Raw genomic sequence first — 56853 nt, forward strand, 5'->3', positions numbered from 1 at the left:
TCACTATCGGGCTTAAGCCGCTCAAGCTCAGACGAGAGTTTCCGGATGAGCGCCACTTCTCCTGTGCTGCGCGAGTCGATGAACAATAGCTTTTCGTTTGCCGAAGCGAGTCGTTCCTTCAGGTCTTTAGCATGCTCCACCCACTGTTCAGCAATCGTGCGAAGCTCGTTAAAGGCCTTCTCATGCGCTTTGGCCTGAGCCGATATCTGCCGTTGTAACTCGACGACTTCTTCCGCCTTCGCAGAGTCGCCCGCCTGAAGGGCAAGTTGATGGTTGCGTCGCGCTTCTTCCGCGCGAGCCTTCTCGACTTCTCCAAGGCGCTGCGCCAATGTCGCCGCATGCTGTTCGGCGGCCTCTGCCCGCTCCTTCGCGGCAGACGCATCCTGCGAAACCTGAGCCAGTTCAGCGATCGCGGCCGCTTTCGCCTCAGTCATGGCGCTGACCTGCTCCCGCGCCGCCTCGAGTTCCCGGGTGACGCCTTGCAGTTCGTCGTGCTGAATCGACGCTGCCCCGCTCCGCTCTGCGTTTATCCGCCGCTCTGTTTCGAGCGCGATCCGCGCTTCCTCGAGTTCCCGAGTGACGCGCTGCAGTTCGTTCAGCTGGACCGACGCTTCCTCGCCCCGCGCCGCGCTTGTCTGGCGCTCGGCAGCGAGCGCAGTGCGCACCTCATTGAGTTCAGCTTCGATCGCGGCAACCCGCGCGAGGCTCTCGCTCACCTGTGCCGTGGCGGCTTCTGCGCGTGATGAAGCCGCACTGGATTCCTGCGACCATCGTTCCGCTTCGGCGAACTTCGCCTGCTCGGCTTCTGCGAGGCGCTGCTGCAACGTCACCGCATGCTGTTCCGCGAACTCTGCCCGCTTCCTCGCGGCAGACGCGTCGTGCGAGACCTGGACCAGTTCAGCGGTCGCGGCCGCGTTCGCTTCGGTCATGGCGCTGACCTGCTCCTGCGCCGCCTCGAGTTCCCGGGTGACGCGTTGCAGTTCGTCGCGCTGACCCGACGCTTCCTCGCTCCGCACTGCGCTCGCCTGACGCTCTGCTGCAAGCGCGGCATGCGCCTCATCCCGTTCAGCCTCCAGCGCGGCGGCCCGCGCGAGGCTCTCGTTCGCCTGCGCCGTAGCGGCTTCTGCACGCGACGAAGCCGCGCCAGATTCCTGCGCCCATCGATCAGCTTCGGACGACTTCGCCTGCTCGACTTCCGCGAGGCGCTGCTGCAACGTCGCCGCTTGCTGCTCCGCGGCCTCTGCCCGCTCCTTCGCGGCAGACGCATCCTGCGAGACCCGAGCCAGTTCGTCCCTCGCGACAGACGCGTCGTGCGAAACCTGAGCCAGCTCAGCGCTCACAGCCGCCTTCGCCTCAGTCATGGCGCTGACCTGCTCCCGCGCCGCCTCCAGTTCCCGTCCGACGCGCTGCAATTCATCAAACTGAATCAACGCTTCCTCGCTCCGCGCCGCGCTCGTCTGGCGCTCTGCTTCGAGCGCAAAGCGCGCCTCATCCCGCTCAGCCTCGAGTCCAGCAACCCGCGCGAGACTCTCGTTCATCTGCGCCGTGGCCGCTTCTGCGCGCGCCGAAGCCTCGCTAGCCTCATCCAACGCTCTATCCGCTTCGGCCGACTTCGCCTGACAGTCGTAGCCGATCGAGGTAACCTCCTGCCGCGCCTCGTCGAGCTCCTGCTTCATTTGTGCGATCTGATCGTGGTGGCTGGAAGCAGCAGCGGCCAACTCCCCACGCGCGTGACGCTCCTGGTCGAGTTCCGCCTTCGTGTGCTCCAGCGCGGCCTCTTCCACCGACACACGTTGTGCCAGTTCTTCCGCGCGAACCTCGCCAGCGTCAGCACGCGCCGTAGCGGCCGCGAGTTCCGCCGCGAGACGCGCGGACGTATCCTCGGCGGTACTCAGCGCGCTCGTCAGCGCACTATGCCGCTCACGCCCGGCTTCGACTTCCGCCGCTGTCTTCTGATACTCGGCAAGCGCCTCATCCCGTTCCGTGCGGGCAGCATCGAGGTGCTGGTTCACGGCACTCAGGTGCTGACTGACCGCCCGGTCAGCTTCGCCTTGGGCGGCCATCCAGAGCCGCTCAGCGGCACTCGTCATGGTTCCGGCGATATGCTCCGGCAACTCGGCCTGAACCTGCACATGGGGCGTGAGGGGCTGTCGCGCTTCGCGCCAGCGTTGCAAAGCTGCCGCAATGGCAACGATCGAACCGCCAGGAATCTCCGGCCAAATGGTCACTGGAGACACCTTCCGGCCTTCTTCGACCATGCGATCTGCGATTCCGGCGACGAGTTCGTCCGTGATTGTGTCTGCGTCCGTAGACATAAGCGCCTCAAAGCTCATTTTGACCTGACGAAAAATTGAGTCCCCAATACGTTACTCCACCCAGCGATATTCCCGACGAAAGGAATGCGGGTTGGCTCATCCCGCGCGATTCGCCGTTCACTGAAAAAACCGGCAACGCGGTGACTGACGTCATCCGCGCGGTACAGCGTGAGATCGATATTATGGGCGATATCAAGGCGGCATCGGACGAACGGACGCGCGGCGTCAAACCGGCCACTATTTAAGGCGAACTGTTCGACGTCTTTTCTATTTCTTATTCGCCGAGATGCAGCGCGGCGTATTCCAGCTTCCGGTTGTCGGTCGCAAGCGCCTGGTCGCGACACTGCCGGTGGCGCCAGCAATGACGATGAGGGCGTTCATTGATGGCGCCTCCCGCACTTACTTGCCCTGGAGCAGAAGACCCAGCGGGGCGAGCGGGCGAGATCGCTTGTCCACGGCAGCGACCTTGACCTCGATGCCATCGCAGTCGAGGTCGGCTACGCTGACGGGGCGACGTTGGGAACGCTCTTGCGTGATCGCTTAGGGCGGGGAGTGCGCGAGCTTCGCGCAGAGCTCCGCTAATGTACAAAGCCGCATTCGAAAAAATCGGCTGAGCGTCAACGATAGCCGATCACACCCCGGCAAGCAACGCCCCCGCGCCAGGGACGATCGGCTCAAGCTTAAGATGATCCAGCATGCGCCGAACGGTGCATACCGCAGTCGAGACGGTGCGGATTCCCAGCATGTCTTCAATGCGCTGAATCGCCGGCAATGAAGGCATCTGGACGCAAGCGGACGCCACCACGACGTCCGCGCCTTCCGTGTTCAGACCGCGAACGTCGTCGACCAGTTGCATCGGGTCGCGCAGACCGACTTCAAGGTTGTCGGGAATCTCGAAGCAGAGGGAATCGATGACCTCAATGCCTTCGTTCTCGATATAAGCGACGACAAGGTCAGTCAAGGGCCGCATGTATGGCGCCATCAGCGAAATCCGGCGGGCGCCCATGATCTTCAGACCGTCTACCAACGCGCCCGCGGAGGTCATGACGGGCGCAAGACAATGATTGGCGCGCGCAACTTCCAGCAGTTCGCGTTCGGTTTGCCGATGATATCCGGGCCCCATCGCCATGATCGCAACCAGGCACGCCGTGCTCATGACATCGACACGCGCGTCGGCGAGTTCCGCCGCGCAGCGCAGACCTTCCTTGTTCATCGCGACCAGTTCTTCCTTCGTGACCTTGTGCATTCTCATCCGGCTCGAATGGAAAGTGAACCGCTCGGGACGGATCGCTTCACGGGCACGCAGCATGGCGGGAATTTCCGTTTCCATGGTCGTATTCGAGCTTGGAACGATCTGTCCGATACGAAAATTTTGAGGCATCTTTCTCTCCAAATAGAATTAGGTATCCAAATTTATGAACTGACTCAGTCCGGCATGCCCGTGCCACGCGTCTCCGGCAAAAACCACGGAACCACGATACCGATCAGATACACAGAGCCGAGTGCCAACGCAGCTTGAGACACACCACCGAACGATTTGATCATGCTGCCCGCGATGATCGGGAACACCCACGCGATCAGACGCGCAGCATTGAACACGAAGCTAATCGCGGTGGAACGTACGCTGGAACCAAAGAGTTCACATGGGTAGATCGCCATCCAGACATAGGCACAGCCCAAGGTGAAGAAGCCATTGATTGGCGCAACGACCATCATCGCTTCGACGCTTGTCGTCAGCTTGTACGTGACGACCGTTGTGAGCAGTGCACCGACGAAAGTGAGTGACAGGAACGCTCGCCGGCCGATTGCATCCACCACGAAGCCCGCGATCATGTAGGCTGCAATCGCGCCGATGGTGTACGCAATCGATACCTTCGAGCCCCACGACAACGCATCGGGGATGCCTTCGGCTTTAGCGAGCGCTACGGTATAAGTCGGCAGCCAGCTGGAAATGGCCCACCAGCCAACGGTCGTGACGATCGACAGCACGAGCAGAAGCAGCGTGCGGCGCAGCGCTTCGGGTTCGCGGAACAGTTGCGTGAGCGTGAAGGGGCGCTTGTCGGAAGCAGACGCGTCGCCCGCAACCGGCTGGGTGCTCGTCGTGCTCGTCGCGCTCCAGCGTTTTTCGCGCACCGCGCGTTGCCATTTCTCCGACTCGTTGACCCCACGGCGGATGTACAGCACAAAAAGCGCGGGGACTGCGCCAAGCACGAACATCAACCGCCACGTTTCGGCGCCGAGTGGATGCGCCGACGAAAGCGCGTACCACACGACCGCCGCGATCAGCGTGCCCCAGCCGAAGCCCGATTGCAGGAAACCCGCCCCTTTCGCACGCGCCCGCTCAGGCCATGTTTCCGACAGCAGCGCGACGCCCGTGCTCCATTCGCTGCCCATGGCGAGGCCGGTCAGGAAGCGCAGCCCGCACAACACCCAGAAGGTTTGCGAGAATGCGGTCAAACCCGAAAACACCGCATAGAGGAAGACGGACCAGAGCATCATCCGCTTGCGTCCGACATAGTCCGCGAGAATCCCGCCGATCAGACCGCCCGCCCCCCAGCCAAGCAACGTGATGCCGATAACCAGACCTGCGTATGTCGTAGGAGACGCGGCTTGTGCCGGCGACAGCACCGAATGCAGCATCGGCCCAAGCACGACGACGAGTGCCAGTGCCTCATAGCCGTCGAAAATCCAGCCGAGAAAGCTGGCCTTCAGCACACGCCAGTGCATTGCCGTGAGCCCCTCGTACCAGCGCGTTCGCGCGCTCAAGGCCAGTTGTTTGTGTTCCATCTTTCGTCTCCTTCATGTTTTCAACCGAGTTTTCCTGCGTGCCGGCCGTCCACCGGCTTGTGCTTCTGAAAAGGCTGATGGGCCGGCGTCCAGGACAACCGCGCCGCCTCGACATAGAATCGCGAGGCACAGTGCCCGGTCGCACGCCTCAACCGATCGTCCTGCGAGGATTGAGCCCTATGGCACACAGGATGCCGGTCGGCAGGCGGATTGAAAACTTCTCAATGTTCAATAGAGGCATCGCCAACCGCGATGGGTGCCCGCGACCGGATAGCCAACCCGAAGGAGTAAGGATGCGTGTTTCAGCAGAACGGCCGTTGCGCCTCGACATGGAGTCCCTGCGCATTTTTGTGGCCGTCATTGAGGAGGGCAGCATTGCCGCGGCGGCGGCCCGCACGCATATCGTGGCGTCAGCCGTCAGTAAGCGCGTATCGGATCTCGAAGAGGACGCCGGCACGCCGCTGTTGTATCGGCACAGCCGCGGTGTGCAACCTACGCCGGCCGGCGAGGCGCTCTATCATCATGCGAAGCGGCTGAGCGAGCACTTGCAGCAAATTTCGGATGAATTGTCTGAGTATTCGGCGGGATTGAGGGGCCATACCCGGATTTATGTGAACTTTACGGCCATGGTCCAGTATCTGCCGGGTGTGCTGCGCACCTTCCTGCGCACCAATCCGAAGGTGCGGATCGATATGGCCGAGAAGTCGAGCGATGAAGTCGTGCAGGCAATCGCAAGCGGTGTCGCCGATCTCGGCATCTGCGCGGCTACCCGGGACGCTCTCGGCGATCTGCAGTGGCGTCCATACAGCGTCGATAAGCTGGTCGTGATCGTGCCGTCGGATCATCGGCTCGCCGAGCGCGCGAGCGTGACCTTCGCGGAAGTTCTGGAGGACGACTTCGTCAGCATGCCGTATGGCACGTCCATTTCGAAGTTGTGTCGCGCCGCCGCTGAGCGTGCGGGCATGCGGCTTCGCGTGCGCATCGAAGTGACCAGCTTCGAGGGCGTGCGCAACATGGTCAGCGCGGGTCTCGGCATTGGCGTGCTTCCCAAGGGAAGCGTGACGCCTTATATGCAGTCGGTGCCGTTTCGCGTCGTTGAGCTTGATGAACCGTGGTCGCAGCGACCACTGGTCATCATCGCCCGCAACTTTGAGACGCTGCCGCTGCCTGCACGCATGCTGGTCGACCACCTCAACAAGCACCGGGATAACGAGCCATGAGGACTGTCACCAGTCGATGGTGAGCCATCGCGGCTCGCGATGGGTGGCGTCGTTACTTATTGATTTACCTGACGGGCCGGGATTCTTAGCATTCGGGTAGCAGCAACATCAACAACTCACGGAGCGCGCAACATGGACCTGAAACTCCCGATCAAGGTCGCCGTCCTCGACGACTATCAGAACGTCGCGCTGAGCGTGGCAGACTGGTCGCCGCTTAAGGACCTGGCAGACGTGACGGTGTTCAACGATCACGTCGCTGATATCGGGAGCCTGATTCAACGCCTGCTGCCATTCGACGTCGTATGCGTCATGCGAGAACGCACACCGCTGTCCCGCCTGGTCATCGAAAGCCTGCCGAGCCTGAAGCTGATTGCCTCGACCGGCCCGGGGAATGTGTCGATCGATCAGGAGGCGGCTGCCGAACGCGGCATCGAAATTCGTCATACGGGCTATTCGTCCACGCCGACGATCGAGATGACGTGGGCGCTGATTCTCGCGATGGCCCGCAACATTCCTCTCGAGACTCAATCAGTGCGTCAGGGAGGCTGGCAGCTTTCGCTTGGCGAACAACTCGCGGGCAAGACGCTCGGATTGCTTGGCCTTGGCCATATCGGCTCGGCTGTCGGCATCATCGGCCGGGCATTCAGAATGAACGTCATCGCGTGGAGTGAGAACCTCACCGAGGAACGTGCTGCGGAAAAAGGCGTGCAGCGAGTCAGCAAGGATGTGCTGTTCTCCACCGCAGATTTCCTGTCAATCCACTTGCGGTTTAGCGAGCGAACCCGAGCTTTGGTCGGCGCGACGGAACTCGCGCAGATGAAACCCACGAGCCGGCTGATCAATACGTCGAGAGGAGCGATCGTCGACAATGCCGCCCTGCTTCGGGCACTCACGACCGGTCAGATTGCCGGCGCTGCGCTGGACGTGTACGACGTCGAACCGCTCGAGAATCCGCACCCGCTGCGCGAATTGCCCAACGTACTCGCGACGCCTCATATCGGCTATGTGTCGAAGGAACTGTATCGCACCTTCTATGGCGATACGGTGCAGAACATCGTTCGGTGGCTTGATGAAACCGGGCGTTCTGCGCAAGGGTAGCGGTCAACAAGTCACGTAAGTCACGTCTACGGCGGCGGTGTATGTGCCACTGTGTGCTCGCGCGCGCGCACAATATCGAGCGTCTCCTGGTGGAATGTCGCAAGCGACTCGCGGTGCGTGACACTGACTATCGCGGCTTTCGGCAATCGCTCGGTCAACAGGCGATACAGATACGCTTCGTTTTCAGCATCGAGCGCACTCGTCGCTTCGTCGAGAAATACGTAGTCAGGCTTGTGCATCAGCACACGAGCGACTGCTAGCCGCTGTTGCTCGCCGGGAGAAAGAATGCGCCACCAATGGTCAGATTCGTGCAATCGGTCGACGTAGCCTTCGAGCCGGCACAGACGCAGCGCCTCGCAACATTCCTCGTCGCCGAAGTGGGCGGCCGCTGCTGGATAGGTGAGCCCAGCCTTCAGGGTGCCAACCGGCAGGTAGCTCTGCTGCGGGACGAACATCATGCGCGCGTTCACAGGTGCATCGATCGAGCCGTTTCCGAACGGCCAGAGACCCGCCAGCGCGCGCAACAGCGTGCTCTTGCCTGAGCCGGAAGGCCCACGCACGCGCCAGCGCGAACCGGGCTTGACGGCAATGTCGCGCACGCTCGCGAGCGTCTCGCCGTTGGGCAGCGCAAGCGTGAGGGTGTGCGTGGCGAGCTGGCTCTCGTCGACGTAGTGCAGATTGATGCCGCCATGCTCGGTGGCGGGCGACACAGACTCCTTCAGATGAGGTAGCTGCATGACGCGCTTGAACTCGCGCAGACGATTAACGGTGGCGCGCCATTGGACGAGCGTGTCGTAATTGTTGATGAACCACGAGAGCGATCCACTAACCGAACTGAATGCGTCGGCGATTTGCATCAGTGTCCCGAAACTGAACACACCCGCGAAGTAACGGGGCGATGCCACGACGATCGGAAAGATTTCGGCGATCTGAGCGTAGAAATTAAGCACGAAGCTGTAGCGCCGCGTGTACTTCATCACGCGCCACCAGTTTTCGCGAATCCGGCCGAACAGGTCCTGGACGGTCGATTCCTCGGTCCGCATCCCGTCGTAGAACGCAATCTGCTCGGCGTTTTCGCGCAGACGGATCAGGCCAAACCGGAAATCCGCCTCGACGCGCTGCAACTGGTAGTTGATCGACACAAGCGGGTGCCCGACCTTGTTGGTCAGGAGCGAGCCGGCAATCGCATAGACGATGGCTGCCCACAGCATGTAGCCCGGAATCTGGACGGGCGTGCCGCCAATCATGACGGCCAGCGCGCCCGCCGTGCTCCATAGGACGATCGAGAACCAGACGAGTGTTTCGAGTGTCGAGAGCAGGTCGAGTGTGAGCGAAAGTGTGGTGTTGGCGAATGACTCGAGGTCGACGGCGACCCGCTGGTCAGGGTTGTCGGCGAGGCGGTCGCGCTCGATGCGATAGAAGGTGCCGTCGCCCAGCCATTCCTGCAGATAGCGTGTGGTCAGCCACTGGCGCCATCGGAAGCCAAGCATCTGGCGCAGATAGCGGTTATAGACGGAGATCGCGACGAACGCGAACGCAAGCGCGCTGAAAAGCAGCATCAATTGCGGGAATTCATGGACCTTCCTGCCTTCCAGTGCGTTGTAGAAATCACGGTTCCACGTATTCAGGCGGGCGTTGATGCCGACCAGAACCAGGTCCATGACGATGATCGTGATCAGCAGACTCCACGCGGTCTTGCGTTCCTCAGAGACCCAGTACGGTCTGATCAGGCTCCAGGCTGAGACACGGTCCGCTTGCCCGGACGCAGGGCCGGAAGATTGGTCGCTCATGAACGCCCCTTAACGCGCAGTGAATACGGACCGAGTGCACGGGGTGATTGTAGGGTGTGACCTGTCCGGCCGTCGATGCGACTTTAATCTTCGCCAGCCATGGCTTCGATATGATCGATTTCGACATCCGTGACGAAGACCAGTACCCGGCGGGCGCTAGTGCGGGCCCGGTTCGCCGACAAGTCATGGTTACTCGACGGAGCAATGATAAGTCGGGTGTTTATGCTGCTGGCCAAGGCACGGCGTGGCACGCCGATTTCGAGCACGATTTGGCGACCGGAGTATTCGGCGTCAGCTCCGTTTAGTTCGATTGCGTTATATGGCCATAGAGCCGGACCGGGGTCCGGCAGCCACGATAGCGCCCTCCTCTCAACCCTTTGCGAACTCGAGCACCACGCGCGATGGGACATCGCCGTGCGCGAGGCGATGGAACACGCTGTTGATCGCCGAGAGCGGCTGCAACTCGATATCGGCCTTGACCTTGCCGTCAGCGGCGAAGGCAAGCGCTTCGGCCATGTCCCGGCGATTGCCGACAAACGAGCCGCGAATCGTGATGCAGTTCGCCACGACGTCGAACAGGGGTGTCGGAAACTCGCCCGGCGGCAACCCAACCAGCACACAAGTACCGCATTTGCGCGTCATGCCAACGCCTTGCTTGAATGCGGCCAGCGACGGCGCCGTAATCAGTACGCCATGCGCACCGCCCCCAGTGGCCTTTCTGACGGCCGCAATCGCATCGCCGTCTTTGGCGTTGATCATGGCATCGGCGCCAAGGCGTTTGGCATGCGCGAGCTTGCCGTCATCGATGTCGACTGCGCACACATGCAAGCCCATCGCCTTGGCATACTGAATGCCGAGGTGTCCGAGGCCACCGACGCCAGAGACCACGACCCATTCACCTGGGCGCGCCTGAGTCTCCTTGATGCCTTTGTACGAGGTAATCCCGGCACAGATGAGGGGCGCCGCGTCGCGGGCCGCCAGATGGGCTGGGATATGCGCCACATAATTCGGATCGGCGACTATGTATTCGGCGAATCCACCGTTCTTCGTATAACCGCCAAACTGTGCTTCGGCACATACGGGCTCACGCGCCGCGAGGCAAAACTCGCAGTGTCCGCAAGCGGAGTAGAGCCACGGTACGCCGACCCGGTCGCCTTCCTTCACGGCCGTTACACCCGCACCAAGGGCGGCGACGATGCCGATGCCTTCATGGCCCGGTATGAACGGCAATGTGGGCTTTAACGGCCAGTCCCCGTTCGCGGCATGCAAATCAGTGTGGCATACGCCGCACGCTTCGGTCTTCACCAGGATCTGGCCTGGACCGGGCTCGGGAATATCCAGTTCCTTTAGCACCAGTGGCTTGCCGAACTGTTCGACGACGGCAGCTTGCATTTTCGATGTCATGGCTTGTTCCTCGGTTGCGATGAATTCAGCGCACTAGGCAACAGCGGGCAATCCAAGCCCTCTGACCGCTTCACTCATCTTGATGAGCACGGTCTGGGCGTCGCCATAGACCATGTTGCAGTTGTCTGCGTAAAAGAGTTCATTGACGATGCCGGCGTAGCCCTTGCCTTCCCCGCGCTTGATCACAAACACCTGCTTGGCGTGATCGGCGTTGAGAATCGGCATGCCGTAAATGGCCGACGATTTGTCGGTGCGCGCGGCCGGGTTGACCACGTCGTTGGCGCCGATCACTAGCGCAACATCCGTAGTGGCGAACTGGTCGTTGATGTCCTCGAGTTGGAAGATCACGTCGTAGGGCACGCCAGCTTCGGCCAGCAGCACGTCCATCTGGCCCGGCATGCGGCCAGCCACCGGGTGCACCGCAAACTTCACCGACACGCCGCCCGCCTGAAGCAGCTTGACGAATTCGTACAGCTTGCCTTGCCCCTGCGAGACCGCGAGACCGTAACCCGGGACGATAATCACCGAGGCCGCATAGCGCATCGCGATGCCGGCGTCGCCTGGCTGCGTCGGCTTCAGGCTGCCCTTGATCTTGCCCTGCTTGCGCGTGGCGACCTCACCGAAGTTGGTGAAGATTACATTGCTCACGGAACGGTTCATGGCCTTGGCCATCAGCAGTGTCAGCAACATGCCGGCTGCACCGACCACCATGCCGGCGATCATCAGTGCGGGGTTCTGCAACACGTAGCCTTCAATGCCGACCGCGAGGCCGGTAAAGGCGTTAAAGATCGAAATCACCACCGGCATATCGGCACCGCCGATTGGCAGCGTCATCAGAACGCCGAGCGCCAGCGCACAACCGAAGAACAGATAAATCCAGGTCGGCATCGTCAATATCAGCGCGGAGTTGTCCGCGCTTGCGACGACGATGTAGCCGCCAACCACGAAGGTTGCCAGCAACACCAGTCCATTGAACACCTGCTGCCCTTTCACTCGTACGGGCTTGTTGATGACCCCATCGAGTTTGGCCCAGGCGATCAGCGAACCCGACAGGGACACCGCGCCGATCAGCGCGCCTAGCAAGGTCATGATGAGCGCGGGCGCACCCTGCGCCTTGTTGCCGAACAGTTCCACGGCGGCAATCGCGCCGGCCGCGCCGCCACCCATGCCGTTGTAAATCGCCACCATCTGCGGCATGGCGGTCATCGCCACCTTGCGGCCGCCCCACCAGGCCAACCCGCCGCCCAGCGCCAAAGCAACGACAGCGAGCCCCAGGTTGGCCGGCAGGTTGGGCCGGGCCGCCGCGCCGACGTCGAAGGCGTACAGGAAGCTCGCGAGCACGGCCACGGCCATGCCGATACCGGCGACGAAAATGCCCGAAGGCGCCGTAACAGGCGACGACATGCGGTGCAGGCCGTAGAGAAAGAGAAAAGCAGCAGCGAGATCGACCACGCCGATGCCGAGTTGGGGGAGCAGGGTCAACATGGCGGCGTCCTCAATGCTTCTTTGCGTGGATGGACTTCACGGTGCCGGACTTGCTGTGCGCACCGTGCGTGCCGTGCCCGGACGGGTGGCCGCTGGTCTTGAACATCGCGAGCATGCGATCGGTGACGGCATAACCGCCTGCGGCATTGCCCGCGCCGAGCAACACAGCAACGAAGCCGATGACTTGCTCCTGGACCGTACTCGCGTTCAGGAGCGCATAGATGCCGCCCACCACGACAATGCCGTGTACGAAATTCGAGCCCGACATCAACGGGGTATGCAGGATGGCCGGCACGTGTCCGATGATCACCCAGCCGGCGAAAGCGGCCAGCATGAAGACGTCAATCGCGACGAAGCCGGAAATGCTGATCTGGAAGTCCATCACTTAGTCCTTGGTCAGAGCGTGTTCGTGCCGGTGTTAATACAGGCGCTTATGCCGGCGCTCATACCGATGCAAGAGGTTCGGCTTTCGCGGGGGGCTTCTTCGCGGCGGCAACAGGCTTGGCCGCCTCGTCGCTCGCCTCTGCCTTGTTCTCGCCCGCGTGGGTGAGCACCGTTTTGGCGAGGACTTCGTCGCTCCAGTCGATCTCGATGACGTTGTTTTTCATGATCAACGCGAGCAGGTTGTACTGATTCTTCGCATACAGTTCGCTCGCGTCCTCGCCGAGCAGCGAGGGCACGTTCAGCGGCGCGACGATCGTCACGTTGCCGATCCGGGTGGTCTCGCCAGGCCGCGTGTCCTCGCAGTTGCCGCCGCCTTCCGCCGACAGATCGACGATCACCGAGCCCGCTTTCATGCCGGCCACTTGTGCGTGGCTGATGAGTTTGGGCGAGGCCTTACCGGGAATCGCGGCGGTTGTGATGATCAGATCGGCGCTCTGGATGTGCTTCGTCAGCACGTCCGCGACCCTGGTCTTTTCCTCGGCACTGAGCTCACGGGCATAGCCGCCTTTACCGCGCGCATCGATACCGGTATCGACGAAGGTGGCGCCCAGCGAGAGCGCCTGCTCCTGAGTTTCCGGCCGCACGTCATAGCCCTCGACGACGGCCCCAAGGCGATGCGCCGTCGCGATCGCCTCCAGCCCTGCCACACCGAGCCCCATTACCAGAACGTGAGCCGGTCCGATCGAGCCTGCCGCGCTGGTAATCTTGGGCACCACGCGAGCGAGATGGGTAGAGCCGAGTTGCACCGCGTAGTAGCCTGCAAGCGCGGACTGGCTCGATAACGCGTCCATGGATTGGGCGCGCGTAATGCGTGGCACCCGCTCCATCGCGAAGCAGGTGATCTTCTTGTCGAGCAGGCGTTTCACCAGCGCGGGCTCGTTGTGTGCATAGATGAACGAAACGAGGATCGCGCCCTCCTTCATCGCGTTGACCACCTCGAGCGCGGGCGGCTGAACGGCAAGCACGACATCGGCGTCTTTCACCAGCGCCGTGCGATCCGCTATAAAGGCGACGTTCTCGAACGCGGCGTCATCCAGATGAATCGCCGCGCCCGCCCCCGGCTGCATATGCAGCCGGGCACCCAGTTTGACCAGCTTCTGGACCACGGACGGCACGAGCGCCACACGGCGTTCATGGGCCCGGGTCTCCGTCAGAACAGCAACGTTGACATACATGGCGGGCTTTCCTTGTGGAGATCAGGCCGGCGCATCGAGGCGGGCGGTACGGACAAGCTTCGTATTGACGAACTCCTGGATGCCCATGTTGCCGAGCTCACGGCCGTAGCCGGAATCCTTGATGCCGCCAAACGGCAGTTCCGCATCGGACCAGTCGATGTTGTTGATGAACATCATCCCGGTCTCGACCCCGCTCGCCACACGCTTGCCGCGCGCTTCGTCTTTCGTGAAGACCGAACCACCGAGGCCGAAGTCCGAATCGTTGGCTAGCGCGATGGCCGCGGCTTCGTCCTTGACGCGGAAGAACGACACCACCGGACCGAAGAATTCGTCGCGGAAAGCCGGATTGTCCGGTTTGATATCCGTGAGGATCGTCGTTTCCATGAACGAGCCGGGTCGGTCGATGCGTTTGCCGCCCATCACCAGCGTGGCGCCATGTGCCACTGCATCGTCGACCTGCTTGAGCAGTTGAACCAGCGCCGCCTCGGTGGACAAGGGGCCGTGCGTGGTCTTCTCGTCCATCGGATCGCCTGCCTTCAATTCGGAGAGCGCCGTCTTGAACTTCGCAAGAAATTTGTCGGCAATCGAATCGAGAACGATGAATCGCTTCGCCGCGCAACAGGTCTGGCCAGCGTTATACATCCGCCCCCATACAGCCCACGGAACGGTCTTTTCCAGGTCGGCGTCGTCGAGCACGATGAACGCATCGCTGCCGCCTAGCTCCATCGAAGTCTTCTTGAGGTTCTGCCCCGCTCGCGCCGCAATACTTCTGCCGGCCTCGACGCTGCCCGTCAATGCCACACCCTTGATGCGCGGGTCGTCGATGATTCGCTCGGACTGCTCGTGCGAGATCAACAGGTTGGTGTAGGCCCCCTTAGGTGCGCCCGCGTCGAGCAGGAGTTTCTCGAAGGCAATCGCGCATTGCGGTACGCAGCCTGCATGCTTGACCACCAGCACGTTACCCGCCATCAGTTGCGGGCCGGCGACGCGTGCAAGCTGGTAATACGGGAAATTCCACGGCTCCACGCAGAAGAGCACGCCGAATGGACTATTCTCCATGTGCGCCTCACCGACTTTCGGATTCAGTTTGGTCGGTGCCAGGAAAGTTTTCGCGTGCTCGGCGTAATAAGCAAGGATGTCGGCGCTGAACCTGACTTCGCCACGCGCTTCGTCGATGCGCTTACCCATTTCAAGGGTCGCCAGTTTGGCAAATTCATCGACGTTCTTACGCATCAGCGTTGCGGCCTTATCCACGATTTCGGCACGCTGGGCGTAGGTCGTGTGCTTCCATGTCTGGAAACAGGTCTCGGCAGCGGCGATCGACTTTTCAAGCTGCTCATCGGTCAGTTTTTCGAAGCTCTTCAGAACCTTGCCGGTGTTAGGGTTGACGCTTTGATAAGCCATGATTTGTGTTCTCTTTAAATGGGGTTGGGCTTGAGTCCGGTAGTGGAACGTCAAGCATCTGTCGAACACCAGCACATCTTGTGTTCGACATCCTAATTATTTATCTTCGAGTGCTTGCAGCTCGAACCCAGCTTGCGCGTCTGACCTCAGGCGCCCTGCTTCTTCATCGCGGCCTTCGACTCTTTCACGTCCTGGTCAGTCCTTGGACCGAAATCACGCAAAATGATCTGTCTTGCCGCGCCATTGCATAGCAGCGACTGCCTCCGCCATGAGCGCGGCGGAAAGAAATAGTGTTTTCGGATTGTGAGCATGATGGCCACTCCTTGCTGGAGGGGGCGGCCCGGGCGAGCGATCAAAGAAAATCATACTGCGCGAGGGTGTTTCGAGCGCTTTTGGATGAGAGACGCAAGGCGCGTGCAACCACGGTGCGCTTAACCTCGGTGGAGGTCGGTACGGTGCCGTACAAGTGCGGACCCGGCCCCAATGAGCACGAAACAAAGTCTCAATGTCCGTCGCGGTACCGTTCAGGACGGTTCGCCCGCTCCCGAACCTCCGGGTGCTGTTGCCGGCGCAGTCAGGTCTTCGTCAAAAGACGGGTGTGCCATCTCTTTGCCAGCCGGCACGCGGCCTGATTCGGCAATGTCAACCCGCAGACTGCCTTGATTGTTCCAATACGCCCAGGTGGCGTCGTTGGCAAAGCAATACAGGTAACCCGAGTAAGGAGCCTTGATCTCCATCTCTCTGCCGATTCTGAAGTAGAAGGGTTGAGGTGACACGCCTGCTTCGCTCGGCTCCCCTGGGTAAGAGATGGCACCGCAGAGTTCGAACCAGTTCGCTCCCCTGACCCGCTTGGACCATGCGAACAGGCGCTGCATCCAGTTGCCTGGCGTGCCCTCCGCACCCGATGCGATGTCCCCATCCAGCCATGTTTGACCTTCAGGCACCTTGAACCGGTAGCTCACCCCTTCCTTCATGAAAATACCGGTCCAGTTCCACAGCGTGCTGGCGAAAACCCGCACCTGGACCCCGGCCGCAGGCTCTATATTCGGTCGATAGGGAGCCTGAAAGATTGGCGGACTGGCCTGCCGTGCCAATGCCAGATCCGATATCGATTCGGAGCATATTCGTGAATCCTTCGCCAGATAGGGAAAGGACCGGGGACGAAATCCGATCCTCCTGTAAAAGCCTGTGAGTGAGTTGTGAAGGACGCCATGCACCGCCGACAACTGGCCCGCATCGGCTATCTGGTCCAACATCTCCGATTCAAACACCGCACCGCACTGCGCAGCCTCGGCAATCATCCATTTGAGTGTGGCATCAGAAAGCCCGGTCTCCTTGTAGCCGCCCCCAACGTCGGCGTGCACGCCAGGGAACCACACTTGCGTCACGCGCACCGGGTCGCAGCCATCCGCATCCGTCCACAACGTTGGCAAGAAGGTGTTCCGCTGCTCATCAATGGCGAGGCCTTGCACCGCGCGTTCGACTTCCGGCGAAAGCCTCGTGTCATGAAATTCGAGGCGCTGTCTCCCGAAGCCGAACATGTTCGCAATTTCAGGAATGCCGAGAGCGCCCACCGTCTCCCAAACGCCCAGGAAGCGAATGGGAGGCGGCTTGCCATTCTCGATGCAGAACCGTTCCTGCAGGCTGATGTTTTCCGGCATTGCTGGATCAAGCCGGTACAGGTTCCATGCCTGCTTGACTAGCGCCCAGCTTGCCTCGCGAGGAAGTCCGCAACGGTGGAGCATGCCCACCAGGCTTCGCGCCGTGAACGCACCACGCGAAAAGCCAATGACAAAGATTTCAGAACCTTCCTCGTAGTGGTCGGACAGCCACTTGTACGCGGTTCGAATGTCTCGCGAGAGGCCTAATCCCAGCGCACCGTCTACGATACGACGAACTCGCCCTTCATTAGCGCCAATGCCGACGTGGTAGTACCGGAGTTGCTCGACGCCATCGTCACCGTGGTCACTCAACGCGTTGAAAAAGCGAACGACATTGGTTGGAACAGGCACCCCCTGAAACTCGTCGCTATCCGAGTTCCATGTGCCGTCGCAGCAAACGAAAAGTCTCTTCATGTTTGCGGGTTCTACCTCATATTTCGACGCGCGAGCCCAGCTCGATCACCCGGTTTGAACTCAGCTTGAAATAAGCCGCAGGGTTACCGATATTGTGCGCCATTACGCTGAACACTCGTTCGCGCCACACCGGCATGCCCTTGCCTCCGGTCGCCACCACGGTGGCATGACTGAGGAAATAGGACACCTGCGCCGGATCGACTACCAGGCCCTTCGGCTCGCAGTCGCGCAGCGCTTGCGGCAGGCTGGCCTCGTCCTTGAAGCCGTAGGTCACGAGGATGCTGTGGCAGTTGTGGCCCAGCGGCGTGATCGCCACGCGCTGCTCGCGCGGCACATAGGGCACATCCAGGTTGGTCACGTGCACGAACAGCACACGCTCGTGCAGCACGTGGTTATGCGCCAGGTTGTTGATCAGCGCGTGCGGCACGGTGCTGGGGTTGATGGTCAGGAACGCGGCGGTGCCGGGCACGCGTATCGTTGCCTTCGCGAACAGGCTGTCCAGGTACCTGGCCAGCGGCAGCGCGCCGGCATGGACGGTGGCCTCTTCGACCATCAGCTCACGGCCGCGGTGCCAGGTGGACATGATGGTGAACATGATGGCGCCCAGCAGCAACGGGAACCATCCGCCATCCACGAACTTGAGCAGGTTGGCCGAGAAGAACGTGAAGTCGATGACGAAGAAGAAGCCGGTGGCCAGCACGCACAGCAACCAGTTGTAGTGCCAGGCATAGCGCACGACGTAGAACGTGAGGAAGGTGGTGATCATCATGGTGCCCGTTACGGCGATACCGTAGGCCGAGCCCAACGCCGTGGAGGAACCGAAGCCCAGCACCGCCCCCACCACCGCGATCAGCAGCATCCAGTTGATGGCGGGCACGTAGATCTGGCCGACCTCGCGTTCGGAGGTGTAGACGATGCCCATGCGCGGCATGAAGCCGAGTTGCATGGCCTGCTTGGTCATGGAAAACGCGCCGCTGATCACGGCCTGCGACGCGATCACAGTCGCCACCGTGGCCAGCAGCACCATCGGGAACAGCGCCATCGACGGGAAGAGGTGGAAGAAGGGGTTGTCCACGGCCTTGGGGTCCGACAACAGCAGCGCGCCCTGGCCCAGGTAGTTGAGCGCCAGCGCGGGTAGCACGAGTGCGAACCACGACAGGCGGATCGGCGGCGCGCCGAAGTGGCCCATGTCGGCATACAGCGCCTCGGCGCCGGTCAGCGCCAGCACCACCGCGCCGAGCGAGACAAAGGCTCGCCAGCCGTTGCGCACCAGGAATTCGAGACCCACGAACGGGTTGAAAGCGGCCAGGATGCCCGGCGCGCGGCCGATGGTAAGCAGACCCGACACCGCAATCACGCCGAACCACAGCACCATCACCGGCCCGAACACCGCGCCGATGCCGGCCGTGCCGCGCCGCTGCACCAGGAACAAGGCGATCAGCACGACTAGCGCGATCGACACCACGAAGGGCTTAAGTTGCGGCTCCGCCACTTCCAGCCCTTCCACCGCGCTGAGCACCGAGATGGCCGGCGTGATGACGCCGTCGCCGTAGAACAGCGCCGCGCCGAACACGCCGGCGAGCAGCAGCCCGTGGCGCAGGCGGGGCCGGTTCATTACCGAACTGGAAGCCAGCGCCAGCAGCGCCATAATGCCGCCCTCGCCGTGGTTGTGGGCACGCATGATCAGCGTCACGTACTTCAGCGTCACCACGATGATCAGCGACCAGATGATGAGCGACACCACGCCCAGCACATTGAAGCGGTTGAGCACCAGCCCGTGACCCGAGTCGAATACCGTGCTCATGGTGTAGAGCGGACTGGTGCCGATGTCGCCGAACACGATGCCGATGGCGGCCAGCGCCAGTTTGGCCATCGACCCGTGGCTGGTTTCAGCGACGTGGCCGGCAGGGGTGCCCGGTTGTTGGCCTGAAGACGATTCCATGAATGGCTCCTTCTCAGTGGGTGGGGCCCCCGGCCAGCGAACGGTGCGCCGGCGCTCAAGCGCCTGGCGGCCCGTCTGGTCACGCTGATCCTCCTGCAATGGGCCGATCAGCGGACGGCCTGTCGATGACAGCGTACAGAAGAAAGGGCGCGGTTCAAAGCCAGGCATCCCCTTAGGATCACCCATCAGAACCGGTTCGCCTCAGTTGGTCTCCGGGTCTTCATCCATGATGAGCAGAAACAGTGTCGCCTGAGAGGAGATGTTCAGCTTCTTGTAAAGATTGCGTCGGTGAACTTTGGCGGTAGCAGGTGACACGCCAAGCAGCCTTGCCATATTCTTGGTCGAATGTCCGGCAAGAATCATCAGCGCGATTTCGATTTCGCGGTTGGTCAGCGACGCATTGGAGCGCTTGCGCAACGCCTGTTCGAAGTGAAGGCGTCGATCACCTCCCGCGGGTGAACTCACCGGCGGGGGAAGCACGGCTGTTTGCGCCGCCAAGGCATGGCACATCAACGGAAGCAACCATGCGCCGTAAAGACAGAGGGTTCCGATTTCAGTCGAGCTAAAGCGGCGTTCACTGCCCATCGATACAGACAGCGTTCCACCCGCGGGCAGCGGGGCTAACAACTGCACCTCATCTTCCAGCACGTTCACCGAAAAATAGCGGCGAAAATATTCGGTTTCCCGGAAGTGATCGGGTGCGACTTCGTCGAGACAATACACGCCCGGACTGATCCCGCCCAGGCTGAATTGATAGAAAGGGTCCAGCAAATAGACGCTGTTCAAATACCCCTTGAACAGTTCGTCGTTCGGCGTGCGCGACTGGATCTCCGCAATCAACTGGGGTTTCCCGTTGGGCCAGAAGATCACCACCACCCAGTTGTCAAAGTGGACCACTTTGCGCAACAGGTCGATCAGCGCATGCCAGAACTGTTTGTCGTCGAGCTTCTCGACCAGACGTCCAAGCCGCTGATGAAAGGCAACGTCCGATACATCAAGCTGCATGTCAGTTTCCCCCACTACCCCTTAAAGGGTAGGTCGTCCCATCGTTCTAGCCCTTCGGCCTGATTTTCACGCGTCGTTCCCCACCCTACCATCTCTGTACCCCGTCGCATGCGTGTCGGCAGGCTTGCTCGCAGCGAGCAACACAGGAGAAAAGTATGGGTATCAGAGACATCGGCGTTCGAGTTGGCCACGGCACGCCCGGTCCGTTTAACAGCATCACCGACGTGCAAGGCGTGAGAGTCGGTCATCGTACCCTGGTCGAAAACCGCGCAGAAGCTTCGATTCGAACCGGCGTGACGATCATCGAACCACGCGCCGGCATGGCACGGCTCGATCCATGTTTTGCCGGCTGTCATGTGCTCAACGGAAACGGCGATGCCACCGGCCTGGAATGGATCCGCGAATCAGGCTTGCTGACTACGCCTATCGCCTACACCAACACGCACAGCGTCGGCGTGGTTCGCGACGCATTGGTCGCCGCCGAACGCGCATGCGTCGGCGATAGCCAGTACTGGTGCATGCCGGTGGTGCTGGAAACTTTCGATGGGGTGCTGAGCGACATCTGGGGGCAGCATGTCACCGCCGCGCACGTTCACGAGGCGCAAGCCGACGCTCGCAGTGGACCGGTGGCCGAGGGCTCGGTTGGCGGCGGTACCGGCATGATTTGTCATGAGTTCAAAGGCGGCATTGGAACAGCCTCGCGCAGGCTCGCGGCAGAGGACGGTGGCTGGACCGTCGGCGCGCTGGTCCAGGCGAACTACGGTCGTCGCGATGCGCTGCGCGTGGCCGGCTATCCGGTTGGCGAGGTGCTGCGAGATCTGCCGTCGCCATTCGACAGACGTCGGGCGGGTGTCCCCGGAATGGGATCGATCGTGGTGACGCTTGCGACCGACGCGCCGCTTCTTCCGCATCAGTGCGAGCAGATTGCACGGCGCGCGAGTATCGGATTAGCCCGCGTGGGCGGCGGCACCGAATACTCCAGTGGCGACATCTTCATTGCCTTCTCGGTGGGTAACCGCGGCATACCGCCGGCGGATTACGGCAAGGCAATCGAGCCTGTCATCAGCGTGCGCAGCGTCATTCACGATTTCATTTCTCCGCTATTCGTCGCGGCTGCGGAAGCGGTCGAAGAAGCCATTCTCAACGCCCTCGTTGCTGCTGAAGATATGGACGGCCAAGGCGTTCATGTCCCCGCGCTCGGCGCCGCACGTTTGCTGAAAGCACTGGAACACGTTGGTTGGCGCCGCGACCGCCCGATTACTGACTGACGCTTCTTCCCCCTCGCATGGGTTCCTTCATTAAAACAGAAAGGCCGCTATGACACCCCGCCATCTCATCACTGTCGTCACTGGACTCCTCGCAGTTGCGGGGACGCTGGCTGCGACCGCAAACCATGCTCAAGCCGAAGAGCTGAATGTCTACAACTGGTCGGACAATATCGCCGACGACACCGTCTCTGGGTTCGAAAAGGAAACCGGCATTCACACGCGATACGACGTCTATGACGGCGACGACACCTTGCAGGCAAAGTTGCTAAGCGGATCATCGGGCTATGACGTTGTAGTGCCGTCATCCAGCTATGCCGGCAAGCAGATCGAAGCAGGTGTCTATCGGAAACTCGACAAGACCAAGATTCCAAACCTGGCCAATCTGGATCCCGTGCTCATGAAGATGCTTGCGTCGGCCGATCCGGGCAATCAATACACCGTGCCATGGTCATGGGGCACGGACGGCATCGGTTACAACGTCACGAAAGTGACGCAGATATTAGGCAAGGACGCACCCTACGATAGTTGGGACCTGCTGTTCGATCCGCAATACGTTTCGAAGCTGAAAACCTGCGGCGTTTCCGTGCTCGACTCCGCGGAGGACGCATTCTCGGTTGGGTTGATCTACCTGCATAAGGATCCCAACAGTAAGAACCCCGCCGATTATCAGGAAGTGTTCAAGCTGCTCAAAACGATTCGCCCGTACATCACCCAGTTCAATTCTTCCGGCTACATCAACGATCTCGCCAATAACGATGTCTGCATCGCGCTAGCGTGGTCGGGCGACGTCGGGATCGCGAAGCGGCGTGCAGAAGAGGCCCATCGCGCCTATGAGATTCGCTACGTCATTCCTAAGGGCGATGGAGTGTTGTGGTTCGATCTGATGGGTGTTCCTAAAGATGCGCCACACCCGGAAGCTGCAATGCAATGGATCAATTACATCCTTCAGCCCAAGGTTAGCGCGGCGATCACCAATCAGGTTTTCTATCCGAACGCTAACGCTTCGGCCCGTGCTTTTGTGAAGCCGGCGATCCTCGAGAATGAAGCGGTTTATCCTCGCGGAGAAAAGATGAAATCGCTCACGCTGTCATTGCCTTTGCCGGCCGATATCTTGCGCCTTGAAAACAGGCTGTGGACACAGCTTAAGGCCGGGCGCTGAGGTTGGGGCGGATCGACGTATTGCGTCAGCGTTGGATTGGCCGGCCGACATCGGGATCCTGTTAGTTCCTTTCATAGGATGACGTCACCACTTCAACAGAACGGGAAATGGTCAGATAGTCGCGGTGACAATCACGGAGGTTTCACTATGCGTATCTTTCTGACGGGCGCGACGGGCTTCATCGGTGCGGCCATCATTCCCGAACTTATCAACGCGGGTCATCATGTGATCGGCATGACGCGTTCGGACGCGGGAGCGCAAGCGCTTATCGATGCAGGTGCGGAAGTGCATCGCGGAACCCTGGAGGACCCGGAGAGCCTGCGCAGCGGCGCCGCAAAAGCAGATGCCGTCATTCACACGGCATTCGATCACGATTTCTCTAGATTCGTGGAGAACTGCGAAAAGGACAAGCGAGCGATCGCGGCACTCGGTTCGGTGCTCGCCGGCTCCGACCGTCCTCTGATCATCACCTCCGGGACCGGCATGGGCAGCGGCGAGCATGGTCAACCGGCGACCGAAGATGTCTTTAATATCAGCCATCCCAATCCGCGGATTGCGTCCGAGATGGCGGGGAATGCTCTCCTGGAGGCAGGTGTCAACGTGTCAGTGGTGCGTCTACCTCAGGTTCACAACCCGTTCAAGCAGGGTCTCATCTCGCCGCTCGTTGCTATCGCTCGGGAGAAAGGCGTCTGCGCCTTCGTGGGCGAGGGCCGTAACCGCTGGCCGGCTGGCCATCTCTCCGATGTGGCGCGTCTCTATCGGCTCGCCGTAGAAAAGCGCCAACAGGGGGCTCGATATCATGCGGTCGGCGAAGAAGGGGTCAGTAGCCGCGAAATCGCCGAGGCGCTTGGTCGGGGTCTGAACTTGCCCGTCGTTTCGATTGGCCCGGATGAAGCGGCGTCGCATTTTGGATGGATGGCAATGTTCGTCGGATTGGATATGCCGGCCTCGAGTGTTCAGACACAAGCCCGGTTGAACTGGCATCCAACCGGACCGACGCTCATCGCCGACCTCAACGAAGCGCGGTATGTCTAGTCACCTTTGTTGATCGGCACGAAGCGAAGCGGAATCGATCTACGTCGGGGCGTTAACGCTCATTGAAGCGATTAGCCCCCGGCGCGCTTCGCGCTGTAGCCGTACTTCTTGAGCGCTTCGATGACCCGCTCGCAATGGTCACCCTGCACTTCGATCACGCCATCCTTGACCGTTCCACCAGAACCGCAGGCTGTGCGCAATTGCTTGCCTAATGAGGCCAAGGCGAGAGGATCGAGCGCTAAGCCTTTAACGATCGTCACGCTTTTCCCGCCACGGCCCTTGGTCTCGCGTGACACTCGCACCACGCCATCGCCTACCGGTAATGTCTTGGCAACTGTCTTGCAGATACATTCCGCGATCACCTGCCTGCATTCGGGACACATCTGTCCGCCGTCGGTCGAATAGACAAGGCCGCCTTTTGAACTACGTTTCATGATTGGATTGCTCAAAGATATTACTTGGCTGCGAAACGCCGGCTCGATTGCGAGTGCGCAGGAATTGCCTGCATTGCTCGACGCCCAGCATCCGCAAACATCTCACGCAGCCGTTGTCGTTCGTTGTCTGTGAGATGTAAAGCCGCTGCCGGCATCGCGAGCACCAATTGCAGCGTCAGGTCACCGCGCGAGCCGTTGCGGTCGGTGAGTCCATGTCCGCGTAGACGGATCGTGCTGCCCTGTTGCGCGTTCGGCGGAATCGTCATCTGGTGCGCACGGCCCAGAATCTGCGCTTCGAAGTTACCGCCGAGCGTGGCGGTCACGAAATCAACCTGAATCTCGCTGGCCAGATTCAAACCGTCTCGACGAAAGGCCGCGCTGCAGACAATCACGACCGAGAAGATCGCGTCGCCGGGCGGACCGCCATTCGGCCCGGGATGGCCGCCACCTTCGACGACAAGGCGCTGGCCATCCCACACACCCGCTGGAACCTTCACCGCCTCGGACTTCCGAAATGTTCTGATACCCGTGCCGAGACACGCTTGACACCGCTCACTCGCTGGCGGGCGACCGGTTCCCCCACAGGCGACGCAGTGCGTGCCCGAGGCCGACAGACCGCTGCCGTAGCAGCTCGCGCACTGGGCGCCCCTTTCCTGACATGGATGACACGGTCCCTTCACCGAATAGCTCGCTTCGACCTCGCCGCCGTGAATCGCTGCTTCGAGCGGCACGAAAAGTTCGATCAGACAGTTCGCACCGCGCATGGGAGGCGGGCTGCGGTGTTCGCGTGAGTGGGCTGGCTTGTCGCGGTGCTCAGTCGATGCCGCCACCGGACTGGACACGGGCGGTTCACGCTTGCCGGTCAGAATCTCAAACGCCTCCTGAATGCGCTTGAACACCGGTTCGACTGTCGATTCGGCCCCCTTGTTGCGATCGGGGTGGTACTTCGCTCTTAGCCGTCGATACGCGCGCTTGACGTCTGCCGGCAACTTCAGCCGCCTATAGTATTCATCAAGACTCACGCATTTCCCCCGCATTTCTTTCCGTACGCGCAAGTCTATCAAGACGCGGTGAAAGGACTGCCAGTTGTCGAAACGTCACCTCATCTGCCGCTTTCAGCCGCTGGACCTGCGGCCTTTGTCTTCGCCCGCACCTTACAAAGTAATAACTTGAAAGCCTAAAAGTACGGCGAATTTACGTGTAAACGATAATTTGTCTGAAGAATGTATTGTGGCTGCCGTTAACTGAATACATGGAGCACTTGCCGCATCCCCGGACGGCATTGCCGACTATCCGGCGACGCGCGAGCGTCGTTGGATCTATTTCTTTGTTCCAATTTTTTTCACGTTGACGAAGCAAGCTATGAATATCGGCAATATGAAACTCGGCGCCAAACTCATCAGCGCCTTTATCCTCGTATCAGTCATCAGTGCCATCGTCAGCGTGATCGGTGTCCGCAGCATGGGACAGATCAGCGCAAACGCAGACACGACCTATCGAATGGATCTCGTGGGGCTTAACCAGATCCAGCAAGCGAACGCCGATGTGCTGAGAGTCGGCACATATCTACGCAACGCCATTCTGGCTTCCACTGCCGAGCAGCGGACCGCTTCGCTAGCCCAGGCCGAAAAAACCCTGGCCTCGGCGCGCGAGCACCTCAATCAAGCCGAGCCCCTCGTCTACACCGACAAAGGGAAAGCGACCTTCGCCGATCTCGATCAGGGCTGGCACGACTACATACAGGCCTTCGATGAAATGAAAGGCCGGATTAACGCCGCCGGGCTACAGGATCAAGCTGCCCTGACTGCCTATCTGTTGGGCGAATACCATGAGAAGGGTTTCAAGACCCTGGTCCTGATGGGCACTCTGGTTAATGTGAAACAGAGCGACGCCCAAGCGACGGCCGGATCTAACGACAAGGTGTACGAGGACGGCCGCAATCGGATGCTCGTTCTGGTGGTCTTCTCCGTGTTGATCGGTTGGGGAATCGGCGTCTGGATGGCGCGCAGTCTGACACGGCAACTGGGCACTGAGCCGGCGACAGCCGCCAACCTCGCCAGAAGCGTGGCAGCGGGCGATCTCAGCGTAAGCATCGATCTCCGGCCCGGCGATACGAACAGCCTCATGGCATCGCTGAAGGCCATGCGCGATGCCCTGTCGCAAGTCGTGGCGGAAGTCCGCGAGAACGCCGAAGGGGTGGCGACGGCGAGTGCGCAGATCGCACAAGGGAATCTGGACCTGTCGAGCCGCACAGAAGAGCAGGCAGCATCGCTCGAAGAAACCGCCTCGAGCATCGAGGAACTGACCGCCGCGGTCCGCCACAACACGGACAACGCGAAGCAGGCAGCAACGCTCGCCGGTACGGCCTCCGGCATCGCACAGCAAGGCGGCGAGGTCGTCGGGCAGGTGGTCGAAACGATGCGCGAGATCTCCGCAAGCTCGACCAAAATGTCCGAGATCATCAGTGTGATCGAGGGTATTGCCTTCCAGACCAACATCCTCGCGCTCAACGCAGCGGTCGAGGCGGCTCGTGCCGGCGAACAGGGTCGGGGCTTCGCCGTCGTGGCCGGTGAAGTCCGCGCCCTCGCGCAGCGCAGTGCCAGCGCCGCAAAGGAAATCAAGGACTTGATCGCCGATTCGGTCAACCGGGTGGAGGCGGGCTCGACGCTTGTCGAGCAGGCGGGCGGCACGATCAACGAGATCGTCGCGTCGGTGAAGCGTGTCACCGATATCGTGGGTGAGATCTCATCGGCGTCGCAAGAACAGAGCACCGGCATCGAGCAGGTCAACCAGGCAGTCAACCAGATGGACCAGGTAACCCAGCAGAATGCCGCGCTGGTGGAAGAAGCTTCGGCGGCGGCACAGTCGATGGCGCAGCAGGCCCAGGGCCTGCGTGCAGCGGTAGCCTTCTTCAAGATCGACGTCAGGCGCGTATCTGTGTCACCAGCGAATACGCCCCGGAAGGAACCACATCGGACGCCGCCGAAAATTCACGCATCGTCCCCTGCAAAGTTGACAAAGCCCACGGCGACGCCACGTTTAACAAGTGCCGGAAGCACCGCAGTCGCGACCAGCGCCAGTGAGACTGCCGACTGGCAGACATTCTGAACGGTGCAGCGCATTCAGGCTGGACGGCAACCTGTAGTCGAACGGACCGAGGTTCGCGATTCACGCGCGCCGCATGGTCGATAACACCTCGCAGCGCTCGCCTCAGCCATTGAGGCAGTGCATGCGAGCGACGTCGTAGCCGGGAAAGAGTACTCACGGATGGAGACACGGGCCCGTTTCAGGCGGGCTCGATGAAGCAGCACGGAACGCGATTGCAGCCGGTATGCAGCGCGTTCAGGGCCGTCTCGCTGTCTCCGCATACCGGCGTTGTGCCGCCGGCTTCGTCACGTTGCTCTTTCGAGGGCCACGTGCGACGTCCGTATGAGGGATAGCGAGATCCGATTATTGGTTTCTACTCGGATCGTACTCAAAAAATATGGAATCACACGCTCCCCTCAATGTATCGACAACGGTCGTGAAGTCGTTGGAAGTCGCGAAAATCGACCACGTCTTCCTCGTGCCGGGGAAGATGATTTACCCGCTGCTGGATGCAATCGACAAGTCGCCATCGATTCGCGGAATTGTTTGCGCGCATGAGACCAGCAGTGCTTTCATGGCTGACGGTTATGCGCGGGCCAGCCGGAAATTTGGCGTGTGCGTGGGGATTGCCGGACCAGGCACCATGAATTTCGTGCCCGGCATGGCGGCCGCTCACGCCGACCGGATTCCCATGCTCTATATTGCCGGAGGGGTTTCGTCGCGCGCAGAAGGCAAAGGCGCGTTCCAGGACGCTACGATGAGCGGCATTTTCGAAAGCGGCGTGGTAAGGAGTCTGGTCGAAAATGTCGTTGAACTGAAGAACAAAGACAATCTTCAGGCCGAAATGCGTCGCGCGACAGACGGGTTGAACTGGATGCGTCGAGCGCAGTCTTTCGTGAGCATCCCTGTCGACGTTCAACGGCAGGAAGTTCTACCCGGCCACGACGCATCCCGGCAACCGTACGATCATGACGAGTTCAACGCCTGCGAGGTCCCCGCGAACCTTGCTGCGTTGGATGCCTTGTGCAACAGGTACTTGCTCAAATCGAAGAGAGTCGCTTTCCTGATCGGCAGTCGCGGCAATGACGCGGAAACCGCAAAGGTCCTGCTCGACGCGGCCGAAAAATTTTGCATTCCTGTTGCGACCACGCTATCGGGAAAGGGCGCGTTTCCTGAGGATCATGTCCTTTCGCTCGGCGTGTACGGATTCTCGGGCCACTCGCGGGCCGTCCGCGTCATCAACTCGGACGAGCTCGACGTCCTCGTCGTGTTCGGCAGCGACCTGAATCAGCGCGACAGCATGAACTGGACAGAGAAGCTGGCTGCCTGGAAGGAACTGATCATTTTCGACGACAGCTTCGACGCACCCGCGACGGGGCATGTCGCGCGCGGCAGGGTTTTCTCCGGGATTGGCGCCACATTTCGCGCGCTGTCCCAGATGGACACGAACCGGAGCGCCGACTTTCACACGATCCTGGAACGAAGAAAAGCATGGGTCGCCGAGGTCAACCAGACCCCGCTGTACGACTATAAGTTCGAGCAACCCGGCGTGCGGGGTTCAGATGGCGATCAATCGCTCTATACAGGAGATGTCGTCAAGCAACTGTGTCAACTCCTGCCGAAGGACGCAAACGTTGTCGTGGATTCGGGCGCTCACCGGATATTCATGGCTCATTACTGGCTCTCATCGGGCATTGGCAACTATTTCTCATCCAGCTCCCTCGCGCCGATGGGTTGGGCAGTCGCCGCCGGGATCGGCGTCAAGCTTGCGGCCCCGGAGCGCCCGTGTGTCGTCGTGACCGGAGACGGGTGCATGCTGATGCACGGCATGGAGATCCAGACCGCAGCGCGATACGGCATAAAGGTGCTTTATGTCGTGTTGAACAATGCTGCGCATGGCGCGGTCCATATCGACGCAATCAGCAACGGCTCTATTCCGGCTCAGTTCAGCGAGCTCCCGAGTCATGACTGGGCCGCTTTTGCCACTTCGCTCGGTGTCGCGTCGCGCAGGGTTGAGCACCTCGATGACCTGGCAGATGCGCTGAGCGATGCATCACAGCTTAACGGTCCATTCCTGATCGAAGTGATGACCGGGGTCTTTCCGGCACCGAATCGGTACTACGCGGAATGCGCGGCTTGAACAACAGCTATCGGGGTGCAGCGGTCGTTTGCGCAGTCGGGTCAGCTTTCTAGCGACAGCAACCGCAGCCACCTTGATGCCTGAAGCCATAAGCCCCTTCTTCCGCCGGTATGGTCTCGCCGCGCTGCGACAGCAACACCGTCGCACCGCTGGCGATGCGCGGCGACAGCAGCCCGCACTCCGGGCACGGCGTTCGCTCATCTCGCCTCGCGACCGGGCGGATGGAATCGAACGTCCCGCATGCGTCGCAGGCATATTCATAGATTGGCATGACGCTCTACCAGTGACCGCCCAGTTCGCCGCGCGTGACAAACTGGCCCTGACCGGTCCGTCCGACCCAGTCGCCGTTGTCGATCAGTAACTCCCCCCGTAGCAGCACTTTCTTCACCCGGCCCGTGACTGCGTGGCCTTCGAACAACGTAAAGTCGCAATCGCCATGCTGCGTGTCCGCGCTGATCGTATGCGACTCGTTCGGATCGAACAGGACGATGTCGGCGTCGCTGCCGATCGCTAACGTTCCCTTCTTCGGGAACAGGCCGAAGAGCTTGGCTGGCGCAGTCGACATCAATTCGACGAAGCGATTCAGCGAAATGCGGCCGCCGCGTACGCCACCGTCGTAGACCACCGTCATGCGCGTTTCGACGCCAGGCACGCCATTCGGGATCTTCGAAAAATCGTCGCGTCCATGCGGCTTCTGGTTGACGTTGCCGCGATGCCCCTCCTTCATGCAATACGGGCAGTGATCGGTCGAGATCAGTTGCAGATCGTCGGTCTTGAGCGCGGTCCAGAGCGCGTTCTGCGCTTCCTTCGAGCGCAGTGGCGGGCTCATCACGTAACGTGCGAGCTCGAAGCTGTCGTCGGCGTATGCAGATTCATCGAAGAACAGATAGTGTGGACAAGTCTCTGCGAACACCGGAATGCCCAGGTCGCGCGCTTCAATCACATGCTTCAGTGCCTCTTTCGCCGAAAGGTGTACGAAATAAACCGGTGCTTCGGCGAGTTCGGCGAGCTTGATGCCGCGATGCGTCGCTTCGCCCTCCATGATCGCGGGCCGCGTCAGCGCGTGATAACGCGGCGCGGTATGGCCCTGAGCGAGCGCCTCGCGAATCAGCAGGTCGATGACCGTGCCGTTCTCGGCATGCAACGCGATCATGCCGCCGTGCTGGCCGACCATCCGCATCGCCTGAAAAATGGCGGCGTCATCCGACATGACCGTGCCGGGATAAGCCATGAACATCTTGAAGCTCGAGACACCTTCGTGACGAATCGCGTATTGCATGTCACCGAGCACGCGCTCGTCCACCTGCGTCACGATTACGTGAAAACCGTAGTCGACGCTCGCGGCCGATGCGGCTTTCGATTGCGCCCGCGAGATCGCATCGAGCGGACTCGTGCCGGCGGTTTGCAACGCGAAGTCGATGATCGTCGTCGTTCCGCCGAAGGCGGCCGAGCGTGTGCCCGACGCAAAGTTGTCGCAGGTCACCGAGGCCCCGAAGGTGTTCTCCATGTGCGTATGGCAATCGACGCCACCGGGAAACACCAGCAGCCCTGCCGCGTCGATCACCCGTGCATCCGGTCCCCCGTCGAGATTCAGTCCGACACTGACGATGCGCTCGCCTTCCACAAGAATGTCGGCGACGTAGTCGTCGACGGCCGTAATGATGCGGCCGCCTTTGATGAGGGTTGGGGTCGAACTCATGAATCACTCCGTTGAGTGTCGGTTGCGATGGCGAGCGCGTCTTCGAGACGCATCAACTCTGCATGGGAAAGCGGCGGGATCGGCGGGCGCATCGACGGATGCGGAAAGTGGCCGAGCAAGTGCAGGCAAGCTTTCAGGCGCGCATTGGCGTACGAACCCGGCGCGGTTCCGTAGATTGCCTTCGCAAGCGGATAGATGCGCTCGTGAAGCTGCTGCGCGCGGCCGAGATCACCGTGTTCGACAGCGCGATACAGCGCCACGACCAGTTTGGGCACGACGGCCGCAAGGCTGACGAGGCTGCCTTCGGTGCCGATCGCAAAGCAGGTGAACAGGTGTTCGTCGCCGGATGCCATCACGGCCACATGCGGCGCGATCGATTTAACGAGCCGGCGGTTTGCTTCGTACGCGGCCGTCTCCCAACTGCCTTCCTTGATCGCCACGACCTCGGGCAAGCCGACGAGCGCGGCAAGCATCTGCGGCGTGTAGGCCATGCCGCCCGTGGCAACGCCGGCCTGGTAAAGCATCATGGGCAGGCGGGCCTCGGCGTTGGCAATGCGGTGATGCATCAGAACGGTGTCGAGATCGGTCGACAGCGCCCAGGAGAACGGCGGAAACAGCAGCATGGCATCGGCGCCGGCCTGTCTTGCGTCGTTTGCGTGGGCCTGCGCTTCATAGCTGTCCTCGGCATTCACGCCGGCTACGATGATCGAGCGGTCGCCGCAGACGGCATGCGCAATTTCCACGACACGCCGCTTGTCCGCCGCCGAGAGCGTGAAGTTCTCGCCGGCGTGGCCGTTCACCAGCAGCCCGACAATGCCGTCGACGCTCGCCACCGCTTCGATATGCCGCTCGAGCGCCGCTTCGTCCAGGTGTCGTCCATCCGCGTCGAGGGGGCACAGCGTAGCGGCATAGACGCCGTTGAATGGGTCGGCATGCGTAGGGATCATTCTGTCTTTTCCCGATGAAGTTGGGCGGGCGCATCGTCATGAACGACAAGCCGCGCCGGATCGAACAAGGGCAACTCGGGTTCTTCGCCGAGCATGGCCTGGGCAAGCAGCTTGCCCATGTAGGGACCGCTGGTGTAACCGGAGTGCACGCAACCGATCACCCACGCATCGGGGGAACCGGGGAGCGCACCGATCATCGGCATGGCGTCGGAAGTTTCGGCTTCGAGGCCGAGCCAGATGCGGGCCACGCGCGCTTTGGCGAGCGCGGGGATCACATGCTGCGCGAGCCGGAGATTGCCGATCAGGTTGTCCGGCACGGTTTCCACGCCGCCCCGCTCGCGATCGCCGATGCCTTGCCAGCCACCGCCTATCAGGACACTGCCGTTGGCGAACTGCTTCATCGACAGCAGCCCGTTCGCGATGCTCAGCACCGATCTCATCACGGGCGGCATGCGTTCAGTGACGATCAACTGGTTGACGAGCGTCTTGACGGGGATGCGGATGCCGAGCATTGCGAGCAGCGGTTCCAGCCACACGCCGCCCGCCATCACCAGACGCGTCGCGTCGATACGGATGGCGTCATCCGGGCCGTACACCTGATACATCCCAGCGACGCGCTCGATGCGCGTGATCGGTGTCTGCTCGAAAACGTGTACACCTGCTTCGCGCAATGCCGCATGGAAAGCACGGCCCGTGAGATAGGCGCTCGCGAAGCCATCGGTTGCACAGTACGCGGCTTGCAGCATTGCGGGATTCAGGCCTGGCTCAACGGCGAGCGCGGCATCCCGGTCGAGCAGATCGATCTGCGCGCCGTACTCGCGCCTCGCCGCCGCGCGTTGCTGCAGCAGCACTTTCTCGGATTCGGTGAAGGCGAGCGAGAGGCCGGGCGCCGACGTCGCAAGCACGCCGTGGCCTAGCCACGTGTCGGTGTTCATCCACATTTTCCACGCGCGCATCGCGTAGGGAACGAGCGCGGCACGCGTCATATGCAGCGTCAGCGTGCCGGCGTTGACGCCCGACGCGCCACGGCACAGCGCACCGCGTTCGATCACCGCCACTCGCATGCCGGCTCGCGCCAGAAATAGTGCGGTGGTGCAGCCCATCACGCCGCCGCCAAGCACGGCGACATCGAATGCGGTTGTCGTCGGCTGGCTCATAGCGGCGCAGCCTTCGGGATCGGAATGTCGTCGTAGCTGAACTCGCCCGTCAGCGCTTCAACCGTCACGGGCCGCAACGGCGGGCGGGCGGAAAAACAGCCCGCGCGTTCGCGCGAGCCGCCGCATGCGCGTGCGGCAAGCAGTTCCGCCGCTACGTCTCCGCATGTGCGGCCCTGGCACGGTCCCATGCCGCAGCGCGTCCAGGCCTTGAGCTGGTTCACGTCGTGCGCGCCGGCGTCGCAGGCGGCGTCGATCTCGGCGCGCGTCACGTCTTCGCATCGACAGACGATGGTTTGCGGCCCAATGCCGTCGGTATGGCCGGCTCGTAGCGCCATCAATTGCGCCATCGAACGACCGAAGCGCGCCGCCTTGAGATACGCCCGACGCACGGATGACAGTCGCGACCGGAGCCCGGCGATGTCCGTGCCGCCAAGCTCGATGGCGCAGGCGAGTCCCGCTAGCGTGCCATGATGGCTCGCTGCGGCCGCGCCGGCGATGCCTGCGCCGTCGCCCGCCACGTAGAGCCGCGGGCGCGAGGTGCGGCAGTTCTCGTCGGCGATGGCGACCCATCCACCCGCCTGCCGCGAGTACCGGTGCTCCGCGCGCAGGAGACGCGTGATTTCGGTTGACGGGGTCAGCCCATGACCGACCGCGATGCAGTCGGCGACCACGCTGCGGTGTTCTCCGGAGACGGGCCGCCCTGCTGCGTCACACGGCGCCAGCGTCGCGCGCAGCCGATCGCCGGCGGGCTCGACTTTGACTATCGTGTGCCGCGAATGAATCGGCACACCTGCGCGGCGAATTTCGCGCCACCAGTGGAAACCCTCGCGCATCAGATCGGGGCGCGACACCATGGCGGGGAGCGCGCGTGCCCAGTCGCCAAGGCCCGCGATATCCGCAATTGCTTCGACCTTGCCACCGCTTTCTATCGTCTTCGCGGCGACGGCCGCAAGCAACGGTCCGCAACCTGCGACTAATGTCGAGCGGCCTGGCAGGATGGCTTGCGATTTGAGGAGAATCGTTGCGGCGGCCAGCCCGATGACGCCGGGCGTGGTCCACCCGTCGAAGGGCACGACACGTTCCGTGGTTCCCGCTGCGACGATCAGCGCACGCCCAGTGCAATGCACGGGGCCGGCCGGACCAGCGGCATCGACGCGATAGTCGGCGGTGACCGCCCAGACCACGTGATCGAAGTAGGTGATGACCTTACTTTCAGCGAGTTCGCGCCGTAGCGCGTCGCCCGCTTGCTGGTCCGCACTCGATGGAACAGCGGCGCTGACCGGTGCGCGGTACACCTGCCCGCCGGCCGCCGGGTTCTCATCGAACAGCGCGACCCTGAGACCTGCTGCCGACGCAGCCAACGCCGCGTTCACGCCGGCCGGGCCGCCGCCGAGCACGAGGACATCGAACTCAGATATCAAGGCCGATCTCCGGTACTTTGTCGACGCGCATTCCTTCAATGACCGTCGTCCGGCATGCAAGCGCGCGGCGACCATCGACTACGACCAGACACTCCTGACAAGACCCCATCAAACAGAACATGCCGCGCGGCGCGCCATTGCGCGGGCTCGTCCGTAAGGTCTTCGTACCCGAGGCGAACAGCGCTGCCGCCACGCTTTCGCCCTGGCGCGCCCGCACCGGCCGACCGTCGAAGAGAAACCTCACCGTAGCCGCGCCGCCTGCCTTCGAGATGCGCATGGTCTTCTCATCCAGCATGGGGCATGGCTCCCTTGACAACTAATTTCGTCGATGTTTTTATCTTATCGTATACGTTTCGTATACACAAAATGGCCAAAATAAAGACGGTCCGGGAAGCGTCCGAACCGTGCGCCAGACCGGTCAGAATTCGCCCCCGAACCTCTTACGGAGTTGCCGCATGAAATCCTCGATCCTCCTCACCCGCATGCTCGCCGTGGGCATTGCCGCCTGCGCGTTGCTCGGCGCGTTCGACGCCAGTGCTCGCACGCTCGACGAAATCATCGCGTCGAAGAAGATCGTGTTCGGCATCAACCCCAACCTGCCGCCGCTCGGCATTTACGACGCGAAAAACACCATCGACGGCTTCGATGTCACTATTGCCAGGAAGATTGCCGACTCGCTCGGCGTGAAGCTCGAAATCGTTCCGGTTGGCTCGAACGATCGCGTGCCGTTTCTGATGACCGACAAGATCGACGCGGTGATGGGCGGCATGACGCGCAACGCGGACCGCCTGAAGGTGATCGACTTCACAGACCCGGTCAACACCGAAGTGCTAGGCGTCCTGACGACACAGGCGACGTCTTATTCAGACTGGACCCAGTTGAACGATCCGGCGGTACGCCTCGTTCAGGTACGCGGCACGACGCCTATCCAGCTGATCCACGACAAACTGCCCAAGGCGCAGCTTCTGATTCTCGACAACTATCCGGATGCGGTTCGCGCTATCGCTCAAGGGCGCGCCGATGCATTGATCGACGTGCTCGACTTCATGCTGAGCTACACGAAGAACTATCCGACGAAATGGCGTGTGGTGGATGCGCCGATCGAAGTGGACTACGACTGCATCGGCGTGCAAAAGGGCAATGTGGCGCTGACGCAGCGTCTGAACAAGGAAATCGGCACGTTGCAGAAGAACGGCTTTGTCGCCGCAAGCTGGAAGAAGTGGTTCGGCAGCGCCATGCTGCACGATCCGACCGCCTCACCTACACCTGTTGCAGCCGCGCAGTAAGGGAAACTGGCGACAGCGCTCGTCGCCGTAACGGACGAGCACTGCGCATCCGGCGGGAGCCACTATTCGATGACCCTACATTTCGAGCCCATCCTCCAGCAGTGGCCTTATCTGCTTGCCGGCGCATGGCTCAGCCTGCAGATCGCCGTGCTCGCGTTTGGGTTCGGCATGATCATCGGCCTCGTCTGTGCTTCGGTGTTGCGCTACGGGCCGGCGCTTTTGCGCAAAGTGGTGATGGCCTATGTGGTGTTCGCGACCAATACGCCGCAACTCGTGCAGATCTTTTTCCTGTTCTTCGCGCTGCCTGAGATCGGCGTCACCTTGTCACCGTTCACAGCGGTGTTGATCGGAGCGACATTCAATGCGGGCGCCTATCTGTGCGAGATCCAGCGCGCCGGGTTCAATTCGGTCCGGCTAATGGAGATCGAGGCTGCCGAAGTACTCGGCTTCTCCACGCCGCAGATCGTGCGGCATGTGATCTTTCCGCACGTACTGAAGGTGATGTTCCCACCGCTGTCGAACCAGTTCATCGTCATGACGCTCGGAACGTCGATGGCGTCGATCTTCGGCGTCGAGGAACTGACGGGGCGCACGTACAACCTCAGTTCACAAACCTACCTTTCGGTCGAAGCGTTCAGCGTGGCCGCCGTTCTGTATGTCGCCGTCACATTGATCGCGACGTTCGCACTGGCGATGATCGGGCGCCATGTCTGCCGCGCCAAAATCAAGGTGTTCTGATGTTCGCTTCCTCACACGCCGAAATCGCACAACTGTTTTCTTTCTACAACCTGCTGTTGCTAGTGGAAGGGTTCGCCGCGACCTTCGTGCTGTCCGCTGCCGGCTGCTTTACGGGCTTTCTCGCGGGCTTCGTCATAGCGATTGTCCGTGTCACGCATTCCCGCACGATGGCGCCTTTGCGCGCCCTCGCCTTTGTCTATTGCTTCCTGTTTCGCCGCATCCCGTTTCTGGTCACGCTGATGCTCGTGTTCTTCGCGAGCCAAACGTCGAAGGCAAATCTCTCGACGTTCGCCGTCGCGTCGCTGAGCGTCTGCCTGATCGCGTCCGCGTACCTTGGCGAGATCATTCGAAGCGGACTCGAATCGGTCCATAAAAATCAATGGGAAGCCGCGCAAACGCTGAATTTCTCGTACTTCGAATCGCTGCGCTTCGTCATCGTGCCGCAAGCGTGGCGCGTGATCGTGCCGCCCACGTTCGGGTTCTTTGTCATGTTCATCAAGGACACGGCGCTCGCCTCGCAGATCGGCGTGATGGAACTGACGTCCGCCGGCAAGGTGCTGACCAACAAGGGGTTTTCCTCGTGGCTCGTGTACGGAACGGTGTTGGTGCTTTATTTTGTGATGTCGTATCCGTTGTCGCGCTTGGGTAAGCGCCTGGAGAAGAAACTTGCCGCAACTCGAAATCGTTGATCTGAAGGCGTCGTATGGGCCGCACACGGTCCTTGAACGTATCAACCTGTCAGTCGAGAAAGGTGAAATCGTCAGCCTGATCGGGCCGTCCGGGTCAGGCAAGAGCACGTTGCTGCGCGTTCTACTGGGGCTGTTGCCGCCGGAGCACGGCAGCGTACGGCTGAACGGTGATCTTGTGAACTATGCGGACAAGACGGCCGTGCGGTCGTTGCGCTCGGAAATCGCGATCGTTTTCCAGCAATACAACCTGTTCCAGAACATGACCGTGCTGGACAACGTGATGATCACGCCTACCCGGATCAAGGGGTGGCCGCGCAAGCAGGTGGAAGACGATGCCATCCGGTTGCTCACGCGCGTGGGCCTCGAGCACAGGCTGAAAGCGTATCCGGACGAGTTGTCGGGCGGTCAGCAGCAACGTGTGGCAATCGCCCGCGCGCTGGCGTTGAAGCCAAACGTGCTCTTTCTTGATGAAGTCACCGCCGCGCTCGACCCTGAACTCGTCACCGAGGTGCTCGATACGATTCGCGCTCTGGCGCTGGAGGGCATCACCATGTTCATCGTGTCGCACGAGATGAGCTTCGTGCGCGAGGTGTCGTCGAAAGTCGTGTTCATGGCCGGTGGCCATGTGATCGAAACAGGCTCGCCGCAGCAGATTTTCGATGCTCCGCAGGAAGCGCGCACGCGTGAATTCGTCGGCAAGATCCTGCGCCACTGATGGAGTCGCTGGGGCCGCGAGTCGCTAGCGGGCCGATCCGGTTCAGGGACCGCTGCCTCCACTCAGACGGTTAAGCACGAAACGGCGCAAGTTCTGCAGGTGCGTGCGAACGGCGGCGCGTGCAGCTTCTGCGTCGTCGGCAGCGTACGCTTCGAGGATCGCAAGGTGCTCGGCGCGATCCTCCTCGATTCGATTGAAAGGTGTCGTGAGTTCAAACAGCCGGCTGTTCGTGCGCACCACTTCGATCATCCGCGCGAGCACGTCGTTGCCGCTTGCATGCGCCATCATCGTGTGAACCTGGTCGTCGATCTGCCAGTGTTCCTGCTCCTGCTGCCCACTGCGCAGAGCCTTGATCTTCTTTATCAGTTGCTGGATCTGTTTCTTGTCGATCTTGCCGATGGCAAGGCCGACGGCCTCCGCTTCGAGCAGCTCGCGAACCTTCATCGCCTGTAAATATTCCTGCGCGCTGACGAAGCGCACCGAATAAGAGCGAGCCCCGGCGCGCGTCAACAGCCCTTCGCCTTCGAGCCGCAGCAACGCTTCGCGCATGGGCGTGCGGGAAATGTTGAGTTCCTCGGCCAGCCGCCCTTCAACGACGGCGCCGCCGCTGCGTAATGCCTTGTCGAGGATCATTCGCCGCAAAGTCTGATAGGCCAGTTCCCCCAGTTTTTCCGGGGTTGTCAAGGAAGATGCTGTCACGTCGTCTCACTCACTTCGGATGCACGGTATACGTATTGTATGCGATCGAATGTCCACATTGATACGCCGTCGAACGACTGAGACTGGCCGTCATACCACCCCCGATACTGCAAATCGCGTCAGTAGCACTCGACGATCTTCCGAACCTCTGCAGGAGAAACCGCCAGCCGTTGAAGTCTCACCGTCGCCGCATCCACATCGCCCCGTTCAAGCAGCGCGGCGACCGACAGCAATTCGCCGAGTACGCCACCGCCGTTAAGGATAGCCAGCCGGATGGAATCAGAAACGGGTAGTTCGTCGACAAAGCTCTGCAGTTCCATGTGATACGCCACATGTAGTAGCGACAGCATGCCCGTCAGATAGCCTGCGGACGCCAGCGAGCGTGATCCATCCGGTATCGCGTCGATCGCCTCTTCCATGAAATGTGCCCGTCGTTGCGCAAGCAGCGCAAGCGGATCATCCTCGACTGGAAGCCCGTCCCGGCCGACGTAAAGCAGCAGTCCGCACCAATGCAAAAGTCTGCGGCTTCCGGCTACCGAGAGTGCCTGCTTGAGCGATGAAATGGGCTCCGTCTTGCCGTTGGGCTGCTCGCTGCTGTTTGCAAGCCGTAACAGTTGGGCAACCAGCATTGGCGTCTCTTTTAGCGCTCGCGCAATACTACCCAACGGCGCGTCGCTGCCGACCAGGTCGAACACGTGAAGAATTGCCTTGACTGGCGGCATCGCGCGCTTGCCCGAAAGAATCTGCGGCTTGGCGAAATAATAGCCCTGCAGCAGATCACAACCCAGTTGCCGGGCATACTCCGCATCCTCTGCACTTTCGATTTTCTCGGCGAGCACGACCTTTCCCGCACGTTTGAACTGACTGACCAGTTCTGGCAACTCCGCGCGTTCAACAAACGGCCAGTCGATCTTGATGATGTCGACGGAAGGAAGAAACCATCGGATCTCGTCAGTCATGCTCCTGACGTCGTCCAGCGCTATCTGGAAGCCCGCTCCTCGCAACTCGCTGCACCGTCGCGAGAGGTTCGATGTCAGCTCGACAGACTCAAGAATCTCCAGAACGAACCGTGACGCCGGCAGCACATACGGGTAGTCCGAAAACAGAAAATCATGCGGACAGTTCAGGAAGCAAGCCTTGCTCCCGGCAAGCCGTTCGAGACCGATCGAGCCGACTGCGCGTTCAATCACCGCCGTCGTACAGCGCAGTTCGTCCCCGATCCGCGCTCCTCCGGTGGGACCGTCTCTGAAAAGAAGCTCGTATGCGACAACGCGACCAGCCCGATCCATGACGGGTTGACGTGCCACAAACACGTCGGCATCGCCCGGTGCGACGGCCTCAATTGAAACGCTGTTCACGACTACCTCTGGTTGGAAAGCCTAACAATATGCAAAACAGTTATGCGCTGCCGTTCGTCACACGCCTTCGACGAGAACGGCGCGATAGCGCGCGCCCTTGAACCGGTGCTGCGCGGCCTCCTGATACGCCGGGCTGTCGTACCACGCGCGCGCGGCCGCCGTCGACGGAAACTCCACGATCACGACGCCCTCCGGCCCGTCGCCCTCAAGGATCTGCTGAGGTCCGTAAGCAGCGAGAATCTTGACGGGATGACCTTTAAAGGTCTCGCCCACCTTGCTTTGGTAGATATCGAGCTCCCCCTGATCCTGCGTGCTTTCCTTTGTGAAGACAATGTAAGTTGCCATGGCGTGCGCTCCAGCGGTGGTGTGAAGGTGCACACGATGATGCCATGAAACCGCGTTGCACCTCGTCCCTGTACGGCGCCAGGACACCTGACTCAAACCTCAGACAGGCGGGGCGGGGCTGCCTCCGCGCGCCCCGCAGACTGATGCGGTGAAAATTGTCAGCGCGTCTGCCCGTCAATCTGCTGCCGTAGACGCTTTTCCTGCTCTTGAAGCTCAGGTGTAAAGGCCTCACCAAAATCCGCAGGCTCAAAGAAAGGCCGAATCTCGATCTCTGAATCACTCACCATCGGATTCGGGCAGCGCTTTACCCATTCAATCGCTTCGTCCATCGATTGAACTTGCCAGAGCCAGTACCCGGCGATCAATTCCTTGGTCTCTGCAAATGGGCCGTCAACGACGGTTCGGTCCTTCCCTGAAAACCTCACGCGTACGCCTGCCGAACTCGGCTTCAGCCCGTCGCCGCCTTGCATGATCCCAGCCTTCACCAGTTCCTCGTTATATTTGCCCATCGCCGCGATGAGCTCCATGCTTGGCATTTGCCCGGCTTCGGATTCGGGGGTTGCCTTGACCATGACCATTACACGCATTTGGGTTTCTCCTTTGAAGACGATAGTGTTCGGAGACAAAAGCGCCTCCTGTAACTACGACGAATGATCGTGGGAGAAATCGACATGCGCAAGATACGACTTCGCAGTTTTTTCAGAACGCTGCGAACGTAGTCATGCATTGCCCGCCACGAAACAGCCCCAGACGGCGATGCGCTAATTGGATCGATCCTATGTGGGGTGGTACGATTCGAGTCGCCGCGCCCACATCGCCAAGTTCACCCGACCACGAGGGTCGATTTCAGAACGACGGCGTTCGCCAGATTGTAGACGTTGGGGGAAGTGGCCATTACCGCGTCATGGACTTCCGCGAATTGCTGGCTGGTACCGCTGCCCTTGATACGAACGGTGTAGCGCAGGCTCTCGTAACCGTTTGCCACTTGCGGGTCGATCCCGAGAAAACCCCTGAGATCGATTTCACCCTCGGTCTCAATCTGCAGGGACTCGAGCGTAATCCCGCGGACGGCGCATTGCGCCACGTAACCCACCGTTATACAGGCATTCAGCGCGGCGATCAGATGCTCCTGAGGATTGGCAAACTTGTTCGAGCCACCGAGTTCGCAGGGCTCATCGATATCGATCGTGAACCGGCGCGGCACATCCTGCCCGCCGATCGAGAACCCCTCTACCTCGGCGCGAGTTCGAGTCTGCCCCTGCCAGCTCGTCGCTACGCGCCAACTGGTGGTGGCTTTCGAAACATCGTTCTTGACGCCCTCAATCAGGGCGAACAGGTCGTCGACGTTAAGACCGTTGACGACATTAGGTTTGTTGATCTGTGCGTTGGCATTCATGTTCCATCTCCTTCAACATAGGTGGACTGTTCAGCTCCGGTAAATCTCATTGCAGTGTGGCGAGCGCAGCATGGATGCGCATGCGCTGGTCTTCGGAGATGAGGCCATGAAGCACCTCGCCGAAATGGGGATGACGTACACCCGAGTGGATGTATTGCCACCGGTAGGCCTCGAGGAAATTCGCTTCGATCGACTGGGCTTCCGTCTCGTCGACTGCGCGCCCGCAGTTCGCCTTGAAATAACGCGCGTCGGCTGCAGCCTGCGCCTGCAGAATGCCGTCGATCGCGGCGACTAATTCGATGAATTCGTCAACAGTCTTGTCGCGATCACTGTCCGTCATGGTGGCGTCGTGACGGACCCATTCGAGCTCGTCGAGAATGGCGTGTTGACTCTCCTCCTTCCAGTGATAGAGGAACACGCTCTTGAATAGCTCCGATAGCTGATCGTCTGGAGCGATACTCTGGCGATAGTGGAGCTGGCTGAACAGTTCGATATGCAGCGTCAGCGCCAATACGGCCCACGTGCTTTTACCGAGAACAACAGAGGCAACGGCATTCGAGTCGACGTCGAAGTGATAGCCCGGGGGAAGAGTCTCACCGATCATCTCGTCGATGCGACGAAATAACGCCTGATGCTTGAGTTCTTCTTCACTGAATCGGACCAGCGCCTCAAGCGCTACCTGATCGCCGAGCCAATGGTCGCGGCTGACTTCCAGCACCTTGGCGTTGATGAAGCGCTCTACCAGTCCGAACACGTTGGCATACGTGCGCCCCTGAATCTGGCTGACGAAACGCTTTTCGTTCTCGGAGAGCGTGAAGAAATTCGGAGCCAGTGAAAGCCCATCGGGAAGATACTTCTGGGACGTGTCAAAGGTGCGGCCTCCAATCACGTCACGCTCGATGTCCCAACTGACCATCTTTGAAGCGCGAATGCAACGGGCGTAACGATCGTGGTTGGAGAGTCGCGATACTGCGTTCATAGTATTTCTCCCAATGTGGACCTACGTGCGGTCGAGCGGTGAATGCTCATCTACCGGCCAGAACCAGATGGTTGATCTGGCATCCGGTACGCTCGAATGTACGATTGGGAGACGCGAGGTTCTATGGCCGGGCCACCGGGAGATATGGCCGAAACGCCGGGTCAGCTTTGACGCGTGCGAGTGAACGTTGCGTCGGGTATGGCAGTCGATGTCACTGATCTGCTGGTGGCGTGATGCCACTCGCAGCGGGCGCGGCCTGCGCAGATTCGCCAGCGCCGTCCATCTTTCCTTTGCTCTTCCGCCAGCCTGCCGGCGGCATTCCAAATTCCCGCCTGAAGGCTCGACTGAATGCCGCCTCAGACTCATAGCCAATCTGCTCCGCTACAGCGGCGAGGGACTTTCTGCCGGCGAGAAGTTCCTGCGCCGCGATCTGCATGCGCCATCGCGCCAGGTACTGCATGGGCGGTTGTCCAAGGAGGTCGGTGAAGCGTTGCGCCAACGCGGAACGCGATAACCCCACCTTGCGTGCAAGCTCATCGACGGTCCAGGGGTGGACGGCTTGAGCATGGAGCAACGAAAGCGCGCGCCCCACGTAGCGATCGCGCACGCCGGCCAGCCATCCTGTCTCGTGGGCAGGAAGCGCTTCAATACAGCTACGGACCGCCTCGACAAACAGGAGTTCGGACAGTCTGGCGAGGACAATCGTACCGCCCGCCCGCGAACTCGCAGCCTCGCTGGCTGCAAACTTGAGAGAGGACTCAAGCCATGCTGCTCGCGGATCATGGCGCATATCAATCTTGAAGAGTCGCGGCAGCGATGAGAGCAGGGGGTTACTCAGCGTATCGTCGCAGGCCAGAAAACCGCATACGATGCGAGTCGTAGGTCCCCCGCCTCCGTAAGACACCGTCATCACCTCACCCGGTGCTGCCGCCATCGGGCCAGCCAATAGCACCTCCATTGGCGTGGGCGCAAGATCCACAGCACTACCTATCAAATGCGTTTCGCCTTGCGGCACCACCAGCAGTTCCCCGGCATTGAGATGAATAGCGGAATCGGGGTCGTCTGCCAGTTGGGCCCAGCAGCTACCTTCTATGATCAGATGATATGAGACGACACGTTCGGAGCGCGGCAGATAGGCCGCACAGAGCGCAGCATCCGTACGGCCTATCACGCACCACGGTGCCGTGAAGGTCGCGGTCAGATATACCGCGCCGCTTAGGCGCACAGCGCGCAGGACGTCAGAAACTGCATCCATGAAGAGCTCGCGTGGTATGCGATTTCCCGGGTAAGGAACCGGGAGGCCGGTCATTCTTCATTTTGACCGAGGGGTCCATGTTATACCCGCTGCGGCGGTAGATGACAAATGCCTTACCGATTTTTCAGTGCGCTCGATGCATCGCTGTGTGACATAAACGCGTGCAACACATCGTCCCCTTTTGCAGGAGGAACAGACAAGCTTTCTGGACGCTCTGCAATGGCCACGAGAACCATCGGCAAGACTTGGACGATAGGGCAAAAAACATCGACGCACGGGCAGGACGGCAACAGGTTGCGAGAGGCAAAGTTCATCACAGGACGGGACGGGACAGAACAGCGTCATCCGTACTTCGCAGCCAAACCTTCCACGGATTCCGGAAGCCTGGCACGCCACGAAACTTGCGCAGATCGGTTCACGCACAGTGACTTACCGGTTCGTGCAAACGAAACCGCGTGAGATGCCGATGAAACGCCTGATAAGCCTTGCGATGTACCACCCGCTCATCGCGCTATCCATGTTCTATTTGATCGACCTGATGTTCAACGTCGACTACAGCGTCTCCGGCGCTCTGCTCGCTCTGGCAGCAAAATCCATGTCCCGTGTCTTGAGCCTGTTCAACAAGGGGTAGTGCCGTACTCCAGACACGCGCGCAACGTTCGCGCGAGACGACCGGCCTCACGCGCATCGGCGATGTTCGCGAAGCCCATCACGAGGCCGCGCAGCGTGCGCCGCGCGCGGCCATTCGCGTACCAGATCGAAAGCGGCAGCACCGCGAGCCCCGCTTCGCGGGCGCGGGCGGCGACGGCGACATCGTCGACCGGGCCATCGGGGCCTTCGGCGAACTGCACCGCGAACTGGATTCCACCTGGCGGCAAATCGACAATCAGCCGTTCGCCAAACGCCTGCTCCAGCGCGTGCACGACCAGCACGCGCCGCTCGCCGTACAACGCACGCATCCGCTTCAGATGCCGCGCAAAATGCCCCTGCTCAATGAAATCCGCCACGGCTGCCTGCAATAGCGTCGGGGATCCGGCGTTCATGCTGTGCGCCACCCGCCCAACGCGCTCGACGGCTCGCTCCGGCACCACCACATACGCGAGCCGCAAACCGGGAAACATCACCTTGCTGAACGTGCCGCAATAGATCACGCGATCGCGCCGGTCGAGGCTCTTTAAAGCCGGCAATGGCCGGCCCAGATAACGGAACTCGCTGTCGTAGTCGTCTTCGATGATCCAGCGGGACGCTTTCTCTGCCGAGTCCAGCAGTGCCATGCGTCGTGCGAGAGACAGCGTGTGCCCGAGCGGGCTCTGATGCGACGGCGTGACCACTGCGAAGCGCGCCTCTGCATCCAGCAGTGTGCCGCGCTCGACGTCGATCCCTTCGCCATCCACCGGCACCGGTACGAGTTGCACGCCGGTCTCGGCCAGAAAACCGCGCGCGAACAGATAGCCGGGATCCTCGAACCACACGCGATCATTCGGGCGAGCGAGACTGCGCAATACGAGTTCGAGCGTCGCACGGTAGCCGCCGGTCACGAACACCTGTTCCGGCAGGCAGGTCACCCCGCGCGACAGCCCAAGATAAGTGGCGATATGTTCGCGCAGCGGCCGGTAGCCGGCTGGATCCGGATACGCGAGCATCGCGCGGTCGCCGCTGCGCGCGCGACGCGAAACGAGCCGGTTCCATAGCTTGCTCGGAAATGCGTCGAGCGCAGGCAGCCCTGGTTGCAACGGCCGCGGCTCGCCGCTCATGGCGACGGCGATGGCCTGCTGCCGCGGCGCCGCTTGACCACTGCGCGATTCGCCCGGCGTCTGCGGCGTGCCCGTTCCTTCAGTGCTCTGCCTGCCCCGCGCGTCCTGAACACCTTGCGCACGCGACGGGCGCATCACCGATGCCGGCAGCGACGTCGATACGAAGGTGCCCGCCGCGCCGCGCATCTGCAGGTAGCCCTCGTCGACGAGGATCGTGTAGGCGAGCTCGACAGTGCCGCGCGCCGTGCTCAGTTGCGTGGCGAGACCGCGCAGCGCAGGCACGCGATCGCCGGGACGCAGATGCCCCGCGGCGATCGCGGTCCTGAAACGCTCGCAGATCTGCAGATAGATCGGCAACTGCTGGTGCCGATCGATTTCGATGCTCAATGCGGGAGTCGGTTCGGTCATGAGGGTCTCGCGGGCAAGGGGAGCAGCAACCGACATGGACTAGTCGGATCGACAATTCTTGGCACTTTTAGATAGAGCATGATTCTTCCACAATGGCCTCACGCGATGCGACGGCGGCGAACACTTTCACGCAATACGATGCCCGCCAGCGCCTCACATGTTCAGTTACTTTCATCTGGAGAATCTGCCATGAAGATCGTCGTAATCGGTGGTTCCGGCCTGATCGGCTCGCGTGTGGTCACGCTGCTCAGCGAAGCGGGTCATGAGGCGCTTGCCGCGTCGCCGCGCACCGGCGTAAACGCCGTTACGGGCGAAGGCTTGAGCAACGCGCTCGTGGGCGCAGACGTCGTAGTGGATGTGACGAACGCGCCATCGTGGGAGCCGCAGGCGGTGCTCGACTTTTTCCGCACCTCGGCCCGTAACCTCGGCAAAGCCGAAGTGGCCGCAGGGGTACGCCATCATGTCGCGCTATCAATCGTCGGCTGCGACCGCACGCCGGAGAACGCGTATTTCGTTGCCAAGGTTGCACAGGAAGAAGTGATCGAAGCGGCGGGCGTGCCGTACACGATCGTGCGCGCGACCCAGTTCATGGAGTTCATCGGCGGTATCGCGGATTTCAGCACGGTCGGCGGCACGGTGCGCGTCGGCGACGGCCTGTTTCAGCCGATCGCCGCGGACGACGTCGCGGCGAGCCTCGCGCAGATCGCGCTCGCCACGCCGCTGAACGGCACGGTCGAGATCGCCGGCCCGGACCGCGCGCCCTTCGCGGAGATCGTCACCCGTTATCTGAAATCGGTAGGCGACGCACGCCCGGTGGTGACGGATCGCGATGCGCTGTACTACGGCGGCCGTGTCGAGGAGCAATCGCTCGTGCCGCTCGGCGACGCGCGGACCGGCCGCATCAGTCTCGACCAGTGGCTGGCGCAGGCTAAAAAGGGTTGATTGCAGGTTTATGCGAAACCTGAACTAACGCATTGTTGCGACCGCACGTTCGAGCAATGCGCCTTCACGCGTTCTGCTGAACCCATCGACTCCGCCAACCCGGTGCCTCGAAAGGATCCGAAAAATACTGGGTCTCGTGAACGACCTTGCCGTTGCGGAACTCCATAATGCTTACCGTGTAAGCCGCCCGCCCCTGATAGGTGATGGAGTATTCCGTGACCCAGAGATTACCTTCTCCTTGAATTCGCCTGACGTCGAAACCTGATGGCTTATCTGGATGATGACTCCGCAGCCCCTGCAAATTAACTCGCCCGAGGATTCGTTCACCTGATTGAGGATAGTCACAGATGGCGTCGTCATCGTAAATATCGTGTTCCGCATCGAGATCGCCGGCCGCCGACGCGTGCCAGTGGGCATTCAGTGCTTCACGTATTTGTTCTTCCTGCATGGCTTGCCTCCGAATACCGTTCACGTCGATCTATTGCGCACTTCGCGGAATAAACCCCGGGCTGCCCGACTGGTCGTCGTAGCTGCATCGGGAATCAGCGTGCCGAATCCGAGCGCGGGCATCAGAGTCAAACCGAGTGCCAAACGGGTCTGCTCTTCGATCCAGTGTAGCAAATGAACTACTGAGCGGCAGTGGGGGGTCTGAAAGGTTCAACCTGGCGTGGGGTCAATCTCGTTGCGTGTGTAGCTCGTGACTCGCCGGCGCCGGAGGTGCCGAGCGTAGTTTTTGGCTTCGGTACAATCACGCGCAATATTGCATATCAAGGGCGATAGACTAATGGCAAATGCGGCGAACCATCCAGATAAAGGACTGACCACCCAACGCGTGATATTGCGAGCCGTCAGCGAGAACGACGCAAGCGCGCTGCAGGCGTACTACGCAGCCAATCGAATGCATCTTCAGCCTTGGGAGCCTGCGCGACAGGAAAGTTTTTTTAATGTGGATGCGATCGCCGACAGGCTACGCACAACGACTCATCAAACCGCAACAGGAAACGCTCTTCATCTCGTGCTGTTTGAACGTGAAGGCGGTCAGTTGATCGGTGAATGCAACTTTACCAATATCGTTAGGGGACCGTTCCAAGCGTGTCATCTTGGATTCTCTCTTGCGAAAGCGGTCGAAGGGAAAGGCCTAATGCGAGAGAGTCTAACGGTGGCCATCCAGCACGTGTTCAGAGATATCGGCTTGCATCGCATCATGGCCAACTATCGACCGGAGAACACCCGCAGCGAGCACCTACTGGCTAGTCTTGGTTTCGAGAAGGAAGGCCTGGCTCGGTCGTACTTGAAGATCAATGGTTCCTGGGCCGATCACGTACTTACATCGTTGGTCAATCCAGACGATCTTGCCGATCCCCCATCCAACTCACGTATGCTGTGAATGGAACAACAACGCGGTCTTCATTCAGAATGCGCGATCAGAAATCAGCACGAGCAAGGCCCATCGCCTGCTTCGCCAACAGGCTTTGGAAATCGTTGCTTAAATTCGCGGTCCCGGTCTGCGCGTTCGCCTGCACCGTCCTAACCGCAATGCCCGCGTATTCAGGTGAACTGCTGCAAGTCCCGGTACGGGGGTCGCAAACCCAGGCCGTCTTCATCGAACAGCCCGCCAGCGCGCCGCCATGGGTCATCGTATTGTTTGCCGGAGATGAAGGCGTTATCGCCCTCGACGAGACCGGCCCGACGACAATGACGGCAAATTTCCTCCTCCGGACCGCCGGATACTGGACTTCTTCGGGCGATGCGATCGCTATCGTCGATGCGCCATCCGATCAATCATCCGGCATGAATGACGCGTTCCGTCTGAGCGAAGCTCACGCTCAGGACTTGCACGTCATTGTCTCGGCGCTCAGGCAACGCTTTCCGGCTGCAAAAATCGCCCTCGTGGGTACCAGCCGGGGCACGATTTCGGTTGGCAATGTGCTCCAACGCGAACCACGGCTGGTCGACGCGTATGTACTGACGTCGCCCGTCACGATCGGCATGCGTGGCGAGACCGGGCTTTCGGGCATGCAATGGGACGTCGGCGCTACGCCGGTTCTGGTTGTGTCGAACGAAAATGACGGATGTCGGGTTTCACCGTTTAGCGCGGCCCGCACGCTCGCCAAGGACAACCGGTTGCAGTTCCTGGCAGTATCAAGCAGCGAGCGCGGCAGAATGGGCGCCAGTGAATGCGGGGCGAAGTCGCCACATGGTTTTCTTGGCATCGAGACGCAGGTACTGTCGGCGGTCTCGCGATGGCTGGAAGACCCGGGAACCGTGCCCAAATAGCGGGTCGTCTCGATGCGGCCGTACGCGACGGGCAGAACCCAGCGCGTTTGAGCCACACGGGAAACAGCATATCTCTCGTCCAGAATCCAAATTCAGATTCGGCGGGATCCTGCCTCTATGGACCCGCCTGGAAGATTGTCGAAACGGCAATCACCAGGCGCGGGTCCTGCGTTCTATCGGAACTGGAGCGGTATAAACAAGCTTATGCCCGGTGCCGACTGCGGGGCATAGACCACGGGTGGCGGCGCATACACATAGTCCTGGTTGCCGTAATAGTTGTCGGAATAGTCGCCGCGACGGTGGTCATTGTTGGGATGCTGATAGGCCTGCCGATTGCCGTGATCCGACTGATGCCCCTGGTTATGGTGATAGTTGTTATTCGCTCCATGCTGCTCCTGGCCCTCGTGATTGCCGTTTCCGTTTCCGTTTCCGTTTCCGTTACCGTTGCCTTCGCCGAAGGCGGGCGCCATGGACATGCCGCCAAGAGCCAGTGCCAGGCCAACTGCAGTCGTGATTCCGGTCTTCATCGAGCCCATGCACGCGGCTCTCACTCTTTGAATTTTCATGATGTACTCCTGTCTGCGATCCGGGACCTTACTGAGGTGCCAGTCCGCTTCCCGTTGCGAGTGTCTTGAGATCACCCCTTCTTCGCGGCGTGGTGATGGTCAGTCTGGAAGATCAGATCGGCGTTCTTCTTCTGAACGTCGGACATGCTGTCGTAGAGTGCCTGAAACGCCGGGGTGAGCTTTCTGATGCCGTCCGCATGGGCATCGGCGATCTGGCCATAGGACTTGAGATCGTCGACAGCGCTCATGCTGTTGGCTTGACTGGTTCGTGCCTGTCTGAGCGAGTCCATCGTTCCCGCGTTGTCACGCATGACCTGAGCGACCTTTTGCCAAAGTTCTTCCTGCGCCGCGGTGATCTGAAGCCTCGTGTGAAGTCCACTGATACGCGTATCGATCTGGCTATGGGCCGCAACGTTCATCACGCTTGCACGTGGTTGAGTCTGGGTGGGGGAAGCAGCGCTCGCAGGATTGGCGAATGCCGTTATCGCGAGAAAAACCGCTATCGCGAATGCGGGCGCGGGTCGCGGTTGGAATGGGGTGCCAACGAGTCTCATGATCGGTCTCCAAAGGAGTTCGATGGACTCGCAAAGGGACCACCGTCAGTGCGGCGAATTCAATCGAACAAATCATTTGTGCGCCGACTCCCGACCGGCGTCTGTCCGGTGCCGTACCGACTGCTTCGTCCATCGAGGTCATGCTGTGGCGATGGAAGCAGCGCTCAAGGAGCGAGGTGATGAACAAAGACCAGATGCAGGGATGGATAAGAGAGATCACGGGCAAGCTGCGTACCGGCCTCGGCAAGACCATGGGAAACCGGACGGTCGCGTGGAGGGGGCGCGTCGAGCAGGTCATCGGCAAGACGCAGGCATCGTATGGCGATGCCAAGGCGCGCTTCAAGAAACGCTAATAATCGACCGATGCGCCGCATGGTGCAGTACGTTAGCGCGCCAGGACCCCGCTCCTCCACTCCGCTTAAAGCCGGGCGACGTCGCCGATGGCATCGGCAAATGCCTTCGGCGCTTCCTGCGGCAAGTTATGTCCGATACCGCCGTCGATGTTCCGGTGCTGATACTTGCCGGTGAATTTCTTCGCGTAGGCTGCCGGCTCGGGATGCGGTGCGCCATTGGCGTCGCCCTCCATCGTGATGGTCGGAACCGAAATGGTCGGCCCCTTCGCGAGCCGCGCTTCGAGTTCGTCGTATTGCGGCTCGCCCTTGACCAGACCCAGACGCCAGCGGTAATTGTGAATCACCACCGCGACGTGATCGGGATTTTTGAAGGACTCAGCCGAGCGGTCGTACGTCGCATCGTCGAAATTCCATTTCGGCGACGCGAGACGCCAGATCAGCTTGTTGAAGTCGTGGCGGTTCGCTTCGTAACCTGCATGGCCACGCTCCGTGGCGAAATAGAATTGATACCACCAGGCCAGTTCAGCCTTCGGCGGCAGCGGCGCCCGGTTGGCTTCCTGACTGCCGATCAGATAACCGCTGACCGACACCATCGCCTGGCATCGCTGCGGCCACAACGCGGCGATAATATTCGCCGTGCGCGCGCCCCAATCGAAGGCGCCAAAGATGGCTTTGTCGATCTTCAATGCATCCATCAACGCAATGATGTCGACGGCCACCACCGCCTGCTGACCGTTGCGCGGCGTATCCGCGGACAGGAACCGTGTCGAACCATAGCCCCGCAAATACGGCACGATGACCCGGTAGCCAGCGGCTGCCAGCAACGGCGTGACTTCAGCAAAGCTGTAGATATCGTAGGGCCAGCCGTGCAGCAGGATGACCACCGGTCCATTCTGCGGGCCCGCTTCCGCATAGCCCATGCTGAGCGTTCCGGCATTGACCTGGCGAATGTTGTCGAACGAAGCAACACGTATTGCAGTGTTCGCATTGGATGGCGTGCCGGTCGACTGCGCCTTGGCGAGCCCGCTCAAACCCAACTCCATCAAGCTGATACCAGCAACTGCCGTCCCAAGCAGACGACGACGTCGAGTATTGATCTGATCCGGCATCGCGGATTCTCCTCAAAGGTTAGCTAAACGGGCGCAAGACATGTCCGGCCTGCGAAGCCAGACGATCTGGCCTGGAATCATTAAAGCCCGTGGACGTATCTGGCGTGTGTCTGCGAAAAGCACCAGTGAAACGTTATGTATTTACCGGCGGTGCAGATACATTGGGATACAAGACGGGGGTAGTTGACGTTCATCGACGAAGAAGTACGGCATACAACGCGATCGGCGAGCGATCGGAATCTAGCCGGCGCCTTTCAACACAAGTGTGGCTTCAAGGCCGCCATCGGGCCGGTTCTGCAACGACAACGTCGCGTCCATCGCCAGCGCGAGCTGCCGCGCAATCGCGAGGCCCAACCCGGTACCGCCGGTTCCGCGATTGCGCGATCCTTCCAGCCGATAGAACGGTTCGAATACCGCTTCCAGCGACTCGGCCGGAATACCCGGCCCGCGATCGAGCACGGAGACCCTCACGTGCCCGTCCTGCGAGGCAACCCTGATCTCGGCCGACCCACCGAACTTCAGCGCGTTATCGACGAGATTGCCCACGATCCGGCGCAACGCCTGAGGACGCGTCACCAGTGCAGCGTCGATTCGACCGTGCAGCGAAACGTCCTTGCCGGCGTCGACATAGTCGAACACCAGACTGTCGAACAGCGCGTCCGGATCGATACGCAGGGGTGCCTCGCTGGCGCCGTGCATGGTGCGCGCGTACGTGACGCCTTCCTTGACCATGGTTTCCATTTCCTGCAGGTCCTGCTGCAGCTTGGCGCCCTGTGGGCTCTCGTCCATCACGTCGACGCGCAAACGCATGCGGGTAATCGGCGTTTGCAGGTCGTGCGAAATCGCCGCGAGGATCTGCAAGCGCTCGGTCATGTACAGCCTGATGCGATCCTGCATGGCGTTGAACGCCCTCGCCGCGCGCGCCACTTCGTCCGGGCCGTCTTCGGGCAAGCGCTCCACCTTAAGGTCCGGGCCCAGGGTATCCGCCGCTCGCGCCAAGTGGCTCAACGGGCGTGTTGCCAACCGTACCGCCAGCCAGCAGCACGCGGCCAGCACCACCAGTTGCAGCACCAGCAACCATGACAACCACGGCGACAGCGGCGCGCCCGGCATAGGGCGATAGTCGATCGTCAGCGGCGTGCCGTCGCTCAACAGCAGATGGACCTGCAGGCGGTCCGGATCGCCGGGGACGGCGTTGGCCGTGAGCGGATAGCGCTTGCCGATGCCGTCGGCGATAGATTGAGCCACTCTCGCTGAGAGCTTCGCATCCGGAGGCGCGCCGGCGACCCCGGGCCCGAGATTGAAGGTATAGGTGCGCCGCGCCAACCTTGGCAACCATTCGGCGCGTTCGTTAGCGGGCAAATGATCGAGCAGCGCGACGGAGCTGGTGACCTCGCGTTCGATGTAACCCATCATCACGTTCGTCATGGTCTGGTCCCGTTCCGTCATGGTGAGCCAGACCGACAGCGTTTGCACCAGCGCAAGGCTGACAAAGAGAATCAGGGCAAGCCGCGCGAACAGCGTGCGCGGCCAACGCAGCAATGCATTCAGCTTCATGGCGTACCTTCGATCATGGTCACCGCCGCCGAAAATACATAACCCTCACTGCGCAGCGTCTTGATGTACCGAGGCTCGCGCGCGGTGTCCTGCAAGCGCTGCCGCAAACGGCTGACCAGAAGATCGATCGAGCGGTCGAATGCATCGGCCTGGCGGCCTTGAGTCAGATTGAGCAACTGATCCCGCGTGAGCACGCGCTGGGGATGATCAAGGAACACGCGCAGCAAGCGGTACTCCGCACCGCTTAAGGCCACCATGGTGCCCTCGGCGTCGAGCAGATGACGCGCCGTGGTGTCGAGACGCCAGTCACCGAAAGCGATCATCGGCGCGGATTCCGTCACCTGCATGCCGGGTGGCAGCATCCGCGCGCGGCGCAGCACGGAGCGGATGCGCGCCAGCAGTTCACGCACCGCAAACGGTTTGGACAGGTAATCGTCCGCGCCCATTTCCAGCCCGACGATGCGATCCGTCTCCTCGCTGCGGGCGGTCAGCATCAAGACCGGTACCGCACGAAACTTGCCGGCACGCAATTCCCGGCACAGCACGAGACCGTCTTCGCCAGGCATCATCAGATCGAGCACGATCAGATCAGGCGCGCCCTGTTCGAGGACCGTGCGCATCTGCCGGCCGTTGGCGGCCAGCGAAACGCGCATGCCGTTCTTCTCGAGATAGGTGGCAAGCAATTCGCGGATGCCGCGATCGTCGTCGACGATCAGGACGTGGTCGGTGGTTTCCATCAACGGATCAATCCTTTCGACGATTGACGCGCACCCGGTTCACGTTGATCAGCGAACAGTGCACGGGGTGCGCCAGTTCCGCCGCCAATCCGCCCGCGAGGAAGGCGAGAATTGTCATGAGTTTTCTCATGCATCCTCCACGACGGACAGGCTGGCGCCATTGGCTACGCTCGCCTCCAGCGTATACGGATCGACACCCTCCAGGCAACCGATGTTGACCCGCCACAGCTGCGGATCTCTACGCGTCTGATGGAATGGATAAATACCGCAGTGCTTGCAGAAATAGTGCTTCGCCGTGCGCGTATTGAACTGATAAAGCGTCAGCGCTTCCTCACCCTTCAGGATTTTCAGTTCACCCGCGGCAAACGGCGGCGTCATCAGCGCGCCCTTGCGCCGGCACAGGCTGCAATTGCAACGCCCAGCGGGCAGGACATCGGTACGGACTTCAAATTTCACGGTCCCGCAATGACAGGATCCTTGCAGCAGTTCGGTACTCATGTGGCTTCTCCACGGTAGGAATGGCTGCTTTATAGCCTGGTACGCGCGACGCTTTGTATCCCAATGTATCTGGGCGTTCCCCTGACACAAAACATTGCACCCGCGCCGCCTCGGCGACACAAGCCAGATACGAACGGGCGTTCAAATGCACCCATGCCAACCACTGGAATGCCTGAGGCGGCGTACGGGCCCATGCCCGGATCGCCGCTCTGCTCTCCTCTCTGAAAGGACGCTGACATGCTCTCCCGACTCAAAACCACCGCTACCGTCGCCCTGTTCGCCGCCACCGTGACAGCCGGCGCCGCCGCAATCGCGACGCTCGTTGCAAGTCCCGCGGCCAGCGCTGCCGCCGGTCCCGTTGCAAACCAGCTCGACAACAACGCCACCGCGCCGGAATTCACTGGCATCGATAAATGGCTCAATAGCGATCCCCTGACCTTGCAACAGTTGCGGGGCAAGGTTGTGCTGGTCGACTTCTGGACCTACACCTGCATCAACTGCATCCACGTGCTGCCCTACGTCAAGACCTGGAACCAGAAATACAAGGACCAGGGCCTGGCGGTGGTCGGCGTCCACACACCCGAGTATCCGTTCGAGCGCAACACGGACAACGTCAAATCGGCGATCAAGCGCTTCGGCATTACGTTCCCAGTCGCGCAGGACAACAACTACGCAACATGGCGCGCCTACGACAACCAGTATTGGCCCGCGTTTTATCTGGTCGACAAGAAAGGGCACGTGGCCTACACGCACTTCGGCGAAGGCGACTACGAACAGACCGAAGCGAAGATCAAGGCGTTGCTGGCGGAAAACCCGTGATTCGCATCGCAATGTACTTGGGCTGATCAATCAGTCATGCCCGCCCGGCACGATCTCGCGGCTGAACGCATCCATCTCGCGAATCAGGCTCTGGGCGGCCAGCTTCACCAGCGCGCCGCCCTTCTCCTGAGATGCCTGGGCCGGATCCGAGCCCATCCGTCCATCGGGATAGCGCGCGCGGAACTCGAGCGCCTCGCGAATCGGCCCGGACGGCGCGATCTGCGGGGCGTAGCGGGCTTTCTTGATCGTCTCGGGAAGCGCCCACTGAGTGATGGCAATTTCGGAGGGCGTCGCATGCACGCCATGTCCTTCGGGAAACTGTTCGCGCGCCAACTCGCCCACGCCTTCGAGATCCCACCAGTTGCATAGCTTCAGTGCGAACCCCAAGCGGCGCCGCGCAAAACTGGCCTCGGCATAAATCTCGGAGAACGCAGCTTCGATCGACGCGATGTTGCCGCCATGGCCGTTCAGAAACAGGATTTTCTCGAAGCCATGAACTGCAAGCGAGCGCGTCCAGTCGCCAATGGCCGCAATGAAGGTTGATGGCCGCAAGGAGATGGTTCCCGGGAAGCCCAGGTGATGCTGGGCCATGCCGATATTGAAGGTCGGCGCAATCAGGATGTCCGCACTCTTCTCGGCTTCGTGCGCGATGATTTCCGGGCACAGCCAGTCGGTGCCCAAAAGACCGGTGGGGCCGTGCTGCTCGTTCGAACCGATAGGAACGACGATCGAACGGCTTCGCTCCAGGTATTGCCCCACTTCGGCCCATGTCGACAGGTGTAAAAGCATTTGAAGTCCTCTGCTTCGCCGTGTCCCGCAGGAACGCGGCGCATTGGGTTGACTGCTGCTCCTCGACGACGCCTGCGGGTGTCGATGGAAGAGCGTCCTTATCCGGATCCGGGCGTGCCCAGATCGCTATTCTGACGGCAACCTGTTCGCGACGAGCAGCGCAGAGCCGCATAACGCCAGGCCGGCAATTATCAGGAGTCCAAGATGCAAGTTGCCGGTTGCCGTCTTCGCCCAGCCGATGATGGCGGGTCCCCAGAATCCACCAGACAAGCCAATCGTATTGATCAAGGCAATACCGCCCGCTGCCGCATCGCCCTTGATGTATTCAGAGGGGATGGCCCAAAACACCGTATACGCCATCCACAACATCGTCGTGGTGAGCGTCAACAGGACGAGCGTGGCGACGAGGTTGCCGTCCATCAAAACCGACAGGGAAAGCAATACCGCGGCGAGCAGCGCCGGCACCGAACTGTGATAGCGCCGTTCGCCACGTGTGTCCGATCTGCGGCCGATGAAATACATGCCGAAGGCGGCCCCAA

Annotated in this window: 55 protein-coding genes and 1 pseudogene (2 of these 56 cut by a window edge); 19 read left to right on the top strand and 37 right to left on the bottom strand. The window is 60.9% G+C overall.

Annotated features, from left to right (window positions below):
- Positions 1-2315, bottom strand: partial view of a DNA-binding protein gene (locus P3T25_RS19485; protein WP_154559342.1) — the 5' portion only. It extends 118 nt beyond the left edge of the window; 2315 of the gene's 2433 nt are visible here — the first part of the coding sequence; the start codon lies at positions 2313-2315; its stop codon lies off the left edge, out of view.
- Between the two features lie 35 nt (positions 2316-2350).
- Here P3T25_RS19485 and P3T25_RS19490 point away from each other — a divergent pair, with 35 nt between their 5' ends.
- Together P3T25_RS19490 and P3T25_RS19495 are read left to right on the top strand one after the other, a co-directional pair.
- On the top strand, positions 2351-2560 hold the full coding sequence (locus tag P3T25_RS19490; RefSeq protein ID WP_154559343.1) for a hypothetical protein: 210 nt from the start codon (positions 2351-2353) through the stop codon (positions 2558-2560).
- Between the two features lie 181 nt (positions 2561-2741).
- Positions 2742-2897, top strand: a pseudogene (locus tag P3T25_RS19495) (AraC family transcriptional regulator); the annotation flags it as partial.
- A 49-nt stretch (positions 2898-2946) separates the two neighbouring features.
- Here the strand turns inward: P3T25_RS19495 and P3T25_RS19500 are convergent.
- Positions 2947-3696 (bottom strand): maleate cis-trans isomerase family protein, encoded by a 750-nt coding sequence (locus P3T25_RS19500; protein WP_429358726.1) that lies wholly within the window; start codon positions 3694-3696, stop codon positions 2947-2949.
- Positions 3697-3740: 44 nt separating this feature from the next.
- Entirely contained in the window at positions 3741-5102 is a 1362-nt protein-coding gene (locus P3T25_RS19505; protein WP_154559345.1) for an MFS transporter, read from the bottom strand.
- Positions 5103-5395: 293 nt separating this feature from the next.
- On the opposite strand from P3T25_RS19505, the gene P3T25_RS19510 reads away from it, so the two are divergent.
- Positions 5396-6322 (top strand): LysR family transcriptional regulator, encoded by a 927-nt coding sequence (locus P3T25_RS19510; RefSeq protein WP_233464781.1) that lies wholly within the window; start codon positions 5396-5398, stop codon positions 6320-6322.
- Between the two features lie 132 nt (positions 6323-6454).
- Positions 6455-7420 (top strand): D-2-hydroxyacid dehydrogenase family protein, encoded by a 966-nt coding sequence (locus P3T25_RS19515; protein ID WP_154559346.1) that lies wholly within the window; start codon positions 6455-6457, stop codon positions 7418-7420.
- 26 nt (positions 7421-7446) lie between these two features.
- Here the strand turns inward: P3T25_RS19515 and P3T25_RS19520 are convergent, their stop codons facing one another.
- From P3T25_RS19520 to P3T25_RS19560, 9 genes are all read right to left on the bottom strand, one after another.
- Positions 7447-9210: an ABC transporter ATP-binding protein/permease gene (locus tag P3T25_RS19520; protein WP_154559347.1), complete on the bottom strand. Its 1764-nt coding sequence runs from the start codon at positions 9208-9210 to the stop codon at positions 7447-7449.
- Positions 9211-9579: 369 nt separating this feature from the next.
- Positions 9580-10614 carry a zinc-dependent alcohol dehydrogenase gene (locus P3T25_RS19525; RefSeq protein WP_154559348.1) on the bottom strand — a complete coding sequence of 345 codons (1035 nt, stop codon included), beginning with the start codon at positions 10612-10614 and terminating at the stop codon, positions 9580-9582.
- Positions 10615-10647: 33 nt separating this feature from the next.
- Positions 10648-12099, bottom strand: coding sequence for an NAD(P)(+) transhydrogenase (Re/Si-specific) subunit beta (locus tag P3T25_RS19530; RefSeq protein ID WP_154559349.1), 1452 nt, complete (start codon positions 12097-12099; stop codon positions 10648-10650).
- A gap of 10 nt (positions 12100-12109) precedes the next feature.
- Positions 12110-12481, bottom strand: a complete 372-nt coding sequence (locus P3T25_RS19535) for an NAD(P) transhydrogenase subunit alpha (RefSeq protein WP_429358727.1) — start codon at positions 12479-12481, stop codon at positions 12110-12112.
- A 61-nt stretch (positions 12482-12542) separates the two neighbouring features.
- Complete coding sequence (locus P3T25_RS19540; protein WP_429358728.1) at positions 12543-13718, bottom strand: NAD(P) transhydrogenase subunit alpha; 1176 nt, start codon at positions 13716-13718, stop codon at positions 12543-12545.
- Between the two features lie 21 nt (positions 13719-13739).
- Complete coding sequence (locus P3T25_RS19545) at positions 13740-15122, bottom strand: NAD-dependent succinate-semialdehyde dehydrogenase (protein ID WP_154559352.1); 1383 nt, start codon at positions 15120-15122, stop codon at positions 13740-13742.
- A 524-nt stretch (positions 15123-15646) separates the two neighbouring features.
- A complete protein-coding gene (locus P3T25_RS19550; protein WP_429358729.1) occupies positions 15647-17197 on the bottom strand; it encodes a DUF2235 domain-containing protein in 1551 nt (516 codons plus the stop codon).
- 16 nt (positions 17198-17213) lie between these two features.
- Positions 17214-19139 (bottom strand): potassium transporter Kup, encoded by a 1926-nt coding sequence (locus P3T25_RS19555; RefSeq protein ID WP_414693408.1) that lies wholly within the window; start codon positions 19137-19139, stop codon positions 17214-17216.
- 201 nt (positions 19140-19340) lie between these two features.
- A complete protein-coding gene (locus P3T25_RS19560) occupies positions 19341-20144 on the bottom strand; it encodes a helix-turn-helix transcriptional regulator (protein WP_429358730.1) in 804 nt (267 codons plus the stop codon).
- 155 nt (positions 20145-20299) lie between these two features.
- On the opposite strand from P3T25_RS19560, the gene P3T25_RS19565 reads away from it, so the two are divergent.
- From P3T25_RS19565 to P3T25_RS19575, 3 genes are all read left to right on the top strand, one after another.
- A complete protein-coding gene (locus P3T25_RS19565) occupies positions 20300-21412 on the top strand; it encodes a P1 family peptidase (RefSeq protein WP_429358731.1) in 1113 nt (370 codons plus the stop codon).
- A 49-nt stretch (positions 21413-21461) separates the two neighbouring features.
- The gene (locus P3T25_RS19570; RefSeq protein ID WP_154559356.1) at positions 21462-22571 is read left to right on the top strand and encodes a polyamine ABC transporter substrate-binding protein; all 1110 of its coding nucleotides are present in this window, start codon (positions 21462-21464) and stop codon (positions 22569-22571) included.
- A gap of 147 nt (positions 22572-22718) precedes the next feature.
- The gene (locus tag P3T25_RS19575; protein WP_154559357.1) at positions 22719-23606 is read left to right on the top strand and encodes an SDR family oxidoreductase; all 888 of its coding nucleotides are present in this window, start codon (positions 22719-22721) and stop codon (positions 23604-23606) included.
- Between the two features lie 71 nt (positions 23607-23677).
- Here the strand turns inward: P3T25_RS19575 and P3T25_RS19580 are convergent, their stop codons facing one another.
- Both P3T25_RS19580 and P3T25_RS19585 read right to left on the bottom strand, forming a co-directional pair.
- Positions 23678-24040 (bottom strand): translation initiation factor Sui1, encoded by a 363-nt coding sequence (locus P3T25_RS19580; protein WP_154559358.1) that lies wholly within the window; start codon positions 24038-24040, stop codon positions 23678-23680.
- Positions 24041-24060: 20 nt separating this feature from the next.
- A complete protein-coding gene (locus tag P3T25_RS19585) occupies positions 24061-25062 on the bottom strand; it encodes a DnaJ C-terminal domain-containing protein (protein WP_429358732.1) in 1002 nt (333 codons plus the stop codon).
- Between the two features lie 340 nt (positions 25063-25402).
- Here P3T25_RS19585 and P3T25_RS19590 point away from each other — a divergent pair, with 340 nt between their 5' ends.
- Together P3T25_RS19590 and P3T25_RS19595 are read left to right on the top strand one after the other, a co-directional pair.
- Positions 25403-27148: a methyl-accepting chemotaxis protein gene (locus tag P3T25_RS19590; protein WP_154559360.1), complete on the top strand. Its 1746-nt coding sequence runs from the start codon at positions 25403-25405 to the stop codon at positions 27146-27148.
- Between the two features lie 376 nt (positions 27149-27524).
- The gene (locus P3T25_RS19595) at positions 27525-29267 is read left to right on the top strand and encodes a thiamine pyrophosphate-binding protein (protein ID WP_154559361.1); all 1743 of its coding nucleotides are present in this window, start codon (positions 27525-27527) and stop codon (positions 29265-29267) included.
- A gap of 49 nt (positions 29268-29316) precedes the next feature.
- On the opposite strand, the gene P3T25_RS19600 is transcribed toward P3T25_RS19595, so the two are convergent.
- Genes P3T25_RS19600 through P3T25_RS19625 form a run of 6 tightly spaced genes read right to left on the bottom strand, consistent with a single transcriptional unit; the run spans position 29317 to position 34786 of the window.
- Complete coding sequence (locus P3T25_RS19600; RefSeq protein WP_154559362.1) at positions 29317-29538, bottom strand: FmdB family zinc ribbon protein; 222 nt, start codon at positions 29536-29538, stop codon at positions 29317-29319.
- Between the two features lie 6 nt (positions 29539-29544).
- A complete protein-coding gene (hydA, locus tag P3T25_RS19605) occupies positions 29545-30966 on the bottom strand; it encodes a dihydropyrimidinase (RefSeq protein WP_429358733.1) in 1422 nt (473 codons plus the stop codon).
- Positions 30963-31913: a dihydrodipicolinate synthase family protein gene (locus P3T25_RS19610; protein WP_429358734.1), complete on the bottom strand. Its 951-nt coding sequence runs from the start codon at positions 31911-31913 to the stop codon at positions 30963-30965. Before P3T25_RS19610 ends, hydA begins: the two co-directional genes overlap by 4 nt.
- Positions 31910-33070, bottom strand: coding sequence for an NAD(P)/FAD-dependent oxidoreductase (locus P3T25_RS19615; RefSeq protein WP_429358735.1), 1161 nt, complete (start codon positions 33068-33070; stop codon positions 31910-31912). The genes P3T25_RS19610 and P3T25_RS19615 overlap by 4 nt, the downstream gene beginning before the upstream one ends.
- Positions 33067-34491: an FAD-dependent oxidoreductase gene (locus P3T25_RS19620; protein ID WP_429358736.1), complete on the bottom strand. Its 1425-nt coding sequence runs from the start codon at positions 34489-34491 to the stop codon at positions 33067-33069. The genes P3T25_RS19615 and P3T25_RS19620 overlap by 4 nt, the downstream gene beginning before the upstream one ends.
- A complete protein-coding gene (locus P3T25_RS19625) occupies positions 34481-34786 on the bottom strand; it encodes a (2Fe-2S)-binding protein (protein WP_233464784.1) in 306 nt (101 codons plus the stop codon). Before P3T25_RS19625 ends, P3T25_RS19620 begins: the two co-directional genes overlap by 11 nt.
- A 160-nt stretch (positions 34787-34946) precedes the next feature.
- On the opposite strand from P3T25_RS19625, the gene P3T25_RS19630 reads away from it, so the two are divergent.
- The 4 genes from P3T25_RS19630 (at position 34947) to P3T25_RS19645 (ending at position 37919) form a co-directional block, all read left to right on the top strand.
- A complete protein-coding gene (locus tag P3T25_RS19630; RefSeq protein WP_154559367.1) occupies positions 34947-35777 on the top strand; it encodes a transporter substrate-binding domain-containing protein in 831 nt (276 codons plus the stop codon).
- Between the two features lie 69 nt (positions 35778-35846).
- Positions 35847-36515: an amino acid ABC transporter permease gene (locus P3T25_RS19635; RefSeq protein ID WP_154559368.1), complete on the top strand. Its 669-nt coding sequence runs from the start codon at positions 35847-35849 to the stop codon at positions 36513-36515.
- The gene (locus P3T25_RS19640) at positions 36515-37204 is read left to right on the top strand and encodes an amino acid ABC transporter permease (RefSeq protein WP_054033465.1); all 690 of its coding nucleotides are present in this window, start codon (positions 36515-36517) and stop codon (positions 37202-37204) included. Before P3T25_RS19635 ends, P3T25_RS19640 begins: the two co-directional genes overlap by 1 nt.
- Complete coding sequence (locus tag P3T25_RS19645) at positions 37182-37919, top strand: amino acid ABC transporter ATP-binding protein (RefSeq protein ID WP_154559369.1); 738 nt, start codon at positions 37182-37184, stop codon at positions 37917-37919. The genes P3T25_RS19640 and P3T25_RS19645 overlap by 23 nt, the downstream gene beginning before the upstream one ends.
- Before the next feature lie 42 nt (positions 37920-37961).
- Here the strand turns inward: P3T25_RS19645 and P3T25_RS19650 are convergent, their stop codons facing one another.
- The 7 genes from P3T25_RS19650 to P3T25_RS19680 form a co-directional block, all read right to left on the bottom strand.
- Positions 37962-38618 carry a GntR family transcriptional regulator gene (locus P3T25_RS19650; protein WP_233464785.1) on the bottom strand — a complete coding sequence of 219 codons (657 nt, stop codon included), beginning with the start codon at positions 38616-38618 and terminating at the stop codon, positions 37962-37964.
- A gap of 119 nt (positions 38619-38737) precedes the next feature.
- Entirely contained in the window at positions 38738-39703 is a 966-nt protein-coding gene (locus P3T25_RS19655) for an EAL and HDOD domain-containing protein (RefSeq protein WP_166618162.1), read from the bottom strand.
- Positions 39704-40033: 330 nt separating this feature from the next.
- A complete protein-coding gene (locus P3T25_RS19660) occupies positions 40034-40321 on the bottom strand; it encodes a DUF1330 domain-containing protein (protein WP_154559371.1) in 288 nt (95 codons plus the stop codon).
- A 158-nt stretch (positions 40322-40479) separates the two neighbouring features.
- Entirely contained in the window at positions 40480-40908 is a 429-nt protein-coding gene (locus P3T25_RS19665) for a YciI family protein (RefSeq protein WP_093641710.1), read from the bottom strand.
- 236 nt (positions 40909-41144) lie between these two features.
- Positions 41145-41717, bottom strand: coding sequence for an OsmC family protein (locus tag P3T25_RS19670; RefSeq protein WP_154559372.1), 573 nt, complete (start codon positions 41715-41717; stop codon positions 41145-41147).
- Positions 41718-41763: 46 nt separating this feature from the next.
- Complete coding sequence (locus P3T25_RS19675) at positions 41764-42696, bottom strand: hypothetical protein (RefSeq protein ID WP_154559373.1); 933 nt, start codon at positions 42694-42696, stop codon at positions 41764-41766.
- Positions 42697-42907: 211 nt separating this feature from the next.
- Positions 42908-43951, bottom strand: a complete 1044-nt coding sequence (locus P3T25_RS19680) for an AraC family transcriptional regulator (protein ID WP_154559438.1) — start codon at positions 43949-43951, stop codon at positions 42908-42910.
- Between the two features lie 466 nt (positions 43952-44417).
- On the opposite strand from P3T25_RS19680, the gene P3T25_RS19685 reads away from it, so the two are divergent.
- Entirely contained in the window at positions 44418-44582 is a 165-nt protein-coding gene (locus P3T25_RS19685) for a hypothetical protein (protein ID WP_166618160.1), read from the top strand.
- Here P3T25_RS19685 and P3T25_RS19690 read toward each other — a convergent pair.
- On the bottom strand, positions 44569-46113 hold the full coding sequence (locus tag P3T25_RS19690) for a PLP-dependent aminotransferase family protein (protein ID WP_429358737.1): 1545 nt from the start codon (positions 46111-46113) through the stop codon (positions 44569-44571). The genes P3T25_RS19685 and P3T25_RS19690 overlap by 14 nt on opposite strands.
- 189 nt (positions 46114-46302) lie before the next feature.
- Between P3T25_RS19690 and P3T25_RS19695 the strand changes: the two genes are divergently transcribed.
- A complete protein-coding gene (locus tag P3T25_RS19695) occupies positions 46303-47055 on the top strand; it encodes an SDR family oxidoreductase (RefSeq protein ID WP_154559374.1) in 753 nt (250 codons plus the stop codon).
- Positions 47056-47119: 64 nt separating this feature from the next.
- Here the strand turns inward: P3T25_RS19695 and P3T25_RS19700 are convergent, their stop codons facing one another.
- Complete coding sequence (locus tag P3T25_RS19700) at positions 47120-47503, bottom strand: nuclear transport factor 2 family protein (RefSeq protein ID WP_154559375.1); 384 nt, start codon at positions 47501-47503, stop codon at positions 47120-47122.
- Between the two features lie 336 nt (positions 47504-47839).
- Here P3T25_RS19700 and rimJ point away from each other — a divergent pair, with 336 nt between their 5' ends.
- Both rimJ and P3T25_RS19710 read left to right on the top strand, forming a co-directional pair.
- Complete coding sequence (rimJ, locus tag P3T25_RS19705; protein WP_429358738.1) at positions 47840-48442, top strand: ribosomal protein S5-alanine N-acetyltransferase; 603 nt, start codon at positions 47840-47842, stop codon at positions 48440-48442.
- Between the two features lie 29 nt (positions 48443-48471).
- Positions 48472-49332: an alpha/beta hydrolase gene (locus P3T25_RS19710; protein ID WP_154559377.1), complete on the top strand. Its 861-nt coding sequence runs from the start codon at positions 48472-48474 to the stop codon at positions 49330-49332.
- A 173-nt stretch (positions 49333-49505) separates the two neighbouring features.
- Here the strand turns inward: P3T25_RS19710 and P3T25_RS19715 are convergent, their stop codons facing one another.
- Together P3T25_RS19715 and P3T25_RS19720 are read right to left on the bottom strand one after the other, a co-directional pair.
- Positions 49506-49898 carry a hypothetical protein gene (locus P3T25_RS19715; protein ID WP_429358739.1) on the bottom strand — a complete coding sequence of 131 codons (393 nt, stop codon included), beginning with the start codon at positions 49896-49898 and terminating at the stop codon, positions 49506-49508.
- 71 nt (positions 49899-49969) lie between these two features.
- On the bottom strand, positions 49970-50452 hold the full coding sequence (locus P3T25_RS19720; protein ID WP_233469097.1) for a Spy/CpxP family protein refolding chaperone: 483 nt from the start codon (positions 50450-50452) through the stop codon (positions 49970-49972).
- Between the two features lie 179 nt (positions 50453-50631).
- On the opposite strand from P3T25_RS19720, the gene P3T25_RS19725 reads away from it, so the two are divergent.
- The gene (locus tag P3T25_RS19725; protein ID WP_154559379.1) at positions 50632-50805 is read left to right on the top strand and encodes a CsbD family protein; all 174 of its coding nucleotides are present in this window, start codon (positions 50632-50634) and stop codon (positions 50803-50805) included.
- Positions 50806-50870: 65 nt separating this feature from the next.
- On the opposite strand, the gene P3T25_RS19730 is transcribed toward P3T25_RS19725, so the two are convergent.
- The 4 genes from P3T25_RS19730 to P3T25_RS19745 all read right to left on the bottom strand — a co-directional run bounded on the left by P3T25_RS19730 (position 50871) and on the right by P3T25_RS19745 (position 54706).
- Positions 50871-51914: an alpha/beta fold hydrolase gene (locus P3T25_RS19730; RefSeq protein WP_429358740.1), complete on the bottom strand. Its 1044-nt coding sequence runs from the start codon at positions 51912-51914 to the stop codon at positions 50871-50873.
- Positions 51915-52154: 240 nt separating this feature from the next.
- Positions 52155-53471 (bottom strand): sensor histidine kinase, encoded by a 1317-nt coding sequence (locus P3T25_RS19735; RefSeq protein ID WP_171929135.1) that lies wholly within the window; start codon positions 53469-53471, stop codon positions 52155-52157.
- Positions 53468-54208 carry a response regulator gene (locus P3T25_RS19740; RefSeq protein WP_154559382.1) on the bottom strand — a complete coding sequence of 247 codons (741 nt, stop codon included), beginning with the start codon at positions 54206-54208 and terminating at the stop codon, positions 53468-53470. The genes P3T25_RS19735 and P3T25_RS19740 overlap by 4 nt, the downstream gene beginning before the upstream one ends.
- Before the next feature lie 126 nt (positions 54209-54334).
- The gene (locus P3T25_RS19745; protein ID WP_154559383.1) at positions 54335-54706 is read right to left on the bottom strand and encodes a GFA family protein; all 372 of its coding nucleotides are present in this window, start codon (positions 54704-54706) and stop codon (positions 54335-54337) included.
- 237 nt (positions 54707-54943) lie between these two features.
- Between P3T25_RS19745 and P3T25_RS19750 the strand changes: the two genes are divergently transcribed.
- Complete coding sequence (locus P3T25_RS19750; protein ID WP_154559384.1) at positions 54944-55525, top strand: thioredoxin family protein; 582 nt, start codon at positions 54944-54946, stop codon at positions 55523-55525.
- A gap of 30 nt (positions 55526-55555) precedes the next feature.
- On the opposite strand, the gene P3T25_RS19755 is transcribed toward P3T25_RS19750, so the two are convergent.
- Both P3T25_RS19755 and P3T25_RS19760 read right to left on the bottom strand, forming a co-directional pair.
- On the bottom strand, positions 55556-56314 hold the full coding sequence (locus tag P3T25_RS19755; RefSeq protein ID WP_171929134.1) for a creatininase family protein: 759 nt from the start codon (positions 56312-56314) through the stop codon (positions 55556-55558).
- Positions 56315-56440: 126 nt separating this feature from the next.
- A protein-coding gene (locus tag P3T25_RS19760; RefSeq protein ID WP_154559386.1) for an MFS transporter crosses the window boundary here: on the bottom strand, positions 56441-56853 show its 3' portion. 871 nt of this gene lie beyond the right edge of the window; only the last 413 of its 1284 coding nucleotides appear in the window; the start codon falls outside the window, past its right edge; it ends in the stop codon at positions 56441-56443.

It is taken from the genome of Paraburkholderia sp. GAS32, from assembly GCF_050434225.1.
In the GTDB taxonomy this organism is placed as follows: domain Bacteria; phylum Pseudomonadota; class Gammaproteobacteria; order Burkholderiales; family Burkholderiaceae; genus Paraburkholderia; species Paraburkholderia madseniana.

Coding starts and splice junctions, on each gene's coding strand:
- P3T25_RS19635 (WP_154559368.1), top strand. CDS start 35,847: ATGACCCTACATTTCGAGCCCATCCTCCAGCAGTGGCCTTATCTGCTT.
- P3T25_RS19740 (WP_154559382.1), bottom strand. CDS start 54,208: ATGGAAACCACCGACCACGTCCTGATCGTCGACGACGATCGCGGCATC.
- rimJ (WP_429358738.1), top strand. CDS start 47,840: ATGGCAAATGCGGCGAACCATCCAGATAAAGGACTGACCACCCAACGC.
- P3T25_RS19630 (WP_154559367.1), top strand. CDS start 34,947: ATGAAATCCTCGATCCTCCTCACCCGCATGCTCGCCGTGGGCATTGCC.
- P3T25_RS19640 (WP_054033465.1), top strand. CDS start 36,515: ATGTTCGCTTCCTCACACGCCGAAATCGCACAACTGTTTTCTTTCTAC.
- P3T25_RS19695 (WP_154559374.1), top strand. CDS start 46,303: ATGAAGATCGTCGTAATCGGTGGTTCCGGCCTGATCGGCTCGCGTGTG.
- P3T25_RS19560 (WP_429358730.1), bottom strand. CDS start 20,144: ATGCAGCTTGATGTATCGGACGTTGCCTTTCATCAGCGGCTTGGACGT.
- hydA (WP_429358733.1), bottom strand. CDS start 30,966: ATGAGTTCGACCCCAACCCTCATCAAAGGCGGCCGCATCATTACGGCC.
- P3T25_RS19720 (WP_233469097.1), bottom strand. CDS start 50,452: ATGAGACTCGTTGGCACCCCATTCCAACCGCGACCCGCGCCCGCATTC.
- P3T25_RS19595 (WP_154559361.1), top strand. CDS start 27,525: ATGGAATCACACGCTCCCCTCAATGTATCGACAACGGTCGTGAAGTCG.
- P3T25_RS19545 (WP_154559352.1), bottom strand. CDS start 15,122: ATGGCTTATCAAAGCGTCAACCCTAACACCGGCAAGGTTCTGAAGAGC.
- P3T25_RS19625 (WP_233464784.1), bottom strand. CDS start 34,786: ATGCTGGATGAGAAGACCATGCGCATCTCGAAGGCAGGCGGCGCGGCT.
- P3T25_RS19685 (WP_166618160.1), top strand. CDS start 44,418: ATGAAACGCCTGATAAGCCTTGCGATGTACCACCCGCTCATCGCGCTA.
- P3T25_RS19580 (WP_154559358.1), bottom strand. CDS start 24,040: ATGAAACGTAGTTCAAAAGGCGGCCTTGTCTATTCGACCGACGGCGGA.
- P3T25_RS19575 (WP_154559357.1), top strand. CDS start 22,719: ATGCGTATCTTTCTGACGGGCGCGACGGGCTTCATCGGTGCGGCCATC.
- P3T25_RS19540 (WP_429358728.1), bottom strand. CDS start 13,718: ATGTATGTCAACGTTGCTGTTCTGACGGAGACCCGGGCCCATGAACGC.
- P3T25_RS19715 (WP_429358739.1), bottom strand. CDS start 49,898: ATGAAAATTCAAAGAGTGAGAGCCGCGTGCATGGGCTCGATGAAGACC.
- P3T25_RS19755 (WP_171929134.1), bottom strand. CDS start 56,314: ATGCTTTTACACCTGTCGACATGGGCCGAAGTGGGGCAATACCTGGAG.
- P3T25_RS19660 (WP_154559371.1), bottom strand. CDS start 40,321: ATGGCAACTTACATTGTCTTCACAAAGGAAAGCACGCAGGATCAGGGG.
- P3T25_RS19570 (WP_154559356.1), top strand. CDS start 21,462: ATGACACCCCGCCATCTCATCACTGTCGTCACTGGACTCCTCGCAGTT.
- P3T25_RS19565 (WP_429358731.1), top strand. CDS start 20,300: ATGGGTATCAGAGACATCGGCGTTCGAGTTGGCCACGGCACGCCCGGT.
- P3T25_RS19505 (WP_154559345.1), bottom strand. CDS start 5,102: ATGGAACACAAACAACTGGCCTTGAGCGCGCGAACGCGCTGGTACGAG.
- P3T25_RS19615 (WP_429358735.1), bottom strand. CDS start 33,070: ATGAGCCAGCCGACGACAACCGCATTCGATGTCGCCGTGCTTGGCGGC.
- P3T25_RS19675 (WP_154559373.1), bottom strand. CDS start 42,696: ATGAACGCAGTATCGCGACTCTCCAACCACGATCGTTACGCCCGTTGC.
- P3T25_RS19735 (WP_171929135.1), bottom strand. CDS start 53,471: ATGAAGCTGAATGCATTGCTGCGTTGGCCGCGCACGCTGTTCGCGCGG.
- P3T25_RS19665 (WP_093641710.1), bottom strand. CDS start 40,908: ATGCGTGTAATGGTCATGGTCAAGGCAACCCCCGAATCCGAAGCCGGG.
- P3T25_RS19515 (WP_154559346.1), top strand. CDS start 6,455: ATGGACCTGAAACTCCCGATCAAGGTCGCCGTCCTCGACGACTATCAG.
- P3T25_RS19725 (WP_154559379.1), top strand. CDS start 50,632: ATGAACAAAGACCAGATGCAGGGATGGATAAGAGAGATCACGGGCAAG.
- P3T25_RS19690 (WP_429358737.1), bottom strand. CDS start 46,113: ATGACCGAACCGACTCCCGCATTGAGCATCGAAATCGATCGGCACCAG.
- P3T25_RS19550 (WP_429358729.1), bottom strand. CDS start 17,197: ATGAAGAGACTTTTCGTTTGCTGCGACGGCACATGGAACTCGGATAGC.
- P3T25_RS19525 (WP_154559348.1), bottom strand. CDS start 10,614: ATGACATCGAAAATGCAAGCTGCCGTCGTCGAACAGTTCGGCAAGCCA.
- P3T25_RS19745 (WP_154559383.1), bottom strand. CDS start 54,706: ATGAGTACCGAACTGCTGCAAGGATCCTGTCATTGCGGGACCGTGAAA.
- P3T25_RS19520 (WP_154559347.1), bottom strand. CDS start 9,210: ATGAGCGACCAATCTTCCGGCCCTGCGTCCGGGCAAGCGGACCGTGTC.
- P3T25_RS19680 (WP_154559438.1), bottom strand. CDS start 43,951: ATGGATGCAGTTTCTGACGTCCTGCGCGCTGTGCGCCTAAGCGGCGCG.
- P3T25_RS19500 (WP_429358726.1), bottom strand. CDS start 3,696: ATGCCTCAAAATTTTCGTATCGGACAGATCGTTCCAAGCTCGAATACG.
- P3T25_RS19710 (WP_154559377.1), top strand. CDS start 48,472: ATGCGCGATCAGAAATCAGCACGAGCAAGGCCCATCGCCTGCTTCGCC.
- P3T25_RS19535 (WP_429358727.1), bottom strand. CDS start 12,481: ATGGACTTCCAGATCAGCATTTCCGGCTTCGTCGCGATTGACGTCTTC.
- P3T25_RS19730 (WP_429358740.1), bottom strand. CDS start 51,914: ATGCCGGATCAGATCAATACTCGACGTCGTCGTCTGCTTGGGACGGCA.
- P3T25_RS19750 (WP_154559384.1), top strand. CDS start 54,944: ATGCTCTCCCGACTCAAAACCACCGCTACCGTCGCCCTGTTCGCCGCC.
- P3T25_RS19700 (WP_154559375.1), bottom strand. CDS start 47,503: ATGCAGGAAGAACAAATACGTGAAGCACTGAATGCCCACTGGCACGCG.
- P3T25_RS19530 (WP_154559349.1), bottom strand. CDS start 12,099: ATGTTGACCCTGCTCCCCCAACTCGGCATCGGCGTGGTCGATCTCGCT.
- P3T25_RS19510 (WP_233464781.1), top strand. CDS start 5,396: ATGCGTGTTTCAGCAGAACGGCCGTTGCGCCTCGACATGGAGTCCCTG.
- P3T25_RS19670 (WP_154559372.1), bottom strand. CDS start 41,717: ATGAATGCCAACGCACAGATCAACAAACCTAATGTCGTCAACGGTCTT.
- P3T25_RS19600 (WP_154559362.1), bottom strand. CDS start 29,538: ATGCCAATCTATGAATATGCCTGCGACGCATGCGGGACGTTCGATTCC.
- P3T25_RS19590 (WP_154559360.1), top strand. CDS start 25,403: ATGAATATCGGCAATATGAAACTCGGCGCCAAACTCATCAGCGCCTTT.
- P3T25_RS19555 (WP_414693408.1), bottom strand. CDS start 19,139: ATGGAATCGTCTTCAGGCCAACAACCGGGCACCCCTGCCGGCCACGTC.
- P3T25_RS19610 (WP_429358734.1), bottom strand. CDS start 31,913: ATGATCCCTACGCATGCCGACCCATTCAACGGCGTCTATGCCGCTACG.